We start from the raw sequence: 57671 nt of genomic DNA, 5'->3' as shown, positions 1-57671 counted from the left end.
CTAGTCGATTTGTCAATGGGAATCGCCTGCTTTCCTTCGATAAAAGAAGTTCTTACTGCAATTCACACCTTGCCTAACAAAAAAACTGCATCAAACTACGTCTCTGCTTACTGTCGCCTGCTGATTTTTTCAACAGGAAGCTGGATCTCAGTCAGCCCTTCCTCTTCACTTTCTTTATTCCAAATGCCATCAATATAGCTTTCACGAAAAGGCCCTGTGATTCGATAGCCGTTGTTTTCAACAAACTGGATAACTGCAGCATAGGCTTTCGGAAATTCTGCATAGGCTCCTCTATGGACCGTACAAACTGCTTGTGGTACTTCTTCTATCTGCCTGAAGGTCAAATCACTATCTTGTGATGTATAAGAAACAGCCCCCCTCACTTTATCTCCACCAATCCTATTGGTCAAAAATAGTACGACCAGCGGTATTCCAATACCAAAAAGGTCAGTTGATCAATTGTTTTGCGTCCATTGATTTCTTTTGACAGCCCAGCAACCTCAATCATTTTCTACAGAAATCGCCCTATTCTACTAAAGCATACTGGCTCCTCTTGAGGGAGAGTCAATAGCAGATTCGCTTTTTTCATGACGAACAAACTCATGCTCATTGGTTAGCTAAACGTGGCTTTTTCTTTTTTTACCTATTCGCAACAATATTTAAATCACAATTAACTATTTTTAATTCCTGACCTTGTTTTTTTCTTCTATCTCCACTATATTTGTGGGTAACCCTATTTATTTCTATGTAGAGAGGATGTTTCCCTTGAATTATCCCTTATTAAATGAACAAATGCCTCAAACCATCATTCGTGTTTGGCGGTTGCGAAGGATTACGTCACTGATTATTTTCAGCCTGATTTTCGCTGCTTCTTTTTGGTTTCTAGCCACGCAAAACTGGCTGCATTTCTGGGTGATCACCCTTTGGTCAAGCTTATTGGCGCTGACTTTGATCAGCCATCTGCTTTCTTTTGTGCTAATGAGCTACCGTTACAAATTTCATCGCTACGAGATCCAAGAAAATGATATCGCCATTCAACACGGCTATCTATTCCGCAGCACCACGTATATTCCGATCCGCCGAATCCAGCATATCGAAACAGACCAAGGGATCTTTTTGCGAAAATACTCCTTAGTCTCCTTACAGATCCATACGGCTGCCACCAACCACACCATTGAAGGCTTGCCAGTGGCGCAAGCCGAACGCTTGCGAGAAACCATTATGACTTTAGTCGAGGTGGTCAAAGATGATCTATGAAAAACAACGACTGCCGTTGCTGTGTATCGGTCTTTATTGGTTCAAAAATTGCAAAAATTTTCTGGTACTAGCGTTTCTGCTTGTATTCAAATTATTCAACGACGCCCCTTCTTTGCCAATGATTCTGGGCGGCATTCTGCTATTTTTACTGGTGTGTCTGATTTTTGCGGTACTGTCTTACGCCCGCTTTACCTTTCAAATCGATCAAACGAGTGTACTAGTCAACAAAGGACTCTTTATCCAAAAACAAACGATTTTGCCATTTGAACGCATCCAAACCATTCAAGAGAATCATTACTTTTATTTACGTCCATTTAAATTAGCTGAAGTGAAATTGGAAAGCGCCGCAAGTTCGAGTGGCGAAGCCGAAATTCTTTTCCCAGCGTTGCCGCTGGCTCTCATTGCCTCCATCGAAGCGTCAAAAAAAGCAGCTGCGACACCACAAGAGCCGACTGCCCAAGCAGCTAGTGGAGAAGAACCAACCAATAATTACGCTACTGTTTTTTCGGGTGAGGAAACAGCAAATCCGCCGTTAGAAACATTCACTTTGAAATTCAAGGAGATTTTCTTGTTTTCTATCACTGATTTTTCTGTTTTCACCTTGGTTCTAGTCATCGGCTACAACGTGATCGACAACATTCCCAATCTCTTTACCTATGCATCGGAATTGCAACAACTCGGCCTTTTATTAGGTGCTGCGCTTTTGCTAGGACTGCTGATTTTGTTTTTCTTCCTTGCGATCGCTAGAAATCTTTTCCGCTATTATGGCTTTACGGTGGAAACGAACCAACAACAGCTGCTGATCACGCAAGGCTTGTTTTCTAAACGACACCAAACGATTCCCCTCGCTAGGATCCAAGGGCTAAGTGTCGAACAAAATCTTTATCGCCGAATCTTTCATCTAAGCTCCGTCAAGTTACTGCTGGCTGCTGGCAGTTCTTCAGAAAGCGATGATACGGTCTATCTGTTCCCCATTTTGAAAGAGGCGCAGCTGACCGAAACATTGGCCCGCTTTTTACCTGAATGGTCGTTTCAACAAACCGCTCTAGTGAAAAATCCGCGACCCAACTTTTGGTACTTTTGCCGTTGGCCACTGCTTATCGGGCTGCTTGTTGTAGGAATCTCCGCCTTCTTTTTCTGGTGGTTAGCGCTGATTTTCTTCGTGTTCTTTGGCTCCTTCGTGTTATCAAGCATCTGGCGGGGCAAAATACAAGGGTATCATTTTTTAGATAACCATGTATTGTTGTGTCAAACGATTCGCGGCTTAACAAAGGTGACCGCTTATCTGAAGAAAAATAAAATCCAAGATTTCACCGTCACCACGACGTATTGGCAGCACAAAAAAGGTCTGGGCAAGTTACAGTTGACCATCAAAACCGAAGATACCTTCACCGAAAGTAAGCTGTTCTACTTCCCATTAACCGAAGCAGAAAAGTTACGGCGCTGGTTTTTGTCGTAGTTCAAAAAAAAATGTCAAACAGTAGGACTGACGCGTTGTTTGACGTTTTTTGCAAGTCCTGAAATAAATGAGAAGGAAGCACCAACCATTGATTCGTTGATGCTTCCTTTTTCTATCCCCTGACCTTCCCCTCAACTATTTGCTGCTTGATTGAAGCAGCATCTAAGCCATATTCTTTTTGCAGGAAATCGGGTATGCCGACTTGGCCAAATCGTTCGTTGACACCAATACGTTTTAAGGGGACAGCACTGCCAGTTTCAGCAAGCACTTCGGCGACGGCACTCCCTAGTCCACCGGTGATAGAATGATTTTCGATGGTGATGACTTGCCGTTTTCCCTGAACTTCGCGGATGATCAATTCTTTATCGATCGGTTTGATGGTGAACATGTCGATCACTTCGCAGCTGATTCCTATTTCTGCTAATTCTTCTGCCACTTGCAGTGTTTCAGAAACCAGTTGGCCACTGGCAATCAACAACAGTTCATCGCCTGGTCTTAAAACATTGCCTTTTCCTAGTTCAAAGGTCGAGCCTTTTTCATAAATCGTTGGAACAGCTTTCCGATTGCCTCGTACGTAATGAATGCCGGATAATTGGCTAAAGGTTTTTATGATCCACGCCATTTGGACTTCATCCGCTGCATCGCAGACGATCGATTGGGGAATCATTCTCATCAAAGCCACATCTTCCCATGTCGTATGGGTGCCGCCGTTGTGTCCGACTGCAAACCCCGGATCAGAACCGTAAATGTTGATCGTATTGCCGCCATAGCCGCCAGAAATAAACAGCTGATCGAATACCCGGCGCGTTGCAAATGGCCCAAAAGTGTGGATAAAAGGTGTATAGCCAGTTAAACTCAAGCCAGCAGCGACGCCAACCATATTGGCTTCCGCGATCCCCATGTTGATAAAGCGTTGGGGATGTTTGTTGGCAATCGCTGTCCAGCCGCTGGCAGAACCAAGGTCGGCATCTAACGCAACTAGCTGGTTATTTTCATCCATGAGTTCCACCAATGTGTCAACGACACAAGTTCGCAGCTCTTTACCAGCAGCAGTGGTTTTGCTTAATGTAAACATGCCTTAGCGTCCTCCTTCGATTTTTATCGTCAATTCTTTGATTGCCGCTTCTGCCGCTTGATTGATCTCATCCGTGGTAAACTTCACGGAGTGATTGGCATCTAGTTCTTCAAAGAAAGGAACGCCTTGTCCTTTCACGCTGTCCAAGACAATGCAAACCGCTTGGTCTTCGATTGCTTTGCAGCGCTCGATTGCCTCATCAATGGCTTGCATGTCTGCCCCTGGAACTTTTTCTGTATAAAAGCCAAAAGCAGTCATCTTCTGCTGGATGTCAAAGGGATCAAGAATGTCTTTGGTTGGCCCATCTAGCTGTTTTTTATTGTCATCAATAATGACGATACAGTGATTCAGTTTAAAGTGGGCAATGTATTGGAAGGCTTCCCAGCACTGTCCTTCATTTAGTTCACCATCTCCAACGATCAAATAAACAAAATTGTCCTTGCCTGCCAAGCGCAGGCCTGTCGCGATCCCGGCAGCCATGGAAGTTCCCTGCCCCAGTGAACCTGTGGTGGCATCAACCCCCGGCGTTTTCCAGCGATCCGGATGGGAAGGCAGTCTCGTGCCGCCCTCATTGATCGTCCATAACCACGACCGATCAAAATAGCCCGTATTTGCTAATGCACTGTACAGTGCGGCGCCAGCATGTCCTTTTGATAAAACGAGTCGGTCACGATCCGCCCACTGTGGATCTTGTGGATTGACCCGCAGCTGTTTGCCGTACAAAACGGCCAATAATTCAACAATTGAAAAGGAACCGCCCAGATGGCCTTGCCCCATTTTCTTGATGCTGCAAAGGGTATCTAAACGAATCTTTGCCGCTAATCTTTCGAGTTCGTGGTATTCTTGTTCACTGATTGCCACTATTTATCCCTCCATCCTCTATTTATTCAGAAACAGATTTTGCCCGGCTGTTTTTCTTGAAAATCGTCAATCCGATCAAGACCGCGACTACCGCAATTATCCCTGAGAAGATGGCGATTTGACCGCCCATATTGGCTAAGTTTCCCAGGAAGATCCCTGCAACTCCATAGTCGGTATCAGAGAAAGTTGATCCTTGGAACCCAAGATCCCCCATGACTGGCATCAACAAGATCGGCATGAAGCTGATAATGATCCCATGAATAAAGGAACCAATCACGGCGCCTCGCACACCACCCGTTGCATTGCCGTAAACACCTGCCGTTGCGCCACAGAAGAAATGGGGCACGACACCTGGAATAATAACGGTTGTTCCTGTGAAGACCATGATGATCAAACTAACGATTCCACCGACAAAGCTGGTTAGAAAACCAATCAGAACAGCATTTGGCGCATAAGGAAAGACGATAGGGCAATCCAATGCAGGAATCGCATTAGGAACAAGCTTTTCGGAAATCCCTTTAAAGGCTGGTACGATTTCTGCCAAAATCAGACGGACACCAGCTAAAATCACAAAGACACCAGCGGCAAACGAACCGGCTTGCTGCAACGAATAAATGATCGAGTTCGTGCCATTGCTAAGATTTTCTGTAATAAATTCACTCCCAGCAAAAACTGCTACGATCACGTATACAATAGCCATCGTAATCGTGATACTAACAGTAGAGTCCCGCAAGAAAGACAGGCCTTTCGGAAAATTGATGTCTTCGGTAGATTTTTCCTTATTGCCGACGTATTTCCCAATCAACCCGCTCAATGCGTAGCCGAAGTTCCCCGTATGCCCCAATGCGACGGAATCATTTTTAGTAATTTCTCGAGTAAACGGTTGTGCGATCGCTGGGAAAATCGTGTTACAGATCCCTAACGCTAAGCCGCCAAATAAAACTAGATTAAAAGTATTCATTCCAGTAACGCTCAAAATCACCGCAATCATGCAAGCCATATACAACGTGGCATGCCCAGTCAAATAAATGTATTTAAAGCGAGTGATACGGGCAATCAAAATATTGAAGGCCATTCCGGCTAACATAATAAGTGCGGTATAGGTGCCGTAAGTCGTCAAAGCCAGCGCAACGATCGCTTCGTTATTAGGTACGACCCCTTGCATGTTAAAGGCTGCTTGGAACATCTCCCCAAATGGCGCCAGAGAGCTTTCGATCACCCCAGCCCCGGCAGTGACCACGAGAAACCCAACAAAGGTTTTGATGCCCCCTTTGACGATCGTGGCAATGTCTTTTTTCTGCAGTACATTCCCCAAAACAGCGATCAGCGCAACTAAGATCGCTGGGGTACTCGCGATATCAACAAGAATATCTAAAAATTCGTTCATGACTGTCTACTCCTTTTTATAGTAATCCTTTTTCCTGACAAACGGCTTGAACCTTTTGCTTCAATTCATCGAGATCGATAATACTGTCTAACACCACGATCTCACCTAGATGCTGCGCACTATCGGCTAAATCGCCACCAACGAAGAAAACATCCGCCATATCGGGTGCGGCACTTCCTAAATCATAATGGGACACTTCCACACCTGAGACACCCAATTCATTTAATACAGAATTGATATTCATCTCCACCATAAAACTTGATCCTAATCCTGATCCACACACTGCTGCAAATTTCATTTTTCATCTTCTCCTTCTCTGATCACTTCAATTATTTGATCCGCATTGGTTGCGGAAAGTAACGCAGTTAGTTTTTCATTATTCGACAAAATTTTTGTTAAACTCGCTAACGCTTTTAGATGGAGCTCATTGTCAACTGCTGCCAAACATATAAACACTTGAATGGGGTGTTGCGGATCATCATTTAAAAGCACTGGCTCTTTGACTTTTAATAACGACATCCCGATCGCATTGACCCCATCTTCTGGACGCGCATGAGGCAAAGCGATGCCTTTTCCAATATGGATAAAGGGACCGTGATCCACCACTTTATTGATCATGGCGGTTATATACTGTTCCTCAATCTTATTAGTCTTTTTTAATGGTGCAGCAGCTTCTCGAATGGCTTCTTGCCAAGTCAGCGGCACCTCGGTAAATTGGATGGTTTCTGCTGTTAATAAATCTGATAACATCGGACGTTGGTCTTCCCTTCTATTCAATTCTCGATTGATTTTTCTTTGCAAAATTTTTCTCAGCTTTTGCTTACTGATGCCTGCTTTTAAATCAACATAGGGCAAAATCACTTCTAACACATCGTCAATGGAATGCAAACCAGTTTTTGAAGGAAAGAATGCCGCTTGTACGTTTCTAAGCAGTTCATCCTTCTCAATGGGCGTCATAATCGGATTGATCACATAACATGGTCGTTTGGTTTTGATCGGGGCACTGGAAAAAATCAGATCAATCTCTTCATTGAAACGAACATTTTCATACTCTTCGATCGAACGAGCCGGCAAAAAATGGATCTGGGGAAACAGTTCCTTTAATTCTGATTCCAAAATCAAGGATGAACTGATGCCGCTTGGGCAGACAACTAATGCATTCAATTGGAAGTAATCACGTTTGGCCTTTTGTTTACTGATTTCTCCACCAAACAAAATCGTAAAATAACCGATTTCTTCATCAGGGATCGTACCGACTAGGTCTTCTAAAGAACCCAGTGCTCGTCTCGTCAGTTCAAACAACTCATTGTATTGCAGCTTGATTTCTTCAATCAGTACATTCTCCAGTGGAAAACCGTAGCGGATTCGAAAATACGCCGGGACAAGATGATAGAATGTGTTCATCAAAAGGGTGCGATAGTCCACAAACTCGATAGCTGCCAGCCGTTCCATTTCATGAATGATCTTACTGGCACATTCCAATAAAAACTCTAATGAAGTATCTTCGATATCTCCTTGCAGAATCGTTTTCAACAGGATCGTTACATAAAGTTCTTCTGTTTTCCGATCTTTGATGGCAGGAAATTCTGCTAAAAACTGCTGACTAACTTGATGGACATGCAGCGACTGTAGCAGCGATGTTTCTGTCTCCGCTAAAGAAACAGCCGTTTCTGCCATCCGAAAGGATAAATAATTAAGAAAATAAAGCATTTCTTCGAAGCGGCTCGGTACGATCACCAGATTGAAGGCAGTCAATGTTGCGGACAAACGATCTCTTATTTGAATATATATCGTTTTATTCTGCTCATAGATTCCCTCAAATAAAAGCAAATTCCCATTTTTCGTATTGGATAACGCACTGACTTTTCGAAAAGCAAGAGCGCGAATCTGATATTCCTCTCCCTCTAGATAAAAGCCATATTTTCGAGAGTACAATAGTTGAATCTTTAAAGCTGCAAGTTCCTCTCTGATCCCCTTTAAGTCCTTCAAAATCGTATTTTTACTGACATATAACAGATCTTGAAACTGGTAGACGGATAAGTCTTTCACTGCTGAAAAAGTCAGAAGATAAATCATGGACCGCCGCTCTTCTTCCGAAAAAAACAACGTGTTCTTCTGGACATCGAAAAGAATTTCCGGCCATTTTCGTTGAATCAGCGAAGGAATCAAAACTTCTCCCTCATGCATCGTGATTCGTTGATTCAACCGCTGTTCAGTGATTTGATTGATCTTGGCAATCTCCGCCAGAAATTCCTCATCCCTCCACTTCGTCAACTGAAGAAACGCCTCAATATTTGGTTCTGAAAACAGATACGTCAATTTGAAATGAATCATATTTGCTACCCCCACCTAAACTATAGCTTGCACAAAATGAAATCGCCATCATTTATCGGTACAACTGAAGCTCCGTTTTTTTTAAACGATAGACCGAAGAGGAGATTTCAAGGATTACCATAACATCCAATAAAGTATTCGAGAAGGTTTTATTGATAGAAGCAAATGATAAAAAATACAACATTAAAAAAGCGAATCATTTACTGATTCGCTTAGATAATGATGCTATTTGTTGTTTTATTATTGAAACTATCAGAATCATGAAGGACAATCGTCTTTTTTCCAATATACTTTTTTAAAGTTATTTTCTGATACCTAAAAATACTTATCTTAATGAATGATGGAAAATAGGCTTCTTCTATCTACTCACTTATACTCACAGGAATCGTTGTTTCCGTTTCTTGCGCCTCTGCGGTTTCATTTTTCACTTGCTGCTTTTCCAATATTTTGAAAAATGGCATATAAATAAAATATGAAATGAAAATCGATACAAAAGACCAAACGGCTGCTCCAATACTACCATTAGTAGCTAAATAAGGACCAATAATAGGAGGAATAGTCCATGGAACTTGAATAACAATCGGTCCTACTATACCAATATTCATTAAGATATACGTACCGATACATAGGACCATAGGCGTTGCTATAAACGGAATAAGCATTACAGGATTCATCACAATAGGCAAACCAAAAATAACCGGTTCATTGATACAAAAAATAGCTGACGGCAAAGATAATCGTCCAATCGACTTATACATCTTACTTCTGGAATGGAGCATATTTAACACTAGACCGAGTGTTGCTCCAGTTCCGCCTAAACACATAAAGACAATCCAAAATCCATCGGCAAAAACATGAGGTACTTCTGCACCACTTTGAAAAGCTGCCGTATTATCAGCAAGATAACTTAGGAAAACAGGGGTCGCAATTCCAGACAAAACATTGTCTCCGTGGATTCCACATATCCATAGCAAACAAACGAGAAGTGTGTATAACAGCATGCCTGGGAGTGTTCCCATCCCTTGCATTAAAGGTTGGAAAACAATAGTAATGATTTCATTGATATCAACCCCTAATAAAGTTCTGACGATCCATATAACGGTCAGAATAAATGCCCCTGGGATTAACGTTGCAAAAGAGGTTGCTACAGTGGGCGGCACACCCTCTGGCATTTTTATTACAATATTGTGAGTGACAAACCATTTAAAAGCATGAGTAACAAAGACCCCAACAATGATCGCGGTAAACATACCACTAGCACCAAAATTAGCCAAATTTATCGTCCAGTCATCGTTTAATGTTGCTAGAAGAAAGCCGATAGTTGTGAGCATCGAATTAGAAATAGCATCAACACCAAACTCTTTTCCTAAATGATAGCCTATACCAATGGCAGATATCAGTCCAAGGATTCCGAACGTAACATTGACTGGTGCATTCAACTGCGGCCCCCAATTTGACACAAAATCCATCCATGACTGTATTGGAAAGTTACCAATGATTAGGAAGATACTTCCAACAATAGTAAAAGGAATCGTCATGGAAATCCCATTTCTTATAGCAACTAAGTGTTTACTATTGCCTATTTTCAGCAATATAGGCAATACCTTGTTCTCAATGACCTGCATCTTTTTTCCTCCTTTTAGTTCACGACTTCCTTATCAACCACCAATACAGGATCTTTGTGCAACCATAGAGAAGTAACTGGACACTCTTTTGTAATCGTACCGCATAGAAATTGTTGTATCGCAGATTTCTTTTTTGCTCCACTAGCTTGTACGATCATTGTTCCAGATTGTAATAATTGTCCTATACCTAACGTAATTCCTTTCGTACGATCAACTTTCTCATCTGAAAAATATTTTTTCCCAACACTTTGGGTTGATTCGTCTAAGTTCACTATATGAGCTTTATCTTCGAAGGACGAACCAGGCTCATTAAAACCTAAGTGCCCATTTACTCCAACCCCAAGCAAACTCAGTGTTAATCCTCCATTCTCCTCGATAAATTTATCAGCTTTTTTGCATTCCTCATTTAAATCATCGGCTAAAGGATCAAATGTGTGAAGTTGCTTTAGGTCAATAGGAACCCGATTGAATAAGTTTCTTTTTAAATAGGATAGACAACTGCCTTCATTTTTCGGATCGATTCCAACCCATTCATCTAGTTCAATAAACTTTGCCTGGGATAAATCTATTTCTTTGTTGATTGCTGCTTCTGCAATGATGTTAAGCGTTCCTACGGGTGTATCACCACCTGCAAAGCAATATAACCCATTTGGCTTTTCTTTTAAGACATCTAAAATGAGTTTTGCACAGATCTTACTGACTTCTTGGTAATTTGCCTCAACATAGTATTTTACTTTCATTGTCATTCTCCTTTAAAAAAATTCGGCAGATATTCTTTGTGTGCTAAAAGCATTTCATCAAGTAGTTGCTTTGCTGTCCTATCACTTGGAACTAAGGGATTGATCGTCATCGCTAATAAAGCAGTGTTATAGTCTCCCGTAACAGCTGCTTGGGCCGCTATACGTTCAAAAGACTTAATTTGTTGAACTAGTCCTTTGATAGGAATAGGTAATTCACCTGTAGTCAAAGGGATCGGTCCTTGTTTTGTAATCAAACAATTTACTTCAACCGCTGAATCACAATCGATATCACTAATGGCACCATTATTTCTTGTATTGACCGTTTGAATATCACGTTTGTCATTATAGATGGAATTAATTAAATTACATGCTGCTTCACTATAATAAGCGCCCCCACGTTCTGACAATTGAGGTGGTTTGATTGCTAGATGTTCATCTTTATAAAGTTCAAACAACTCATGTTCGATTTTCTGCACAACTTCTGCACGAGTTCCTTCTTTCTCTGCTGATCGTTTTTGCTCAGACAACATAGTAGCTGTTTGATAGTAATACCTTAAATAGCCGATGGGAATCATGCCAAGTGTTCGGAAAAAATTTGGTTCCCATTCTAAATCAGCAATGTTTTTCAGACCAACTGCATCGCCAGTATCTTGCGTCATCAATGTAAGTACTTTTTGGGTCACATCAATCCCTTTATGATAAATCTTTTTCGCAAAAACCATATGATTTAGCCCAGTAAATTCAACATATAATTCTTCTTTGGGTACTTTTAATGTTTCTGCAATGCCACGTTCTATTCCAATTGGTCCATTACACAAACCTACTACTCTACGCATATTGCTATGGCGTAAGACAGCTTCTGTCACCATGCCAGCTGGATTAGTGAAGTTGATCAGCCATGCTTCTGGGCATAGGCGCTCCATGTCTTTCACTATTTCTAAGATAACAGGAATCGTGCGTAATCCTTTAAAAAGCCCTCCTGGACCATTCGTTTCTTGTCCAATCGTGTCATATGTTAAAGGAATTCTCTCGTCTTTCGCTCGCGCTTCCAAAAGACCTACACGAAATTGCGTCGTAACGAAGTCCGCATCCTTTAATGCCGCTTCACGATCAAGAGTCATATAAATTTTCATTGGAAGGTTCGCTTTTTTTACCATACGTTTAGTAAGTTCCCCAACTATTTCTAATTTCTCTCTTCCTTGTTCAATATCCACAAGCCATAATTCTGAAATCGGTAATTCAGCATATCGTTTAATAAATCCTTCTATCAATTCTGGTGTATAACTTGATCCACCGCCAATTGTTGCAATTTTTATTCCTTTATCCATCCTGAAACACTCCTTTAACTTAACTACATGGTCAGTATAGATTATTTTTATCCCCTTAAATACCGCCTTTAAGTAAACGGTTACAAAAACAGACGATTGACACCGGTTACAATCCTGTTACAATTTGTAACAGGAGGGGATTACTATGTTGTTTCTTGACTATCAACCAGACTTAAATGAAACGGATATTGAAGTATATAAAGCAATAATTTCAGACGTAAATGCAGTTGCTTCCATGAGTATTCGTGAATTAGCTGAGAAAAGTCATACGAGTACTGCCAGCGTACTACGCTTTTGTAAAAAATTTCGCTGTACCGGTTTTTCTGAATTTAAAATTTACCTCAGTGCGTATCTCGAATCTCTTAAAGAAGAAAAAGAGGTAAAAACACTTGATTTTGAGAGTGAACTCTTGAATTTTTTAGCACGGACACAAGACAAATTCTTTGAAGATAAATTTGATGAGGCAGTTCACTTATTGATGGAAAAAGAGCTGATCATTTTTATTGGCGTAGGCTCCTCAAATGTTGTTGCTGAATATGGTTCTCTTTATTTCTCGTCACTATTTAACATGGCGATTCGCATTGAAGATCCTAGTAATTATCCTATTAATTACCTATCCACTGAGTTAGCAAAAAAAATGTGTATCGTCGCTTTATCCGTTTCCGGCGAGACCACAGAAATCATTCAATATTTAAATCATTTGAATCTATCAGAAAGCTCAGTAATAGGAATTACCAGCAGCTCTAATTCAACACTTTCTAATTTAGCTGATATTTCAATAACCTATAATATTTCGCTAGAAAAAATTAATGAAGCTGATATTACAACCCAGATACCGGCAATGTATATTATTGAAAAGTTAGCCAAAACCGTGAGAAATAGAATGGAAACTCAATAGATTTGTAAAAAAAATTCTTCAGGTAATTCTTTCCCTCTATTCACAAGTTCACTGATTGATATTTCCACAAAAAAAAGAGACTCACATGTATCTATGTGGTCTCTTTTTGATATACAAATTTGTTCAATTTATTTGTTTCTCGTCCCTTTGGTTTGAGACGACTTCAAAAAATCTTGTGAAGTTTCCTCTTCTCAATCATTTGCCTCTTCATTTCCTATTGTTGAGGTAACTTTTTCATCGATACGTAAAAATGGTAAGTAGATAAAAACACTCACAGCAATGATCGCAATTTGTAAGACTGATGCTCGCCAATCGCCACCAGTTGCTAAAAATCCAGATATGACGGGAGGAGTGGTCCAAGGTATCTGCACGACTACATGATTGATCAAACCAACAGCTGTCGCAAAATATGCAACTGTTAGGGAAAAAATCGGCGCCAATACAAATGGAATAATCAAACTAATATTGAAAACAATTGGTAAACCAAAAATGATTGGTTCACTGATATTAAAAAGTGCTGGAGTTACGGATAATTTTGCAAAGTCTTTGTAATCTTTACGACGACTAAAGATAAAAATAGCAATTAGCAAAGCAATAGTATTTCCTGACCCTCCCATAACAGCAAACGTATCTTTAAATGCCATGTTTATGATATGTGGAATATCTTCCCTATTCGCATAAGCAGCCATATTCTCTTGCATATTTTGAATCAAGAACGGATCGAGAAGTGAACCTGATATCACTGCTTGATGAATTCCAAACCCAAAAAAGAGATTTGCAATTGAGGTAATTAAGAGGAACCCTGGTAAACCTGTCGTTACCCTACTTAAAGGCCCAGTGATTAGAGTAGTAATCAACGAATTAACATCCATATTGAATAATTGATTGACAGCAAATGAACCAATTGCGAAGGTAGTCACGGTAATCATGATTGGAATAAGGACGTTAAAAGACTTCAACACAGCTGGAGGGATATTTCCTGACAATTGAATTTGTAACTTTTTATTATTAGATAACTTAATAAAGAGTTCCGTAGCAGCTAAGCCCACAAAAATTCCAACGAACATTCCTGACGCACCAGTATGAGTGACAGGAATAACCCCACCTACTTCCAGCGCTTCTTGACTTCCTTCTGGTGTAAACATCGTCATCATAGGGGTGAGAACAATAAACGTTGAAATAGCGACTAGAACAGCAGCAATATGATTTGTATAATTTCTGCTAACACACATATGATAAGAAACTGCCGCAACAACTAATAGTGTCGTTATACTTAGCGTTCCATTACTGATGGAAGTCCCGATCTCTTGAATCGTCGTTAATGTTGCTGGATCAATAATATTTCCCATAAATCCTGTTGGCTCTAAAATAACATAGTTGATCAATGTAACAAATCCCGCCAACATCATAAAAGGCATAAAAGTGGCGAAAGCATCCCTTAGTGTTCGAAGATGAATCTGGTTCCCTAACCTTGTGGCTATTATTCCGAACTTTTCAAAAATAGCATCTTTTTTACTCATAATTCCAATCAGTCTCCTTTTTTAGTTGTAAGCGATTGCTTATGGGATGATCATACACCAGCTCTTCCAAAAAGTAAATATCTTTATTTAAAATTATATATCTTTTTTCGAAAGTCAAAAAAAGACCAACGAAATTCGTTAGTCTTCACTTCTCAACAAAAACTGCTTCAAAAATAAAATCTTTGTATAAATGTCTCGAAAGAGAATATTCAAACGGTATACCAGAAGACAATGACACCACTTTGTCTACCTCTATCATAAACTCGCCTGGTTTTACAGAAAGAATTTCCGCATCGAAATCATTTGCCACATCCCCTTTGATCCAAATATGGGAAGATTTAATCTCTAGACTAAGCTCATTTGTAATGTAGCCATATACAGAACGTTTCAAATGCTTTGGTTCTAACCCCGGTATAACAGAAAGTGGCATAAACGTTTGCTCAATAGAATAAGGCTGTTCATCAATAAAACGACTTCTAATAATATTATAGACATACTCTTTTTGATTTATTTCTAAAATTTCTGCAACTTCATTCGATGGCAACTCAATTGAGAACGTATGGATTTCAGAAGTCACATGTTCTTCCCCTACTAAATCAAAAAGACCTTCATTTGGTCCAAACACTTTCGAATTATCAATTGGTCTGCGTAGAACTTCCGTTCCAAATCCACTACGTGTTCGTAAAACTCCCTCTGATACTAGCATATCAATACCTTTCTTCACAGTGAGCTTACTTGTTTGATACTCATGCGCAAGTTCATCGCCCGTAGGTAATTTTTCACCGATTTGATAGGTTCCATTGGCAATTTTTTTCTTTACCTCCGTATAAACCTCCATATATTTTGGCTGTTTCTTCATAACTTACTCCCTCATACTCATCTCTATTACTTATACTTTAACATAAAAATTGTCTTTTTACAGCTAAAACCATACCCACCATAAAAAGATATATATTTTTAATAAAAAGTATTTATTTATATCAAAAGCAATGTTACACTGTTAAAAACGAACAGGAGGAAACGATAATGTCAATACATACTCAGTTAACATTTCCAGCTGACTTTTGGTGGGGATCCGCTTGGTCAGCAGAACAATCTGAAGGGCGTGGAGAAACAGGAAAAGCGGAGACCGTATGGGATCGGTGGTTTCACGAAGAACCTCATCGTTTTTATAAACGAATTGGACCTAGTATTACGACAGACCATATCCATCGTTACCACGAAGATATTCAATTGATGAAACAAACCGGGCACAATTCATTTCGGGTGTCTATCTCATGGGCACGAATGTTTCCAAATGATGGGGTTGGTAAAGCGAACGAGAAAGCGATAGCCTATTATCGAGATCTTTTTACCGAAATGAAAAATAATAATATCAAAGTTTTTGTGAATCTCTATCATTTTGACATGCCAGCAAAATTACAAGATAAAGGGGGATGGGAATCACGTGAAGTTGTTGAAGCTTATGTAAATTTTGCTGATACCTGTTTTCTAGCGTTTGGCGACTTAGTTTATCATTGGTTCACCTTTAACGAACCTTTGGGGCCAATCTTGGGCTCTTATTTAGAAGATTTTCACTATCCAAATCTCATTGATTTTAAACGTGGTGCTCAAGCAGCGTTCTTTACCATATTAGCCCATGCAAAAGCCATTCAAACTTTTAAAAAATACCAGCTATCTAGCAAAATCGGAGTAATTCTCAATTTGAGTCCGACTTTCCCAAGAAGCCAAAATTCAGCAGATAAAAAAGCAGCAGAAATTGCGGATCTTTTTTATACACGTAGTTTCTTAGATCCCATGGTCAAAGGAGTATTTCCAGAAAAACTAATCTCTTTGCTGGAGGAATATGACCAATTACCCGTTGATTTCAATGACACAGACCTAAAAATTATTGAAGAGAATACCGCGCAGATACTTGGTCTAAACTACTATGAACCACGCCGTGTCAAAGCAAGAACTTCTGCCGTTAATTTAGAAAGTCCATTCTTACCAGAATGGTTCTTTGAACCGCATATTATGCCTGGTCGTCGAATGAATGAATATCGTGGATGGGAAATCTATGAAAAAGGAATTTATGATTTATGTATGGACATCAAAAATAACTATGGAAATATTGAATCCTTTATCTCAGAAAACGGCATGGGTGTTGCTAATGAAGAACGGTTCATGGATGAAAATGGACAGGTGATTGATGACTATCGCATTGAATTTATCCAAGATCATCTCGCCTATTTATGGAAAGCAATTCAAGATGGCTGTAATATAAAAGGGTATCATCTATGGACATTCATTGATTGTTGGTCATGGATCAATGCATATAAAAACCGCTACGGCTTAGTTTCTTTAGATTTAGCCACACAGAAACGTACAATAAAGAAAAGTGGCTTGTTTTACAAGGAACTAAGTAAGCAAAACGGTTTTTCCTACGATCTCGAGCGATTGGTAGATTAGCATTCACGAATATGATCGATAGTGATCTGTATAGAAGAAACCTGTTGCCACAACTCCTCTCTAGCACCTTTTAAGAAGGCGACAGGGTTTTATTAGTAAAAAAATAACCGTTTCCTTGCTAAAGTCGACGGTTATTTTTTTGTTATTTTTCACTGTGGCTAGGATACGAAAGAGCAGCACGGCAATAAATGTACCAGAATTTATCTGGTACTTATTAGCCGCTAGTTTCGATAATAATGCTTCCCTTTTCTTTAAACATTGCATTCGTTTTTAGATGTTCGAACACTTTTCAAAAATGACTACATCGAACACTTATTCCAATTGAGAATAAGGTTTTGACTATGTCGCTTATCGATTTTGTTTGAAAATATCCTTGTTAAAGTTGAAAAATCACTCTCTTCTTGCTATACTAACTATGTAAAGAGGAGTTGTTGCCACAACCCCTCTGCAGCGCCATTTAAGACGGCGACAGTTTTTTTAACTTAAAAGATAACCGTTTCCCTGTTAAAGTCGACGGTTATTTTTTTTGTCATTTTTCACTGCGGCTAGGATACCAAAGATCAGCATGGCGGTAAATGTACCAAAACTGATCGTTAGCCCGATTGCTTCCGCTGTGGACAAAAAGGCTTCTCCTTTCTGAAGAGTTAGTACTTACATTCATAAGCACCACCACCTTTCAAAGATAGCCACCGTCACAAACTTTACTGCAGTCAAATGGTACCATACTTCCATCAATAAAACTTTCAAATGCCAAGGATTTATCGTTATTTTTTTCACGGTGCATGGTCTATTTGCTTTGATTCATTCCATAGAATCGTCAAAATATACTGCTGTTCTTTCTTCAAGGCTGATCCGCTCTTTCCCGACATTCTCCAGTCCCTTTTCTCAGTCCCAATCAAGGGCCTCCATCAAGAAAAATAGTCAAAAGTCAATATCATTCTATTCACCAAAAACCACTTTTGTTATAGTAACAAAAAGGAGAATGCAGATGAGAAATGAACGAAAAATCATTCAAGATAGCACCCTTGGTGTAGAGGCTTTATTATTTAACGGCATCCAGCAGGAGTTTCCTAACCATTGGCACGAATATTATGTGATTGGCTTGATGGAAGCTGGGACGCGTCAATTCACCTGTCAAAATACCTGCTATATCGTTGAAGCAGGCGACTTGATTTTGATTCCGCCAAAGGCTGCCCACCGCTGCCAGCAACTCACGGAGGAAAAGCTGGTTTACCGCAATATCCACTTAACCCCGGAGAACATGGCGGTACAAGTACAAAAAATTTTTAACACTCAATTGACGCCGCACTTTCCTGAACCGGTCATTCGCCAAGTGAAAGAAAAAGAGGAATTTCATGCAGTGCACCAGCTGTTGCTGTCGGATCGCGGCGATGAGTTTGAAAAGCAAGAACGCTTTACTTGTCTCCTTCACGACCTGCTTGTTCAGTATGCGGATTTCACCCACGAACAAACAGATCCGGTTTCAAATAAAGCCGCAGCAGCAAAAGCCTATATCGATCAACATTATGCTGAAAAATTGTCCTTGAGTGAATTAAGTGACGTTTTTGGAATGAATCAGTACGTCTTGATTCGGCAGTTTACCAAAGCGTATGGGCTGTCGCCGTTTCAATATTTAAGTACGGTGCGCATCAGTGCTGCCAAGAAAAGACTAGAAGCACAAGAAGCAATTGCAGAAGTCGCTTTTCTGACAGGTTTTAGTGACCAAAGTCATTTTACCCGTATCTTTAAAAGCTTGATTGGGGTCACCCCGAAAGCTTACCAAACAATATACCAAGAAGATGGAGTGAGAACGTATGAATAACCAAGAAAAATGTGTCATGATTATCGATGAACAATTACCGATTGGCTTAGTTGCAAATACTGCTGCAATTTTAGGTGCAACCTTAGGCAAATTGTTTCCCGAAGGAATCGGAGAAGATATTTACGATTCGACAGGAAGAAAACACCTTGGCATTGTCAACTTTCCCATTCCTATCTTAAAAACGAACAAGGAACAGTTGCAGACCATTCGTGAATCGATCAGTCAGCAAGCTGATCCAGAAGTAACCATCATTGATTTTTCCGATGTTGCTCAGATCACCAATTCTTACGAGAAATACCGTCAGACGCTTGAGACGATTCCCACAGAAACACTGGCTTATTTTGGTCTTTGTTTAAAAGGCAAGAAAAAGAGTATCAATAAAGTCGCTGGTAGTTTGCCGTTGTATCGGTAAAGCGCTAGTAAGAAAACGGTCGTTTAAAACAAATTTTCTTTTTGTCGGCCGAACAGTCTTCTTGCTATATACGTTATTTATAAACAGTCTTACAAAAAAACAAACACTTTTGAGGTGTTTGTTTTTTTGTAAGAGATTTTCTAACATACATTTTCTTGCTCTTTGATTTTGCCAAGATCAATTGAAAAAATAAACTACTCTCCTTGATAAATATTCAACCCCACTTCAGTATCTTCTACACAACTGTTCGCTGGTGCTTTAACAATCAGAAAAAGAAAGTAAAAGTCTCCCACACAAGAAGCGGCATGTGCGGTAGCAATCAAGGTAAAAAGAGATGCCGTCAACCAGCCAAATAAATATATTAGAAAGAGGCCCACAGAAATGCCAATGAATGGCGCCAATAAAATGATGGCAAATTTCCCTTTTGAATAAAAGGAATGGGGACTCGTGGCATATGCTACCCCATTTTTGAACCCAAACTTTACCTTCCCTTTAGGGTCAAAAAGCTTGAAGAAGGCACCATGGATCAATTCATGAATAATGATGAGAATAAAATACGCAACCATTAAGAGCAAAAGATCGAAAATAAACGAAGTTTCAGCATTTGACCCATGACCACCTAAGACAAAGAGTGTAAAGAACACATAGAAAAAAATAAAACTAGGGATCGCCGCGAGATTCAATCTCTTTATTGTTTTTTTATCATCCATTAAATTGATTTGTTTGAGTAATTTCATCGCTGTTCTCCTTTTCTTTTCGACATTCTTCTTAGTACATGATTTCTATGAATTCCCTTTACCCAACCAACAAGAGTAGCAAACATAAAACCAGTGCCGTTAAAACGAAGAGGAAATTGATCGTTTCTGGCGCACCTTCGATCCTTCTCTTTAATGGCGGAGGACGAAAACTTGGATTCATGCTTTTCGCTTGGTAGTCCACGCTGCTTGATAAAAAGCTGTCGGAAGGGATCATAAACACCAAAAGAACGCCATAAATAATGGATGCAGGAATCAGGAGTGAGCATTTGGCTAAGTAGCCAATCAGTAGACTCACGATCAAAGGAATAGCTACGTATAAAGCACTTTGGTACAGTGTTCGCCGAATTGGTTTCATAGGGAAGTCTCCTTAGTCAGTCTTCGTTACACACAGGAAAAAAATAATTTTATTTACTTATCAAATAAATATACCATTGCTTTCTAAGGGTGTAAACACGCAGAAAACCAATTCGATGCTGCCAAGTGCGGCTACCCAATGCTTGGTGCAAAAAAAGAAGTGGTTTCTTCCCATTTCTTAAAAAGCACTCTACTTGCCTTTCTATCCTCGCTTAACCTCTAAAGTTAATCGCCAAACCGTTTGGTAAACCGTTATACTTGCCAAATTGCTTCCCCTCTTCCTTTTGAAAAACCTACGACGCTGGACAAAGAAGCCTGCGAACATTGTCTCTTTATTAAAACTTCTTCTGAAAAGCATTCGTCTAAAAAAATCATACGGCCTTGTCTCTCCTTTTGGCTTCCTACAACACCTATCCACTTGAGAAAAGACTGCTGAACCTTCTTTAGAAACGAAAACGTCTCAAGAAAATATAATCGTGCGGTTTCTGCCCTTCCTTTTGGCTTCGTACAATGCTTGATCCGCTTGATAAAAGATTTCTGAAATGTCTAACGTAGGACCTGCTTCTGAAATCCCTGCTGAAAAGTAAAGGGTCAGTTGTGTTCCCTCTAGTTTCAACTGTTCATTGCTTAAGAACAAATGAAATTCTTCAATAATTTTTTTCACTGACACGGAAGTATTCTCTTTAAATAGGACTAAAAATTCTTCGCCACCATACCGATAGACTTCGACTAAATGGGAAGGACTTTTTTGATAGAGAAATGTCGTCAGTTTATCCGAAAAGAAGGTTAAGGCTTGATTGCCGATTTGATGTCCATGGTGATCATTGATCTGCTTAAAATGATCTAAATCCATCATCACCACGACCAGCTGATCCTTCTCGTTTATCACCAATTTTGAAATATCTTCGTTCAAACTACGGAAATTTTTTACCTTCGTCAACTCATCATAATTGCGCTCAATGATCTTCGTATTGATTTTTTCGAGAAAGTTTTTTTGATTCTGCAGATAATACTTCCATAAATAAACGATTGCCACTGATCCAATCCCTAAAGTGACAGCATCCCAAAGACCAACTTCACGGCGGTGAAAAAGCAATGCATTGACCATCGGCGAGACAACCGTAACCACAATCGAAAATAGATAAAAGACAGTATGATTTGTCTGTCCGTAAAATCTTTTCTTTAATAAGCAAGTAATGATTAAAATGATGTAATTTAATCCGATAATAAAGAGCATGGCTCCCCATTCGAATTTATTGATCAATGCAAAAAAAGTTAGCAAGATGACGGGGACCAGCCCAATCAGATATATTTTTTCTTTGAGGATACCAAAATAATAAATAAAGATTGGAATCGTATATTCATACGCAACATAACCGATACTGTTCAAAGAAAATGATATAATAAAGTAGACTTGCGAAATGAACAGAACGACACCGATAAGAATTTTAAATGACAAGCGTAAATTCAATTCTTTGAAGTTCTTGATAAACAGATCATACGAAATGAGCAAGCTTACAACTAAAACAGAATAGATCGCAGCATAAATCAGATGGACAAACACACTATTCCTTCTTTCTTTCATAGATTTTTCTTTAAAATCCTTCGCCCATGATTTTGAAAGGCTCGATTCTTTAACAATGCAGGTAAAGAACTCGATCTTCCTTTCCTGCACTTCATGAAACCAAAAATAAAACTACCCCAGAAAGGAGCAGAAACCAATGTCTGAGAAAATAGAACAAGAACTCTTATCGATATTTCCTCAATTATATTTTGATGCCCAGCCTATCTTTCAAATGAAAGCAGATAGTCAGAAAGTGATTGGCTACGAATTATTATTGAGAAGTACCGAAAGAAATAGGTTTCCCCTTTCCTTCTTCCAGCAAGTGATCAAATACAAAAAGCTACACACTCGCTTACTGCAATGGTACCGAAATGAAATTTTCAGCTTACTTCACCCGAATGAAGAAACAAAAATCAGTCTTAATATCCACCCGCAACAACTCAGCTACCCAGAAACCTTTCTGATGTTAGCTGACTTAGCACCCTACCATGATCGTATTTTGATTGAGATCACCGAAGACGATACGGAACCTTCTATCGCCTGTGATCCCAAGTCTTTTCTTATGAACAAAATCAACCAAATAAAAAAGATGCGCTTTTCTGTCGCATTGGATGATGTAGGGACAGGCATTCATTCACTGACAAATATTGCACCGATGCTGGATAAAATCGATGTGATCAAATTTTCGCCTATCTCGTTGCGAGTGCTGTCCCAAAAGGAGATTTTCTTTTTGATCGACTTCTGGCGAAATATCGCCAGCAATCGTAAAATCCAATTTATTGTCGAAGGGGTCGAAACCTCGGATATCCATGAGTACTTGCTTGAAGAAGAGATTTTTCTTCAACAAGGGTTTTATTTGGACAAACCTTCCCCAGCTAATCAATTAAAGCGAAAAAAATAGCCATCGCGTCGTTTATTTTTCTCACTATACGCGATTAAAAATAAACGAATATTAAAAAAATGAACAGATGCCCTTCAAATATAACACAAATAATTTTATTTGCAGAATTTTTGCTGATTCGGCATCGTTTTAACGGTGATTTTACATGAGAGGGAGTAGAAACCAAAGCAAAGACCTTTTTTAGATAAATGAATAGACAAAAAGCATTCAAGAAACCAATTCCTGAATGCTTTTGTCTATTCATCCTTTTTTTCGATACAAACCTTCTATTTCAATCGCTCACCTTTACTAATTGCAGAAACATTAAAAATACTCATCACTTCTTACCAAATCGTTTTGCTAGAAGTGATTCCGACTATTCCCCTCCTTGATTTATCTCACGTTGAAAACCAGAGAATGCTTCGTTTCCATTCCTAGATTGTAACCGCACAATTCTTTCAGATAAAAGCGATAATCTTTTTCGACGATTCGAATGATCTCGTCATCGGAAAAATCGTCAAATCGCATCATTTCTGTGACTAAAACCAGTTTGGCATCGATTCCCAGAATATCTGGGGTGATCGCCCAAAATGTTTCTGGAGAAATCCCTGCTACCAATTGATCAAGTAACGTTAATTGCTTTTCTACATAAGAGGCTAAGGCACCATTTTCACGATTGGAATCCGTAAATTTCTTTTGAAATCCATCAAGATATTCTATCTTTGAAGTAAATACAGTCAAGCTTCTTTGCTCCTTTCTTTGAGGGGAACAAGCCCCGTTATTTTCTTCCTAAAGCTCAGCTTGTTCTTCTAGTTATTCATTCACTAATTTTTCTAGTTGCTGAAAAAGCACCCAGGCAAAGGTGTCAATGCAAAATATCCAGCAATTCTCTAACCAGTTGCTTGTAATGCTCTTTTTGATCCTTTACTCCATTTTCTGCCTTGATTGAAAGACTTTGCTCAATGGCTTCTTGAGGAATCAGCAGATGGGTGTTTAAGCTTGAGATAAAGGAGACACTTTCTTCCAATAATTGATACTCTTTTTGCAGGTTGCTGGGTAACTTATATTTACGTAAAAGAAATAAATAGCGAGTACTGGCTTTTATTTCTTCTATACGATCGTTTTCTAGCAAGTAACGCATGGTATCGAGTTGTTTTCCTTGGTGATACGGGCAAGTATCTGCACTCAGCAGATGATAGTAGTAACCAATATATTCACTATTTATGATGGTTCTTTCAAACGCTTCTTTCTTGATTTTCATCTTCTGTATCCTTTCAAAGCTATCACTGACCTCACTTATACAGCGTTTGTGGTATCACTAAGGACTGCTTACCTTCTTGATTCATTTTTTATCCGCTCTACTCTTTCATTAAAAAAGAGAAACTGTAAGTTTTCCTCACAGTTTCTCCTTTACGCTTCTAGCGATGACGATAATTAAGGAGCGACGCTTTCACCGTGCTTCTTTTTTCTTGTTGCTGCAATGACAAACAGTACTAAGAGTGCATACCCCAGAATGATCAAACTGCTTGTGTTTGAAGAACCTGTTTGTGGTAATTTCCCTTGTCCGATTTGAGAAGCATCTGCGACAATCGTTTTTTTATTGTCATCGTCTGCTTCTTCCTCTTTCTTCGCTGTTTCACCGATTCGACCAGTCACAGAGACTTGCCCTGTTGTCGCCTCTGCGACAATGGTTTCCGATAGATCCCAGACATTCAGAGTCAGTAACACAGCGACGAAAAAAATGATTCGTTTTCTTTTTTTCATACGATAGATCCCTTCTTTACTGGGATTTCAGTTTTTAGTCTTCTTCTACATCCGGCGCAAAACTCAAGACCAATTTGAAGCTTGGGTTTGATTCTTTGGATGCATCGGTCGGTGTTGCTTCACCAGTGAACGCAAATGTTCCTTCATTCGTTCCTTGGTTGCCTTCAAGGGTAAACAATTCTGTTTCTGCTACGGTTGGTGTGCCGTTTTCAAACAACTTAATCCCGTTTACGTTTAACAAGTCTACTTCAGACATATTCAATGGTGTTTCAACACCTGCAACAGAAGCGATCACACCAACTGCTGAGTTATTTGTCACTGTGTAGGCAGGTGAAACGATTTCTTTGTGGCTTGACGCTTCAGTCGTATAGAACAAAGCAGTCGTTGGAATCGTCACATTGATCCATTGGTTCAAATCATCGGGATTTGGTCCAGGTGTTGTATTATCGAATTCACCGATGATCCCGTTTACCTGGACATCTCCTGACGTATCGCCTTCACGTCCATCAATAGTTTGTGTCGCAAAAGCGGTGGTGCCGCTTGCAATTACTCCTGCGATCGTTGCTGTACTTAGAATAGCTGCTACAAATTTTTTCATTTTTATTTCCTCACTTTTCCTTTTTTTAATTCTTAACGATAATCGTTAATTCAGCTTCAGTGACCCCTTGTTTTTCTTTGCTTTCAGGGTCGTAAATATTGATGGTGGCTTTGGCAGGATACTCGCCTTTTGCCAATGGTGTCGCCAAGGCGACATTTTCAACAAATTGATTTGGATAGATCGCACCGGAAGAATAGATGACTTCCCCGCTCGACAGTAAAGAGATATCCACGGCGATTGGGTACACATTGGTGCCCGGATTGACGATCTCGATGGATCCCGTGCTTTGACCATCTTCAAAAATGGCTTCTGGATTGATTTGCAGGGTGAAATAATTCGCATCTGCAATTTCCTGCGCCCGTTCAGATAATCGCTGATCGGTGGCATCGCCAGATTCTGGCAACAGGTCTGCACTGATCAACGGAACCGCTTCTTTTGATTGATAGAAATAGTACCCGAGTCCACCGGCAAGTACGGCCAATAGCAACAACCACCAGAGCCATTTCCGTCGATCCTTTGTTTCGGTTTGATTTGCTTGCTCCAATGGATTCACCTCCTTCACATTTGGTACGATCTTTTTTCCTTAGTCTCGTGGGACAAATCGCAAGACGATGCGATAATTCGGTACAAGCAAGTCTTCATAATATCCGCCTTGATCGGCTTCTGAATCAACGACCCACTGGGGATAGTCCCCATAGAAATCCCCTGTTAAGGAAATCGGCACGCGGCTTCTTTCTGCTAAGCGAACCAAGTGTTGTTCTTCCATCGCTTCATAGAGTTGGATCTGGGTTTCTTCCGTTTTTAGGTTCAGTCGCAACAGCGGGGTTGAGATGTCGTCATAGGTCAGGGTTGGGTCGTCCTCTTCGCTTTCACTTTCGGCATAGTCGAGAGGATCTTCTCCCTCTTCTAACAAGACGATTCCGGCGCTATCATCGATCGCCAATTGATTGATATAGGTATCCACAGCAAGTGGCGATTGATTGCGGATCTCATACCCTTGGCTTTCAAAATTACGATTCGATTCCGCCGTATTGTACAAGGATTCAAAGACCATTTTGGTCGGGATTGTCACCCGCATATGCTCAAGTTTCGATGTCACATCGATACCGACGGTCAGCTGGTACGCTTTATTCCCCACCTCAAGAACAGCGAAGTAGCTGCCGTCTTCGTCCACTTCTCGTGTAAGATCCGTTTCTACGATGCGAAAGTCATCCGTCATATCCGCTTCCGTCAAGACGTTTGCGGCTTGTGCTCGGCTTTCTTGAAGGATCAAAGCATCTAATTCTTCTTGCGTGCTTAATTCATTAATTTTATAGCGATCTAAGGTGATATTGTATGCTTCAAAATTCACACCTTTAATCACGGTTTGACGAGCGGTCACATCGACATAGGTCTCAATCGAAGGTTTCGATAAGAAAATCGACACTTCTGTCTCTGTTTCCAATCGCTCATTTTCTCTTAAGGGAATGCGGAAATAGCGATACAGCTGATTTTCATCCCGATAGTCGCCCCATTCGATTCGTTCAGAGTTTTTGTCTAATTCAACGAGTTCTCCGTCAGTATTGGTATAGGAGATCACTGTGATATCGGTATCCTCATACATGGAACCAGTGATTTCAGTCGACTGATCACTCAATGCGTCGATTCGGGCAACCAGACCTTCTGGTTCTGAAAAACGAATTTTATTGTAATTATTTTTCGCAATCACTTGATAAATATCTGTTTGTCTTTCCAGACTTTCCAAAGAACCATCTAATTGTTCGCCACTCAGTAATCTTGAACGAGCTTCTGCACTACCGGTCCCCCCATAGGGAAAGGGATTTCCCCCGTTACGATTAATACGCATCGTTCCATAAATATTGATAAACTCTTCGGTTGGCGTTTCCAAAGCAGCATTCTCCCATACTGAGAATTTTTGGTTATTTACATTGATTTTAAGACCATTTGCAACCGTATTTCGTTCCGATCGTATCAATCGCTGTAATTGTGCATTTGCTTGACCTGTTCTTGTCGTAGGATGACTAATTTCAAATAGCGCAACATTTTTTACATTTAATTGTGCATTTGCCGTTCTGAAGTAAAGAACTTGTAATTTATTTCGAATGGTTTCTAACGTAACGGTTGAGTCCTCATCGGCAATAAAGGTATTTCGTACATTAACAAGCGGACGATTGGTAAACTCTGCTGTTGTCCCCATCCCATTCCGATTATCTGTAAGGAAAAATTCCGCTCGTTTACCGACCGTAATGTTTGCGAAAGAATTTGAATGATTGCTTGAGCCGTTCCCACCGCCTTGCGTATTCAATCCTCTGGCAACCCCATTAAATACTGCTTCGTCTTCAAGAATTAAATTCGATGTCGTGGTTACCCTAAATATTCCTCCCGATTGGTTGACATCCATTTGCGCACCTTTTCCTATTCGGACAAAGGAATTCGCATTTCCAAGTTGGATAAAGCGTGAATCATATGTTGTGCGATCCCTTTTAGAAGTCATTTTAGCGTTATCAAGTAACTCAACCCGTTGAGCTACTCTTATTCGTGCGTAATTATGTCCGACTGCTGAATTTTGAATATTACTAGTCGTTGGCTCCGTCATATGAACTTCAGCTTTTTGCGCAAGAATAACAGAGCGAACAGAGGTGTTTCCTGTCATTCCCCTAGCTGCATTTATTCTAGTATATGAATTTTCTCCAAATACTAAGTCACTCGTACTAACACCTTGAATAAATCGACCACCAGTATCAACTTCAACTTTACTTGCTTCTTCCATCGTAAATTTCGAATTCGCCAAGGTTAAACGAAAAACGGCTCGTGCAGCTTGTCGCGTAGTATGATTGACCGTTACTTCCGCTTCACGACCTAGTTTGATTTCTTCTCTAAACCGGAAAAAATCAACATTTGCATTGCTTCGTCCAGAAACGGTGATTTCAGAGTGATCGCCCACATGCAACCGGCGAATGGTTGAAGAAGCAGCAGATGAGGTACCGCCAGTAAACCCTTGTGCGGTTTGTAAGTTGATCGTATTTGCTTCACCAATATAGATATCTGTTGTGCTGCGACCAGTCACCAATGGTCCTACTTGATTGAGGCTGATAGTTGCATTTGCTTCTGACAAAAATTGTGAAGCCGTCGACGTTGAACCCAGTGCAATGAAAGGATCGGCTGCTGATGATGTGCGAGAATAATTGATTGCTGCTTTTTCTCCTAGGAAGAAACGCCGTTGCACGGAAAAAGCATTGGCTGCTGCACTCGTTGAATGCTCAGCAACATTGATTTCAGCCCCTTCAAGCAGCTCGAATTGATCGACCAGCGTTCCAGCGGTAAAGCCATTCCCTAATACGCCCGTTAGTTTTGAGTATTTTCCTAGAGTTACCTGAGCCAAGCTTGCGTTGACGAACGCCCCACGCTGATTCACAGCTATTTCTGAATAGTCACCAATGGTGATTTTTCCGTTGCTCGATGCTAAACCGATGACGACATTCGATGTACTTGCTGAAGAGGTCGTTCGCGTTCTCGGTACGTCAATTGTTGTATGACTTCCGATTTGAACCGAAGACGTTGCGAAAAAGGTTCGATACGCTTGACCAACAGTGGCATTACTAGGTTCACTGATGGTTATATCCACCTGATCACCAATCGCAATACTGTTGACTGCTACGTTGCCATTAAACCCGTTGCTATGCTGATTGTTCATTTTCACGTGGTCTTGAATCACTATCGTGGTACTAGCCACACCCGTAAACATCGGTCCATGCTGCGATATTCGCGTTTGTGTATTCTCCCCAAAATCGATGGAGGAATTTGCACTTTGGAGCTGGATAAAAGCTCCGGTCGTTGTGCCCGTCCGCGTTCCTTCAATAATGGTAGGTTGGTCTGCGGTACTATTTTCAACGATGAATCGGTGTCCGACATTGATGGCGGGCGTCTCGCTGACCGTCCCGTACTCAGATAGTTTTAACTGACTACCTGCTTGTAATCGTACCTCCCCTAACGTACTGGTAGAGTCCCCAGAAAGCCCCTGTCCCGTGCCAACATCTAGTGTTGCCCCGGTTGCTAGCGTCAACCGACTATCTTGATTGGCATTTGGCAGGGAAACCATTGCGCCAGATTGGCGAATCGTGGTCATACTTCCTTGACCAAAATCAAGGCTTGCTGCGGTACCTGTCATGTGAAAGACAGTGCCAGTATTGCTGTTGGTACTTCGGGTGACAGAAATTTCAGCTTGGCTAGCGACTGCTACTTGATTCATTTCAAAGATTGGTGTGGCATTTGATGAGCGATGATTGACCGTCAATTGCCCTTCGACAAAGAGTCCTTCAGCCGTGAATAACGTTGGAATGGAAGACGTCGCTGTCGTCACCACATTGGTTCCTTTGAAATGAAGATGTGCTTGGTTGTTATTCACCACGCGTCCTGCGGTAGTGGTCAGCTCCAGTTGGGTATCTTCAAAAGTAATCGTTGATGCCCCAGTTGTTTGAGCCAGCCCTTGCGCTGACTGGATGCCTTGTTGCTGCACCCCTTGCCAAGTCAGTTGAACAGGTGCCGCAAACTGCATCAGGTTCTCTGCCGCCGTATGCGAAACGATCACAGGTGTTTCTTGACTACGAAAGGTAACGTTCATCCGTTGGATACCACTGATTGGCCCAGTTAATGCCAAGTTGCTGGCAAAAGTAAGCACTAGAGATTGCTCATTGGCGATTTCTTCGTAACGATACTCCGTGCCCTCTTCATCGGTGAAGGGTTCCCCAAGTAAAATTGCCCGCAATTGCGCCTCACTTGCTACAGTCAATGTGACCTCTGAAGCTTCAGCATCGAACCCTTCGACTTGCTCATTCTCAGCTTCTGTTTCCGCTTCGTCTTCTGAGCTATCTGGCGTTTCTGCTTCGGGCAGTGCTTCATTTTCCTCTGCTTCTTCTTGGCTAGCTGTCGTGGAATCATCCGTGGCTTCCGAAGAAGATTGTTCTTCACTGCTTTCTTCGGTTGTTTCTTGGTCTTCCGATAGATCAGCAGAATTAGTGGTTTCCTCAGTTGAGGAGTGTTGCGTCTCTTCAGAAAGTGACTCTGTTTCTGCATAAGCAACTTGCTGGAACGCCAGCGTCGTGTTGACCGCCGTGCTGCTTAGTAGGAATACTGCAGAAAACAATGTAAGTAGTTTCATCATATCCTCCTTTCTTCAAGTCTTTGGTGCGTCAAGAAGGTTGAAGCTAAGAAACAGCCTCCTCCTTTTCACACAAAGTTGTCTCAATATTCTTCGTTTTTGGGGGAACGACAAAAAAAGACATTTGGACGAATCAAATGTCTGAAGAAAGTTGTTAGATTGGGTTTTTGTAAAATAATATCTACATACGAGTTCCGATTTCTTAAAAACGAAGGTTATTGAGACGAAAAAAACTGTAAGTGTATCACGCGTGGTCCTTACTAAACTAAGAATAGCGTGGTCCTTTAGCAAAAGAAAATCATTATTTTCATAAACACCTGAAATAGATGAATAAATAACCTACCTCTTTCACTGTGTGAAAGGTACGGGAATGGGTTTAAAAAAGCGGTTTTTGATACGGGTTTATTTTCCGTTCAAGATGTTCCCAATCTCGATCATCTGGAAGAGATTTTAATAATAAATAATCTGTTTTGACTTTGTAATCGACGAGATAGCGATTGTAATTGGTCACGATCAAATCAATATGTGATCCATTTAGCGTCTTCTTTGTTAAATATTGCAGCTGCACAAAGGTCAACTCGTGCTTGCTGCCAAACCGCTGGATTGCTCGAGTTTGAATGTGCTGGCACACAAAATGATCTCCTTCTAGGAGAAAATAAATGGTTTTTGCTGGTGCGTAATAATCGAAAATCAACTCGCTATAAATTGTTAAACTGACACAGATGTCTTCTAAGTAAGCACTAGACAAAGAGAGTTTTTTGCTCTGCTCCTTAAGAAATTGTAAGTTCTTTTGATAATTCTCGCTGTTGGAACGCATGATCACTTCTTTGATATCATCCATTTCCTTGTTCAAAACCGGCGCAATCGCATGGTTTATTTTCCTCGATAAAAAGAAAGAACGTAAAAACGTCGCCACCGTAATGGCTTGCTCTTTGGGCACATCATGGTTCTGCAGAAACAATTCGGCCACGTTTGCAATCGCTGTACCTTGATGAAACTGACGGTAAAATTTTTGCTCTCGTTCTTCTTGATCCAAGGTTCGCTTACACAGGGTGACCAAGTAAATCCAAGCAAATTCTTCTTTAGGCAACTGGGTCTGATAGATTTCTTCAATACCTTTTTTCAAGGAATAAAGTTTGGCGAAACTATTCCCTTTATACGCTTGCCTGACCAGTTCTTTGGGCACAGTGATATGATAGCCAAGGCTCGCGCGTTTGATGGCAATATAAAACGTATAGTAAAACGCTGCGGGGGTCGCCCCAGATCCGATTTCATAATAGCCGAACTTGTCATCCAATTGCCCTAAAATCAGGTCATGCAATGCTTGGTCTGGGACCAATGTATAGATCGTTTCGACCCCTTCATAATAAAAATCTTTGAAAAACTTACGTAAGTTGGCTTCGCTTCCTTCAATCGTTAAAGGATTGGAGGTCCATTGTAAGCCATAGCTTTTCAAAATAGGGTTGCGCTGATTGAGTAAGCGCCGAAATGTACTCTCTGAAAAATGGTAATGATGTGCTAGCTCATCCACCTTAGCTAACTTGCCATGAAAGATATTCCCGATAATTTCAAATAAGCATTCATTTTTTAACAAACTTTGTTTTCTTTTTTGATATTCTGTAGGCTTTTTCTCTTCGAAAACAAACCCGCTATTGCCGGAAACAAGAACTATACTGTCCCCAAAATATTCTTTCATGTATTTGATATCATTGGCAATCGTCCGCTGAGTTACTTGATTGCGCTCAGCTAAGTCGCCAATCGTAAACACCCGATCTCGCTCAATCGTACTCAACAGCCGAAACAACCGCGCGGTTGTGCGGTTGCTGATGAAGGCCAATTGCAGCTCTCTCATCCACTCCACTCCTTTTTTCAAGAGATTCTTTTCTATACTATTACATAAATAGACCACTATTTGGTAATTATATACTCAAATTTACAGTATTTTTGTCAAAAAACCTACTAATAATGAAAAAAATAGCGTTCTGAATTTTATTTTCTAACTTGTAATCGCTTCTTCGATGGAATGAAAAAAAGCCGCAAGCAACACTCGATGAAAAGAGCTGCTTACGGCCAGTCTTGGTTTTTTCGTTAAAATAAATACTGCGCAGTAATCGACGATTGACAATTGATCAGTTGTTCTGGGGTTCCTTCGTACAAGATTTCACCACCGCGAATCCCACCATCAACACCGACATCGATCAGCCAATCCGCTGCTTTCATGACCTCAAGGTTGTGTTCGATCACGATCACCGTGTTGCCTTTTTCTACTAATCGTTCGATGATCGCCAAGATGCTTTTGATGTCTGCCATGTGCAATCCGGTCGTTGGTTCATCCATAATGTAGATATTGCCTTTTTTGCTTAATTCTTTTGCTAACTTCAGTCGTTGGCATTCACCGCCAGACAAGGTATTTAATGGCTGTCCGAGGGTCATGTATCCTAGACCTACAGCCAAAATCTGTTTTAGTTTTCTTTGAATCGCTTTTTCCTCAAAAAACTCCACCGCTTCCGTGATACTCATGGCAAGGACTTCATCGATCGACTTGCCTTTCAAGCGATACTGGTAGACTTCTTCTTTAAACCGTTTGCCGCCGCATGCCTGACACAAAACCTCGACGGAATCCATAAAGGACAGCTCCATCTTGATGGTCCCGTGGCCCTTACACGTTTCACAAGCACCTTCGGAATTGTAGGAAAAAAGACCTGCTGAAACCTTATTTTCTTGCGAAAACAACTTGCGAATGTCATTCATGATTCCTGAATAGGTTGCAGGATTGGAGCGAATATTTCCCGCCACCGCTGATTGATCGATCGTAATGGCTTCAGGGTATTCTTTGGCAAAAACACCATTTACCAAACTGCTCTTTCCAGAACCAGCGACACCGGTCACCACCGTAAATACCCCTAATGGCACCCGCAGTGCTGTATTTTTCAAGTTATGCAGCGTCGATTTTTTCGTTTCGATAAACTGTTGGCTTCTGCGAGGGGCTTCTTTGAAATCCACCATCTGTCCAAAGGCTTTTCCAGTCAGTGTATCTGAGCGCAGCAATCCTTCAAAGGTTCCTTCGTAAGTAATATAGCCGCCATTTTTTCCAGTTTTAGGACCAACATCGATAATGTGATCGGCTGCTTTAATGACATCTGGGTCATGCTCCACTACGATGACGGTGTTCCCTTTGTCCCGTAGTTTGACTAACAATTCATTCAATCGATGGACATCCCTTGGATGCAGCCCAATACTCGGTTCATCAAAAATGTAGATCACATCGTTCAAGCTAGAAGACAAGTGTTTGACCATTTTTACCCGCTGACTTTCCCCACCAGAAAGCGTCGTTGTTTCACGGTCTAAGGAAACATAATCCAACCCGATATTGATCAGATCAGTGATTCTCGCTTGGATGTTTTGAAGCAGGGGTTGGACACTCTCCTCCGAGATTTCTTGAAGAACCGTCAATAGTTCATCCACTTGCATCGCCAAAACGTCCGCAATCGAATAGCCCGCGATTTTACACGCGAGTACTTGTGGATTGAATCGTTTTCCCTGACAGTCAGGACACTTCTGCTCATTCATGAAAGAAGCGATTTTCTTCTGCGTAGCAGCGGAGCTTTCATTGCCACCTTTGATATTGGAGCGATTAAAACGAGCGACTAAGCCTTCATAGGTGGAACTCATGCCTTCCATATACAAGGAATCGATTTTTTCTCCTTGGGCATACAAAAAGCGGTTCATTTCCTCTTCGCTATATTCTTCCAACGGCTTGTCATTGTCAAAAAAGCCCGTATTGGTGAAGGACTTCAGTAGCCAAGAGCCGACTTTGTAGCCAGGAAGCAGGATCGCCCCTTCATTCAAGGACTTTTCAAGATCCAGTGCCTTTTCTAAATCTAACCCGACGATCCGCCCAATCCCTTCGCAAGTGGGACACATCCCATGAGGGTCATTGAAGGAAAAATTCCATGCAGGACCTAAATACGGTTGACCAAGACGAGAAAAAAGCAAGCGGATCAAGGGGTTGATATCCGTGATCGTCCCTAATGTAGAGCGGGAATTGCCGCCTAAACGGCTTTGATCAACTACTACCGCCATCGAAAGATTGTCGATGGCATCCGCATCGGGCTGGCTGTATTTTGGCAAAAAGTTGCGGACAAATTTCGAAAAGTTCTCATTCAGCTGTCGACCAGCTTCTTGTGCGATCGTGTCAAAGACGATCGATGACTTGCCAGAACCAGAGACACCCGTGAAAATCGTGATTTTTCTTTTGGGAATCTTCAAGTCAAAGCCCTTCAAATTGTTCTGCCTGGCGTTGTGGATCGTAATGTATTCCTGCATGCTATACCCTCCCAGATTCTATTGAATTTTTTCAGTGAGCGACCATTATAGCACAAACATTCTCGCTGTTTCTCGGAATTTTGCAAAAAAACTATGTTTATTTTATGTTTTGTTCTCAATGTTGGAATAGCAAGGATAGAGGGCTTATGCAATTTTTCAATAACTGTTGCATAGGAAGGAATTTAGAGTGCGAACGAAGTTAGAAGATAGAGCGAAGAAGGAGTATTTTGAATGACCTTAAATTGCTAAAAGGTAAAAAACAGTCCATTTCCCCTTGCTTGCAAAGTGAAATGGACTGTTTTCATGAAATAACCTTTAATCGTTTGAAGCCGAATGTTAGAGATCGGCCAGATCAGCCAGATCAGCTCAATACAGTTGACGGAAACATTTTGATCAATGTCACCGTTTCTTCTGCCCCATAATCCCCTTCGGCATATAAAGCAAGATACTCTTCCAACAAATAGTCAGCAAGGTCTTGGGTAGATTGCGTAAAACCAGCCTTTTCGTAAGATCTGACTGCAGGGATATTTTTTCTCGACGGCCGCATCATCAATTTTTGAATGCCGAATGTTTCATGTAAATGATCACCGAGGGTGACGATCGCATCGGTACCAAATCCTTTGCCGCAATGAGCTTCTCGATTCAACCAGATATCCAATTCTGCTATGCCGTCTTTTAGATGAAACGACGAGTAACTAATAAAGCCAATCGGTTCACCTGCATGTAGAATCAAAAAGCCTCTGCCATCTTGCGGTTGGGCACCAGTAAAGTAATACTCTTGATAGTCCTCAAAAAACTCTGCTTCAGTGGCGATCGGTGCATTAGGATAAGAAGGTGGTCCGGAATGATATTTTGTGGTTTCAGAGTGAAAACACCATTGATAGACCGCTTCTTTATCTTTGATTTCCGCAGGGGTTAAAGTGACTTTGTTGCCTGTTAGCATGTGGTGTACTCCTTTCGCTCTTCCTAATGTTCCCCCCAATTATAGCGGAGGATGTCCCTTAAAAACAAACCGCGTTTTTTCTTTACTTGAATCGAACATCGACATTGCTTAAATTTTCATTGTTGCGCCAACAATCTTCCGATTGATTCCTCTATTTTTTCATCCTCTAAAAATTAAATTCATTTTCCCAATTAAAATCAGCAGATTCTTCTAAACTGTTCGGCCAATGATGGCACCAGGAAGGAACTCTGGGCACTTCTACTCGATCCAAACTTGGTGTGTACGGTTTGATATCTATTAGTGGCGTTTGGTCGTTTGCATCAACATAAGGAATAGAAACAATTCCTTTCTTAACATCGACTGATAACACTTGAACAACACTTAATGCAATTGGATTTGGTCGAATGGGTGATCTCGTAGCAAATATCCCCATTTTTTCAGGCGCATGTTTATAGGGTTGCTCAGCATCCAAAATCATTCGATACTTTGCATCCGCAAAATCACTGAACCACCATACTAATTGAAGGTGACTAAATCCTTCAATCCCTGCCAAAGCTGGAACATATTCTTTCTTTAGCTTGAGCAAGCATCCGTCCTCATTGTTTTGAATGATTCCGATCGGTTGTAGTTTATATTCTGTCATTTTCTTTCCTCCATTTCCTCTTTGTGCTCTTAGAATAGTGCCTGACACAATGTGAGAGTCAAGAGAAAATAGAAAAAATCTGCTACTCATCGTTTTATGAGTGGTATTTGTATTTCAGTCAAATAATTGCTTTCCTCCTGCTCATTCCAAGGATCGCGATGCACGATTTGCCTGTCTGGTCCGTCCATTTGGTAATAAGGATGTTCTTGTAGCCACTCAGCCAAGGACAAATAGACGTTGGCTATGTTGGAGAATGCACCGTACACCATCGTGCACGCCATAATTGGCACTGCCTCCGTTTCGTAGATAGAAAATACTTTGGAATCTACTTGCAGGCCTGCTTTCACTTGCACACACAATTCAACATCGACATTTTTTTCTTTAAACTCTTGGTCGTGATAAATCGAAAATGATTGTCCGAAATTCTTTATTTTATGAAGCTCCATAAAAGTGGCTAGTTCTCTCCACAGTTCCTCTTCAGCAAAATAATTTGGTATGACTTTGCGAAGGGAGAGCACATGATAACTCGGGACTGCTTTCATTGTGACCTGATAATGGCGCTCTGTTCGTTCCTTCGTCAATTCTAATTTAGCTACTTCTAGTTTGATTAATTTTTGTTTTTCCGCCTCTATAGTTGCCTCAATTTCATCTTTTTTTCTTTCTAATTGTTCTGCAAGGAAGTCCTGCTCTGGGTTTTTCAGCAACACCGCAATTTCTGCTACACTAAATCCGCTATCACGTAAATAGAGTATTTTATTGAGTTCAGGCAATTGAACAGCCGAATACAGTCGATAACCAGTAAACATATCAATCCTATCGGGCTTTAATAGACCCATCTCATCATAGTAACGCAACATTCTGATACTCACTTGAGAGAGCTTTGAAAATTCACCTATCTTAAACATACGCACCTCCAATAGATTTATTATAAAAACACTTTATCCACACTTCAATGCTACTCACTATAAAAAACCGAAACAAAGAGTTCACTCTCTGTTTCGGTCTTGCTTCATTATTCAACATTCTACGAAAAATTCTTCTAACAATTCTTGCATTTCATAGGCATGTGCCGATTTGTTCCACCTATCGGTTCACTGAGACGGCCATTCGGTGATAGGTATGGCGCTTGCCTCTGATGGCGATGGATAGTTGCAAGATGTTCTCGGGATCAGCGGTCCCAGAAAAACCTGCATCTCCGATATGATGAAGGTCGCAGCCGGCACGTTTGCTAGTCAATGCCAAGGCACGGATCGTGCCTATATCTGCACCTTCTTGTGTAGTACCGATGGTGCCCATGACCAACTTCCCTTTTTGGTGGATAAAGGCTACAAGATCACTCATGCGGTGTTCACTCAGACCAGGAATCGTGCCTGCAATGGGTACAAGAATAACATCGGCTCCCGCTTGAATGAATGCAGACGCAATTTCTTCATCCAACACAGGTTCATTGACACCAGCTCCGTGCATTTTTCCAGCAATAATGATCCCAGAGAAAACGGCTCTTGCTTGTTGGATTGCCGCTGTGATTTCCTTATTTGAAACGCCAGTGGAAGGATTTCCTGTCAGACAGATAAAATCAAATCCAAGTGCTTCTGCACGAGCCATGTTTTTCTTTGTTGCCAAACGCCCCGTAGCGATAGTTGTCAACTGTTCCATCTGCTCCGCACAATCGTCGACAGGCTCAAGATTGACCCCAACAGGCCGCCCCGTTAAGCACTGCAAAAAGCGAATGGGGTCATCCGTTGTCGGTAATCCTTTGATAGCGCCGTTTTCGCAATCAAATAGATTCAGCAAAATCAAATCCGCCCCAAATGCAGCGACGAATTCAGCATTAGTGATTCCTCTAGACATCGGATCGATTTGGACATCATTTTCTGCTACGATCGTCCGACCGGCACTTCCTCGGATACTTTCCAATAGTTGGTCTTTATCAAATGATTTAAAATCAGCTGCCGTGCAATTCAATAATCGTTTTGTCTTCATTTTATGCCCCACTTTCTGAACCGAGTTCACTGGCTAATGTCCGATTATCTAGCATTTTGAAGAATGGATAATAGATGGCGATAGAAACCGTCAGATTCACCAGCTGTAAGATTGCCCCCGAAATATGTCCGCCTGTGGCTAGATAACCGCCGATGATTGGCGGCATTGACCAGGGAACCAAAACGACGGCAGGTTGGACGATCCCCATGGCAACTGTCGTATAAGAGATGACATAGCACACGACCGGCGTCAGAATATATGGGAACAAAATCAATGGATTCATGACAACAGGCAACCCAAACATGATGGGTTCATTGACATTAAAAACCGTTGATGGAAATCCGAGTTTCCCCAACTCTTTTAAATACTTACTTTTACTTCTGACTAATAGCAAGATCGCCAAGCCCAAAATCACCCCACTACCGCCAATCCAGACAAAGGTATTCATAAAGGTATAATTGATGATATGCGGAATCGTTTCACCGTTTTGAAAAGCGATCCGATTCTCATCGATCATTTGAATCCATGTCGGCTGCAGGACGCTCAAGACCAAGTCCCAACCGTGGATGCCCACTGACCAAAACAATGACGTAAACATAATGGCAAATAGACCACCTATAAAGCCTCCGCCAATGATCGATAAAGGTTGTCCCACAAGGCTGTACAGCAGATCATGAATATTCGTGTTGCCGAATGATTCCACTAATAAACGAATCACCCAGAAAAGCGAGAGGCAAAAGAATGAGGGGATCAATGCAATAAAGGAGCGACTGACCGCCGGGGGAACGTTTTCTGGCATGCGAATCACGATATTCTTTTGTACGAATAATCGGAAAATCTCCGCCGTGATCAAACTGGTGATGATTGCTACGATCAGCCCGCGGCTACCAAGATAAGACATTTGAATGCCGCCGTCTTCAATCGGAGTGACTAAAAGAAAAACCGACGCTGCCAATACACCGGCAGATAAACCGCTGACGCGGTATGTGGTTGCTAAACTATACGCAATAGCAAAGGAATTGAACAGCGCCATCACACCAAAGGTCACTTGGACGACAAAGTCTAATTTGCTGCGCCATTCCCCGCCAAAAATACTCGTAACAAATAGGTTAAAGCCTTCCCATGGAACGTTAGATAAAATAACAAAAATAGAACCGATAATAATCAAAGGCATCGTGGTGACAAGTCCATCACGGATAGCAACTAGATGCTTTTCACCGCCAATTTTCATTCCCCATGGTAGCATCTTTTCTTCCATAAATTTCTTTAACGAATCCTTCATAAGCTTCCTCCTTAAACTTAAAAGATCGCTGAAAGAGTGCGTTCAGGTATCTTTTCGAAGTGTGAATAGAAACCAAGGCTTGCCACCTTCAAGAACCTAGGATTGAAGTCCTGATCGCCAAAACGCTATTGCTATGAACACAGTAAGAACGCAAGGCATTGGATTTCTCAACTATGACTGCCTATTTTCCATGCAACTGTTCTCAACTGATCTTCACACCTTTTATTTGCCGCAAACGATCCTGCGCATGAACCGTTTCAAACGACAAAAAAGGCATTGGACAAGATTGTCCAATGCCTTTGGCATAGCAAAATAAGCGTCCAGCATCCCCCGGTTTTTGCCCAAAAACCTGCCTGAATCTACTAGAAATCGACAAGGAAATCGGGTACAATAAACACGTTGATGCCTTTGGCGATCAACTATGGCAACTTGATTGGTCAACTGTCTATAGTGAGTGACTGATCAGGGCCTCGTAAATCTGTTGGCGCAGAGATACGAGGTGCCTATTTTTTTGGTTTCTATTCGCTTACATTCTATAGAATGTCTTTGGGAAAAGCAAGCGAACATTGCAACAAAATTGCAAATAATGGTCAAAAAAATAAAAAACTATTGTGATTTGTTCGATTGAAATAGAAAATAGTGATTGCTTTGCGTATTTATAAAAAAAGGAGGACCGAATCATCCATGATTCAGCCCTCCTTTTCGCGCTAGACAAATACAAACAAAATTCCAGAACAGATCGTGCCTACCAATAGCCCACGAATACTGCCTTCCCCTTCATTGGGTAACTCAAATTTGATGATATTCACCAGCAAAGCGCCGGTGATCAAGGCTTCAATGATGACTACTAAATAGTAGGGCAATGATACAAAGAGGGAGAACGCCGCTCCCGCGAAAATACTGAAGGAAAGCACAAAACGACCATATTTGTTATAAAGGGCACCATGATGGTGATAGAGCAGCCAATCGTTCATGAGAAAGTGCAAACCAAAAGCAATAAAGTAGGTCAAAATGTAAAAACGCTCTGATAGCGTATTGGCAATCACGATATAGCCGATCATGATATTGTAGATCACATGAAAAGCGATATCCGACCAAAAAAAGGCGTTTTTGGCACTGGTGATGTCTTTCTTTTCTAACACCATAAACGTCCGCTCATCGATTTTGTAGATCACGTAACTGAAGACTAAGCCAAACAAAACGATGCCATAGACCCCATGACTATAAAAAATCCCCGAATCCCAGCCAAATTCATCGATCAACACCGTTTGAAAATACGCCAAATGGGGCAATAGATGAACGATCGCATAGGAGATCCCTACACCAGCGGCAAAGGAGCTCATGTATTGCACGTTTAGTTTTCTGGATGAGATAACATTTGAAGATAGATGGATGAAGATAAACCCTAAAGTGATCATGCAATTCACAAGATTGTTTGTTAGATACGTCATTGTTTTCTCCTTCTTACATTCCGTTTACAGCATCGTTTAATCGCAATTTTCAATAACAAAGTCTTTTTAATTAGTTATTTTTGGTTATTTTCATGAAATATTCTTGTTTACTATACAGTAAGAGGGCTTGGGGGGCAATAGGTTTTTTAGGTTTTTGGGGGAGAAATATTTTTGATAGAAAACGGCCTTCATTGTTGCCGATTTTTTACCGATGATCTTGTCTTCATTTTCGGATAGGATAATCTTGTTTTGCTCTAGCAGATACTAGGTCTAACTTCATTCTTTATCAAAAATTGCGCTTATTTGAAGTTAACTTCAAATTTCCGAAAAATTGTAACCAATTTGAAGTTATCTTCAACTTTCTCAATTATGACAGATTTTTGACGTTCGTAACCAATCGCAGATGAATTCAGAAAGCCGTTGCTGCTCCTATTCCATCAAAAAAAGAAGCAAGAACCTGCAGCGTCCTTGCTTCTTTTTGTTACAATTCATTATACTTCTTTTTCGAATCTTTACTTTCTTTCACCGGATACTTCATGTTGTTTTTTTCCAGCTTTTCTTTGATGATCTCATCAATATCAAGACCCAAATTGTCTGCCAGCATATAGGAATAAATCAGAACATCGGCAATTTCTTCTTTTAAATGTTCGAAATCTTGAGTGGCTTCTTTAGGTGTTTTCCATTGAAAAATCTCCAACAATTCGGCGGCTTCGATGGAGATAGAAATAGCTAGATCTTTTTCATTATGAAATTGTCGCCAATTGCGATCATCTCGGAATTTATTGATCCGTTCCATTGAAGAGGGTTGGTTTTGCATGGTAGGCCTGGCTCCTTTCGTTTTGTAGGGTTAAGAGTTTTTGGCGCAGATTGGGATTGATTGCATAGATGTAAAGCCCTTTGATTGCTCGTTTCATTAATACATTCAATGAATTAAGGATGATCGTTTCTTTGGCTTTCTTCGTCAATTCTTGGTTCATATCGTCACGTCCCGTAAACGCCCCTTTGTCCTCATATTTATCGATATCGATGACAAGCTGGTCGGTCTCTGGATCGTAATCAACGGAAGGGCCAATGACGACTCCTACATTGTTTAAATCAAACCCTTGGACGGTGTAGATTGAACCGACTTCACTGATTGTATCTGGTCGCTCCGCCCATGTTCGCTTCGTATCGGTCGTATTCCATGGCAGGTTGATCCCACCAGGATCTACAAGATATGAAGCTCCGTCTTTCTTATGAACATAATCGAATGTTGAGATGATCCGTGACAGACCTTCCTTTTTATCGAGAGAAAAGATTTTGTTCTTCAACGCATCATGGGTTTCCATAATCTGAAGCTCAAAAGATGCTGTCGATTCTGGAATCGGTGTTACACGTTTTTCTACGATATCATCGATCCATTGAATAATTTGTGGACTACTTTTCATTCTTAATTGATCTTTTAGCTTAAAGCGAGAAGCATTGTACCTTTTCTGAAACTGATCCAATTTGTCCTGATCCCAATAACTTTTGATTTTCAATACTTGCTTCGGATCAAAGATACAAATCGTGATTTTTGCTCGCTTGATAATCTCTTCTAGTTGGTTTTCATAGTGAAAACTGTTATAGCTGTCTTTCTTCGTTAAAAGCAAATGGGCCTCATCCACAATAACGATGTCTGGGTGCAACTTCTGATTATCTGTTTTATTAATAAAGGAAGTTGGCTTTAGCATATGATTCTTTTTTAAATTTGGCAAACTTTCTGCCATTGTATGATAGGTTTTTAACATTTCTGAATGGTTGACCAACAAATAGTTATCGGTGCCTTTTAATACAGGCTCTGACTTTGTATAGTCTTGAAGGGTGTTATAGAGAGATGCCAAAAGGACGCTCTTTCCCGTTCCAGCTTCTCCTTCGATCATCAAGACTTTTTGTGTCTCATCCTGCTGAATCGCTTGTTTACAGTACTCAATGATTTCAAGTTTTATATCTAACTGTTCTGGCGTCAGTTCTTTAAAAGGGGATAATTTATATACATCTTTGTTGCGAATCGTATCGATTGAGTGCTTCGCCAATTGACGCCTTTGCAATTCTTCCCATAACTCTTGGAAGACCACTTCATCATAATACTCTTTTTCATAATACTGATGCATCTGCACCTGTCTTGTTTGACTGACATTTTGTAACTGAAACTGCTCATCCCCAATGAAGTGATTGATCAAATTGGTTTCGATATTGTAGGTCGCTGATTGATTGAATTTTTCATGTCCAATCAGCAAGACTTCTTTAATTTCTCTGCGCTTAGAGTTATTCAAGTGCTGCTTCAATCGTTTGTTCACTTGAACCGTTTGACCAATGTACGCAACAGGCCTTTTCTTTTCATTTCGGTTGTAGAGTATGTAAACGACTGGGTACTGATCGATATAAGCCGTCGTTATGCTAGATAGCTCACCTTTCTTGAAATGATGATCTTCTATGATTAGTTGGTTGGTCATATTTTAGAGTCTCCGTTTAGTGTCTATTCCATTAAGTTTATTTATTTTAGTATATCATTGCATATTTTGCTCTTAAAGCATTAAAGACAAAATTGGTAATTTTTTGTTTTAGCAAAATAACCATTATCTAAAAAAATCGCTGTTGATTAATCTACTAATTTCGTCCAACGTGCATACTTTGCTAATGATTTAATAGACTAACTTATTATCCTGAAACTCTTTTCAAACGAATCCTCTCTAAGACGTTCTAAAATAAATAGCTGAAAATCCCATTTGACAATTCATTAAACATCCTCTGTTTAGGATATTTATAAATTGTTTAGTAAATTAAAAGAATTTATTTTTCAATATTAATATAAATAAATATTTTATAATTTTAATTTAACCAAATCATTCAATATGAGATAATCATTTACGAAAGGATGATTTGATGAACTATACAGTTACCAGCCTAAGACATCTGCGGATCGCTCAAATTTCTTTGTTAACATACTATATTTATTTAGCCTTCCATGACAATATTTTCAAAGCAATTCCATTACTGTTTATCAGTGGTATTTTAGATTCCGTATATCCGCCAGACTACGCAAACCAGTCATTTTGGTTCCCCTATAAAAAGAAAACGATATTTTTAAAAGACAACAATTTATTTCTGGAAGGAGCATTAGAAATCTTAATCATAATTGTTCTTGGTATTTTCCTATCTCTTGTTTTTTAAAGGAACAACTTGTGATTGCTGGTTCCCTTTTACCCAACGACTGAATCATTTTTCTATTGCTCACTACTATTTTATCCATTTGTCTATTAAAATGGATTTACCAAATGAATAACGAATCCTTGACTGTTGAGATAACGCTAGTATTTAATCGAAAGGAAAGGTGATTTTTTATGAAAAGAATTTGTTTTGTCTTAGTGTTGAGCAACGGATTATCTTACACACCATTAACTCCTTGTGTTCTTTATCAAAGAGACACAAGCCTCAAAGACTATTTTTCACCGTTTTACGATGTTTCAATCAATTATCTGAGAGATAAAGATACTGTTGATTACTTGGTTCTTCCTGAGCCATTCGCTCCTTTTGATAATGAAAATAACCTCCCCATCATAAAAGTTCCTTCTAAATTTTTTCTGACTAAAGATTTTGAAAAAATTAAGGCGTACATTGATGACTATTTTAAAGAAAACGTGGATAAGTAATACTAATCTTCGATCGTTTTAAGCTCTTACTGATTGATACCGTTATCAATCAGTTTTTTCGTCGGATTGTCAACTTATTTTGGGACGAGAAAACAGTCCGAATATTCTAAATTTATTCTTTTGCGATAAAATTATTCCAATATAGATAATAAGGTAATATTTATTTGGTAGCTCTCAATTATTCTTATACTTAGCTGAGGGCATCACTTGCTTGACCAAAAAATTCAATGATCGAATACGGGCTAACGGTTTTAATTTAACTTAAAGGGGTTTTAGTTTTGACAGACGAAAGATGGTTCCAAATAAGAAAAAGACGAAAGATAGAATTATATGTTTGTCTTTTAGTCGTTTTCCCAATGGTCTATGGGCTATGGTTCAACATAGTTTTTCTTGTACAATATACTGCACTACTTTTTTGTATCGCAGTTTTAACAGCAATTTATGAACTCGGAAAACTATTAATTGATAAAACTCTAAGAAAAAGGTAGTAATGTTCAATCTATATTTTGTAGGTTGGACATTACTACCTTTTTCTTGAAGGAATTTAATAACAATAAGCCTAAAGAAGATACAAAAAGGAGCACTCCTTAGAGTACTCCTTTTTCATTATTTTATGGAAAACAGTAACATACTAATCAAGTCAATGAAGCTTTGAATGTAATAGTGTACCCCTATTACCCCACAGACCCTTCCATCTCATAACTAATCAACCGGTTCAATTCGACTGCGTATTCCATCGGTAATTCTTTGGTGAATGGTTCGACGAATCCCATAACGATCATTTCGGTTGCTTCGCTTTCGGAGAGGCCGCGGCTCATTAGGTAGTATAGTTGTTCTTCTGAGATTTTGGAGACTTTGGCTTCGTGTTCTAGGGACACTTGGCTGTTGTGGATCTCATTGAATGGGATGGTATCAGATTTCGATAGGTCATCCATGATGATGGTGTCACACTCGATATGGGAGATAGAGCCTGCGCTCTTCTTGCCGAAGGTGACTTGTCCACGGTAGTTTACTGCACCGCCGTCTTTAGAAATTGATTTTGAGACGATGGAGCTGGAGGTGTTTGGTGCATTGTGGATCATTTTTGCACCGGTATCTTGGATTTGGTTGGCACCTGCAAAGGCAATGGAAAGCATCGTGCCTCGTGCGCCTTTGCCATCAAGATACACACTTGGGTATTTCATGGTTGTTTTGGCACCTAGGTTGCCATCGATCCATTCAACGGTAGCACCTTCTAAGGCTTTGGCCCGTTTGGTTACTAGGTTGTAGACGTTGTCTGACCAGTTTTGAATGGTGGTGTAGCGGCAGTAAGCGTCTTTTAGGGTGAAAATTTCAACGATAGCTGCATGCAAACTATTGCTTGAGTAGGTTGGGGCGGTACAGCCTTCAACGTAATGGACGCTGGCGCCTTCGTCAACGATGATCAATGTTCGTTCAAACTGACCGGTATTTTCGGCATTGATCCGGAAATAGGTTTGTAATGGCACATCGACACGAACGCCTTTTGGTACATAGATAAAGGTACCACCTGACCAAACGGCTGAGTTTAAAGCAGCAAGCTTGTTATCGGTTGGTGGGACTAATTTTGAAAAGTATTGTTTGAACAGCTCAGGGTATTCCTTCAAGGCTGAATCGGTATCGGTAAAGACGATGCCAAGTTTTTCAAACTCTTCTTTCATGTTGTGGTAAACGACTTCTGATTCGTATTGGGCAGAAGCGCCAGCCAGGTATGCCCGCTCGGCTTCTGGAATACCAATGCGCTCAAAGGTCTCTTTGATTTTTTCTGGTACGTCATCCCAATCACGGGCAGGACGATCACTTGGTTTTTGGTAATATTTGATGGCATCAAAATCGATGTCAGACAGGTCTGGGCCCCAGTTTTGCATGGGCATCTTGTTGAAGGCTTCAAGAGACTTCAAGCGGAACTCAAGCATCCATTCTGGCTCTTGCTTGACCCGTGAGATTTCACGGACGATGTCTTCGGTCAATCCTTCGCCGGTACTAAAAACAGGCTGCACGTCATCGTGGAAGCCAAATTTATATTCTTCTAATTCGGGTACACCCATGGTTCTCACTCCTTTTGTAGTGTGGTTGTCTATTCGCTGGTTTCTTCAGTGTCAGATTCATTGGCGTGGCTGTGACTGACAGATGCTTGTGTACTGTCGGCAGCAATGGCTTTTTCTAATGCTTTCCAAGCTAAGGTCGCACACTTGATGCGTGCAGGAAACTTCGCCACACCCCCAAGCATGGAAGCATCGCCTAAACGATCGCTTTGGGGAATGTCATTTCCTTGGACGAGCTCAGAAAACAAGCCTGAAAGTTCACCAGCTTCTGCTAGTGTCTTACCGATAATCGCATCCCCCATCATGGATGCACTGGCGGTACTGATGGAACAGCCTTCGCCAGTAAACGCGATGTCTTTGATGGTGTCTCCTTCGACAGCGAGCTCCAAGTGGATCACGTCGCCACAGGTAGGGTTATTCAATTCGACTTTGTACGTTGAATCATCCAAGGTGCCCCGATGATGTGGGTGGCTGGAATGATCCAGAATGACTTGTCGATACAAATTATCTAATTTCGTTAGTGCCATGTTGGAAAAACTCCTTCGTCAGCTTGATGGCGTCAACCAGTCGATCGGCGTCCTCTCTTGTATTATACAGGTAAAAGCTGGCCCGTGCAGTCGCTGGGACTTGCAAATAGGTCAAGAGGGGTTGGGCACAATGATGACCTGCCCGTACCGCGATGCCTTCCATGTCTAAAGCGGTGGCAACATCATGAGGATGGATGCCTGCTAGATTAAAGGCGATCACTCCCGTGCGTTTTGCTGCTTCTTGGGGACCATAGATGGTCAAACCTTCAATGGCTTGCAGTTTGGGCAAAACGTAGGCAGCTAAGTCTGCTTCATGGGCGTGGATGTTTTCTAAGCCGATTTCTGTTAAGTAATCGACCGCTGCACCTAAGCCGATCGCGCCGGCAATATTTGGTGTGCCCGCTTCAAATTTCCACGGCAGTTCTTTCCACGTGCTTTCTTGCAGATGGACAAAATCGATCATTTCACCGCCAAATTCGACGGGCTCCATTTGATCCAGCCATTGCCGTTTGCCGTATAAGACACCGATGCCAGTTGGTCCGCACATTTTATGGCCAGAAAAGGCATAGAAATCACAATCCAGTGCTTGGACATCAACTGCCATATGTGGAACAGCCTGAGCACCATCCACCACCATGACGGCTTGGTGCTGATGCGCCAATTTGGTTAGCTCTGCAATCGGATTGATCACGCCTAAAACATTGGAAACGTGCGCGATCGAAACGATGGCGGTTTTGTCTGTGATCTGTTTCTTGGCATCTTCCATGTCCAAGGTGCCTTCTGGTGTCAACTGGATATATTTCAAGGTAGCTTTTTTCCGAGCAGCTAATTGCTGCCAAGGGATGATATTGGAGTGATGTTCCATATAAGAAATCACGATTTCATCGCCTTCATTGACAAAACGGTCGCCGTAGCTGCGGGAGACCCAATTTAAACCAGTGGTCGTCCCTCGAGTAAACAGCACTTCCGCCGTCTCACTCGCATGGATAAAACGGCGAACCTTTTCTCGTGCGCCTTCATAGGAATGGGTCGCCCGTTCTGCGAGGGTATGAACCCCACGATGAACGTTGGCATTGTCTTGATGGTAATAATCGGTGATTGCCTGTAGCACCGCCTCTGGTTTTTGCGTAGTGGCGGCATTGTCGAGGTAGATCAATGGTTCGTCATTTACGAGCTGATCCAAGATGGGAAACGCTTGTTTCACTTTTTGGGCATCGATCATGCGAGCAACTTCCCTTCGATAACGGCAACCAATTCTTGTTGCACTTCTTTGACTGGGATCGCGGTCAAGACGGATCCTAAGAAACCACGAATCACCAAACGTTCCGCTTCTTCTTTGCGCAACCCACGACTCATCAAGTAGTACATTTCTTCTGGATCGACCCGTCCCACACTGGCTGCGTGTCCGGCTGTTACTTCGTGCTCATCGATCAAAAGGATTGGGTTAGCATCGCCACGGGCTTGGTCTGAAAGCATTAGGACACGGCTTTCTTGTTGCGCGTCCGCCCCTTTGGCTCCTTTTAAAATGTGTCCGATACCGTTAAAGGTTAAGACGCCGCGTTCTCTGATAACGCCGTGTTGCAGGATATGACCAATGGAATGCGGTGCTTTGTTGGTTACGCGGGTATCGATTCCTTGTGTTTGGCGTCCAGCACTGATTGCGACCGCTTTGACTTCCGAATGCGCGCCTTCGCCTACAAGATCAGAATCAAAGTCTGCCACGACGTCGCCGTCATTCATGACTCCGATCGCCCAATCTACCATCGCATCTCGTAATACGTAGCCGCGACGATTCATGTACGTAGTAATGTTGACACCTAACTGATCAATCGCAGAGAATTTGACCTTCGCGCCTGCTTTGGCAATTACTTCCACTACGATATTGCCTGACAGTTTTTTCGCTTGGTCGCCTTTGGTTTGGAAACGTTCCAAGTAGCTGAACTCACTGTGTTCATCGGCAACGATCAAAATGTGTTTGAAGAAATGCGCTTGGCTATTGCCATTGTGGTAGAAAATCGCTTCAAGGGGTTCTTCGATCACCACGTTTTTTGGTACATACAAGAACATGCCGCTATTCATAAACGCCGCATGTGCTGCGGTCATTTTGTCTTCGTCCATTGGCACTGCTTTGGTCATATAGTATTGATTAACCAACTCTGGTACTTCTTTCATTGCTGTAAACAAGTCGGTAAAGATCACGCCTTTGTCGATCAACTCTTGCGGTAATTGCTCAAAGATCGTGGTGCCATCGAACTGAACGAGGGTCGGATGGTTATCCATCGCGTCAAAGGCAGGAACTGCGCCTGCCACTTCTTCTTCTGACAAAGCGTACTCACCAGCAAGTGCTTGTTCGTCGATATTGAACAATGGCCAACGCTCGTAACGCACCCGCTCGATTTTTGGAAACGCAAGTTCATCCACTTTCGCAAGGGCTGCTTGGCGTAATTCCAACATCCATTCAGGCTCTTCTTTTAACGCTGAAAAAACGTTGACTTGTTCAAGATAATCCTGTAATTTTGCCATTTACCTTGCCTCCTTACGCTTCTTCTTCTTTGTAGTCGATCCCTAACTCTTTACTGATCCCAGCATAGCCTTCTGCTTCTAGGCGTTTGGCTAAGTCTGCCGAACCGGTCATCACGACACGGCCTTCCATCATGATATGAACCACGTCTGGTGTGATGTAGTTTAACAGACGTTGGTAATGGGTGATGATCAAAGCGCCAAAGCCTTCGCCGCGCATTTCATTGACGCCTTTTGCTACGACTTTCAAGGCATCGATATCTAGACCAGAGTCGATCTCATCCAAAATCGCAAAGGTTGGATCTAGCATCAACAATTGCAAGATTTCATTTCGTTTCTTTTCTCCACCAGAGAAGCCTTCATTCAGATAGCGTTCCGCCATTTCTTCGGGCATATTCAATAAATCCATTTTTTCATCTAATTTTTTCAAGAAATCCATGACAGAGATTTTGTCGTCTTCGTCACGTTTGGCATTGATCGCTGCCCGCATGAATTCTGCATTGGTGATGCCTGGAATTTCACTTGGGTATTGCATCGCCAAGAACAAACCTAAGCGAGCTCGCTCATCCACTTCCATTTCCAAGACGTTTTCGCCGTCGAACAAAATTTCTCCTTCTGTCACTTCATAATTCGGGTTGCCCATGATGGCAGCGGACAAGGTTGATTTCCCTGTACCGTTTGGTCCCATGATGGCATGGATCTCTCCAGTTTTTAACACTAAGTCAACGCCTTTTAAGATCTTTTTATCTTCGATTTGGACGTGTAGATTTTTGATTTCTAAAACTGACATTTCTTTCCCTCCAGTATCTTTTCTTTCTCACTATTTTAGACTAATTGAGAATGAACTTCAAACGCTATTCCCGACTTTTTTAAAATATTTCTAATCTGTACATTGGAATTATTATAAAGTATTACATAGAGATAGTACATGGTTATTGTCTGTAATGCTAGAAATTTTTTTGATTTGTTGTAAAAAAAGAAAAAGGAATACGACATTGGCTGCCGTATCCCCTACCTTCACTTCTGCTGTGCCCATTCTTCTCGCAAGATGCCATACTTGATGGAATCATAATAGGTGCCTTCCCAGAAACGGACTTTGCGGATCTGGGCTTCTTTGGTCATCCCTAGCTTTTCTCCTAGTTTCATCATGCGGTGATTGCCCGACCACGTGGTGTACCCGACACGCTGGATATGAGGCTGTGATTCAAACAACTCATTGATCCACTGGCGAATTGCTTGGCTGCCAATGCCTTGATTCCAAAGGGAAGCATCATAGATGGCTATCCCGAATTCCAACCACTGCTGCAAGGTATTGTCTTCCCAATAAGCGGTCGCGATCCCCACGATTCTACCTTGATAGCTGATCGCTTTACGTAACGGGTTGTCGATACAGCTAGCGCCAAACCCCGTTCGAAATTCTTCCCACGTCAATACGGGGTCTTGGAAATACGGTCCGTCCCATTTTTTCCATTCTAAATCTGCCTTTGGTCCATAGCTGATCGACCAAAGTTCAGCAAGCATTTCTTCGGTAATCGGTTGAAGTGTGACTGTTTCTGCCATTTTCAAGCCCCCCTTTCTCCTAAAAAAAGTCGTCTCCTTTATTCGTAGACGACTTTCTTTCTATTTTATCTGAAATTTCCGTAAGTTTAAATAAAGGAGTCCGAAAAAAAGGACTGGAAAAAGAGTAAAGCCAAATTGCGGCTTCAAAATCAAGGCGACAAAAACGGCAACAAACAAACAGGTTGCTAACAAACTAACAGGCCATTTTTTCAAAGTGAAGAAAAGTGCGGTACGCAGGACATCTTTCTTAGCTGCTTTTGGATTACGCACTTGGAAGTACCACGCGTTGATACTAAGAGCTATGGAAAGCATCCCTAACAAAAGAAAGAAAGGAACGAGCCATTTGCCACTTTCAAATTGAATCGCAAACAGAATATCCACGATCGCAATGACACTCCCCAGCCAGCCGATGAGCCAATAGAGAAACCCGCGCACGGCAAAGGTTCGTAAAAAGTAGCAGAAATCTTTTACTGGATCGATGTCTTTGTGTTCTGCAAAGCGATCGATCGCAGCCAGGAGGCTGATCATGCTTGGACCAATCAGCAAGAGTGCCAATGCAAACCAAAGGAGGTTTCTAGGATCGACTGCCAAGAACATTGCCGTGAGGGTGTAGGGTGTGTTCACGACCCAAAAACTGATATTCAGGGCAAAGCCAATATATAGCCAGCGGAAGATCCGCATGTAAAGATTGTTTTCAAAGGTAGGTTTGGTAAACATGATTGATCACCTCAATTTTTCATTCCCGAAGTAGCGATTCCTTCTACGAAGTATTTTTGCATTGCTAAAAAGACGATCGCCACTGGCAAAATGGAGACCACAGATGCTGCCATGATCAGGGCGTACTCGGCATCATATAAGCCGACAAACATTTTCAACCCTAACTGAATGGTTTTGTTTTCGGTTGAGGAGAGGTAGATAAATGGTCCCATATAATCATTCCATGTATTGACGAAGGTGATGATGGTCAGACTCGCTAAAGCGGGCTTCGTCAGTGGTAGAATGATTTTTCGATAGATCCCCCACTCACTCAAACCATCGATCCGCGCACTTTCACACAGTGAATCAGGAATACTACTATAGTATTGTTTCAACAAAAAGACGCCAAAGGCACTGAAGGCTTGTAAGAGGACCAAAGACCAAAGCGTGTCTGTCAGCCCGAACTGGCGCATCATGATGAACTGAGGAATCATATAGGATTGCCAAGGAATCGCAATCGTACCGATGTATGTCAGAAACAACAGGTCGCGTCCTTTGAAATGCATCTTCGAAAACCCATAAGCCGCAAAGCTAGAGGTAAACAGTTGGATCAAGGTAATGATGACGCTCAAAAATGCTGTGTTCTTGAAAAAAGTCAGCAAAGGAATGCGATCCCAGATCACCGTATAGTTTTCTGGGTGCCAACTTTTTGGAATCCATTGGATCGGTACGCTAAAAACATCGTTATTGGTCTTAAAAGAAGCAGAGATCATCCAGAGAAACGGGATCAGTGTCACTAACGCGAGAAATGTTAATAAAAGAATCAAGGAGACACTGCCGACCGACAGCTTGGCTTTTTGTTTTGGTTTGGCTTGAACATTCTTTTTACTCAGTGTATTTTCCATCTGTACTCCCTCCTTACACCCGTTCTTGTCTTTGGTTCCACTTAAACTGGATCACCGTGATGCCCAAAACGATCACAAACAAGACCATGGCGATCGCAGATGCGTAACCAAAATTAAATTTCACAAACGCTTCGTTGTAAATTTGATACACCAAGACATTGGTGGCTCGACCGGGTCCGCCGGCAGTCATGACTTGGACCAAATCGAAGATCTTGAAACAGTTTATGACCAGCATGATCGAAACAAAGAAGGTCGTTGGTCGTAAGGACGGCAACGTCACGTTGCGAAACTGCTGCCACTTGTTGGCCCCATCGATCGAAGCCGCTTCATACAATTCCTTTGGCACACTTTGTAGCCCTGCCAAGTATAAGATCATGTAATACCCCATGCCACGCCAGACGCTGACTATGATGATCGCCGTCAAAGCCCAATCAGAGCTGGAGGTCCAACCAGGAGGATTTTCAATAAAAAATTTCAAGAACTGATTGATTGGTCCCATCGTTGGGTGAAACAACATGTTCCACACGACAGCGATCGCAACTAACGAGGTGACATAAGGAAAGAAGAAGGCAGTACGGAAAAACTTCATTCCACGTACTTTTTTATTCAATAAAATCGCTAAGCCTAAGGAACATACTAACGTTAATGGAACGACGCCAATCGTATAGAGAAAGGTGTTCTTTAACGAGATCCAAAAGGTGTCGTCCCCTAGCATTTTGCTGAAATTTTTCATTCCCACAAATTCAGGCGAACTAAAGGAATCCCATTCCATGAAAGCCAGAATCAATGAGAACACAACTGGCACTAAGGTAAATAAGAAAAAGCCGATAAAGTTCGGTGCAATAAAAGACAGCGCGGTTAGCGTATTTTTGCGTTTCAACTTATTGGCTGCTTTTGATTTTGAGGTTATTTCCATATTTGTCTCCTGCTGCTTGCCAGCAGGCCCCCTTTCATTAATAAAGAGAAGGAACTTTTTTGCCCAAGTCCCTTCTCTCGTTAGGACTATTCGGTTTCAGATTTCACCCTTTTTTCCATATTCGCAATGCCTTCTTTTGGTGTTTCATCCCCTAAAAGGATCAAGTCATGTTCTTCTTGCAAGATTTTGTCGATCGCTGGTCCATTTTCATCGACAGGAAACTCGATCGCGACGGTTTCTGGATTGAAGGCTTTTTTCGATACTTCATCGGCGGGCATGCCTTCACGGGAGAAGTAAAGTTCATCAATGGCATCAGTCTTATACGAAGGAACGACACCGACTTCTGCTAATACTTTGGCGCCTTCTTCACCGGAACAAAAGTCTAAGAATTTTTGCGCAGCTTCTTGATGTTTTGAATTTTTATTGATGGCAAAAGCAGTCGGAGAACCAAATGTCGTTACTTCCCCTTTTTCATTTTGCGGCATTTCCGCAATGCCCCACTCGACATCTGTCTTGCCATCGTCGATATTGGTCATCAATGCACCCATATACCAAGTTCCCATGTACATCATGGCTGCTTTTTCATTTTCAAATTGTGATTGATACGTAACTTTCGTTGATTTTGCTGTCCCAAAGTCCATTTGTGCTTTATCGTCTTGCATCCGCAATGCACGATCATAATATTCTTCTAAGTAGTCGTATTGAGGATCGATCAAGTTGGCACCATTTTGAGCAGCTGCAATCGCTTGAGTAGTAGAACGCCATGTGTGTTGATACGCACCATAAATTTGTTCGTCTGGTTTTGTTAGCTGCTTGGCAAGCTCCTCATATTCGTCCCAGGTGATGTTTGATGGGTAGTCTAAGCCTGCTTCATCGAACATTTTTTTGTTATAATACAAGACCCAAAAATCCGTCCGATACGGTTGTGCATAAGTTTTGCCTTCTACGTCATACATGTCATAGCTTTCTTGCGCTGGGGCAATATCCAATGATCCGATATGGTCGGTGAGATCCACCAATTGGTCCCGCAACGCATAATTAGAGTAAGAAAGTAAATTTTTCATGGTCAAAATATCTGTCGTATCTCCGGAAGAGAGCATGGTCGTCAGTTTGGTATCATAATCATCTGAAGCAATATCGACAGGCTCAACGGTAATGCCCGGATTCGCTTCTTCAAAGGCACGGAATAGTTTTTCGAATTCAGGTGTCGTATCGTAATTCCAAGTGGTTACGGTCAATTTGATGTCGCCATCTTCAGAAGCAGCGGAATCATCTGTCGCTCCGCCTCCACAGGCTGCCAAAGCTGCGATCGTCCCAAACATCGTTGCTGCTAATAAACCTTTTTTCAAAAAGTGCATTTTTATTCCTCCATTAAACATTTTTTTAAAGGGTCGCCCCTAAAACTACCAATAGGAATACCAACTTTGTGACACCCGCATCAGCGCTTCCATGTAATAATAATCGCCCCAGATCATGCATTCATCGACCCCTTTGAGGGAATTCTTGTCATAAACCCCATGCATCAAAAGTCCGTTTGATTCGGGATGGTCGATCGTTGTATAGTTTTGGGCTAACGATGCCAAGATCGCCAAGGCGTTTTTCTGGTAGGCGGCTTGGTTTGGCTGCGTGATCGGTAAATGTTTCGCCAGTTCTAACAAGCCACAGACTGCGATGGCGGCGGCCGAACTATCCCTTTCTTCCTGACTACCATCGCTAAACACTAAATCCCAATAACTGACCTTGTCCGCCGGTAATTCAGCAATAAAGTAATCCGCAAGGTCTTGAGCAGTCTTCAAGAAACTGGTATCACCGGTGTAAAGGTAACTAAGCGTAAATCCGTAGATTCCCCACGCTTGCCCTCTTGCCCAGCAGGAATCATCAGCATAGCCTTGTTGGGTATTGCCGCCGATCGCCGCTCCAGTTTCAACGTCGAAGTAATAGGTGTGGTACGTCGTGGCGTTGTCTCGCACGATGTATTTCTGGGTCTGCTTGGCATGAGCATAGGCTGCTTTTTTGTAGGATTCATCCCCGGTCATTTGGGAAGCAAAATACAATAGCGGCAAATTCATCAAGCAATCAATAATGATGCGCCCCCGTTGTTGCGGATCATCGAGATTGCCCCACGCTTGAATGATCTGGGCTTTGGGTGAGTAACGGGCCATTAATAGATCGGCGGCGGCAATCGCGAGTTTTTTCGAAGATTCCCGTCCGTTCACTCGATAGTCGGCAATCGCAGTCAAACTATACAAAAACCCGATATCATGGGTTTCTAGTCCAATTCTTTGGTTCAATCGTTCTTGGAAAGAGTGCAGCTGTTTTTCGATGGTTTCATCAAATTCTGTTGATCCCGTCAGTTCTTTACTCAAAAACAACATGCCAGTCCAAAAACTCGCCGTCCAATCATGGTTGGCTTCTGGTCGATAGACAAGCTGTTCACTTGCTGCAGGTGGGACCAACGTGTCAAAGGTCTTAGTATTCTTTCTTACTTGATTAACGGTGAAGTCGATTTGCTCGGCTACCCATTGTGATAGCTGTACGTCATAGCTGGTTTCCATTTTTTCCTCCTATTCGCTCAACCTGGATCATATGTCCGGATTGATTGATCGTAATGTTGTTTGTTGTCACTTCGACGGTCACTGCTTGTTCTTGTTCTTGTGGAAGCAAGCCGGTGACGAGGGAAACGAACAGGTGCTTTCCCGCTTGTCGTTGAGCAGTTAAATACGGCAGCCAAGTTGCAGGATACAAGAGGTTCGTATTGGGCTCCGTTCGTAAGACATCGCTCGTTTCATAGCCAGCGATCACCTCGATTTTCGAATAGCCGATCGATGTTCGTACCGCAGCGCTGCTTGCGGTTTTTTCAGTGATGGCAGTTGCCTCTTTCGGTGATGAAAACCCACCCTCATAGAAAGAAAGGGCGCGCTGAGAATTGATCTCATGAATGCGAAGGTGACTGCCTATCAGTGGAATGATCGTTGTTTTTATCTTCACGTCTTCCCACGGATCCCATTCATGAATGATCCGATCAGGTAAAAGCTGATACTGGCGATCCAATCCTTTGGTGCGAAAGTAATGGTCATCTTCTGACAAAGCCAATGTGTTGTCATAATTTCCTTCATAAAACCAATAATTGCTCTTGGGCACGCTATTGCCAAACGTCGTTGAGTAGACAAATTTGCTATATTTGCTGCTGGCATGACTTTGATAGTTGATAAATTGTCCTGCAGGAAACATCAAGGCATGCGTCAAGTCTTGATTGTGTTGATAAAAGTTCTTACTGATGGGATGAGCCAGTGTTCTTTCAGCGATCGCTAATGGCGTGGGAGTGGCTTGCCAATAGGGATGCTCCTTTGGTACCGCTAACAAAAGAAAGGTTTTTAACGCCCAATAAGGCGAACCTGGTGCATTGTAACCTTCGGCAAAGATCAGATTCTGGTACGAATAGCCGACCGTCAGTATCCCTTCGGAAGTAAAAATGTCTTGCTGCATCCACTGATGCAGGTGACGACTGATCAACCCCTTGATCTCTCCCCATGGCAATGCTTCAACATCCGCAAAAACCAATGCGCTGAAGAAAGAAACTTGCGCAAAGCGATACGTCAAACTTCGACCAAAAGGAACGGCGGCACCACCTGCTGCAAACCAATGCTTGAAGGTTTGAGCAAAATCGGTGGCTCGTTGTTTGAACTTCGTTGCCCTTTCAAGATCTTCAGGGACAAATCGACAGTACAGAAGACTATAGTAGTGGATCGCAAAAGATACATAATAATCGATTTGAGTGGCTACTCCGTCACAGTACCATCCTTCCCCTAAATAAAAGGTCTCGATCAATGCCAAGTCAGCATCGATTTTTTCTTGAGAAAAGCTGCTGCCACAACGCTTCATGGCTACATTGACGAGAACCCGAAAGAAATGCCAATTGTTTGCAGGAATTTCTCGTTGA

Annotated in this window: 52 protein-coding genes (1 of these 52 cut by a window edge); 9 read left to right on the top strand and 43 right to left on the bottom strand. The window is 41.4% G+C overall.

The features are described from left to right. Positions 1-107: 107 nt before the first annotated feature. Positions 108-383, bottom strand: coding sequence for a GyrI-like domain-containing protein (locus IGJ17_RS02670; protein WP_008377930.1), 276 nt, complete (start codon positions 381-383; stop codon positions 108-110). A 382-nt stretch (positions 384-765) separates the two neighbouring features. On the opposite strand from IGJ17_RS02670, the gene IGJ17_RS02665 reads away from it, so the two are divergent. Together IGJ17_RS02665 and IGJ17_RS02660 are read left to right on the top strand one after the other, a co-directional pair. Continuing rightward, the gene (locus IGJ17_RS02665; protein WP_034878068.1) at positions 766-1257 is read left to right on the top strand and encodes a PH domain-containing protein; all 492 of its coding nucleotides are present in this window, start codon (positions 766-768) and stop codon (positions 1255-1257) included. After that, a complete protein-coding gene (locus IGJ17_RS02660) occupies positions 1247-2716 on the top strand; it encodes a PH domain-containing protein (RefSeq protein ID WP_139960425.1) in 1470 nt (489 codons plus the stop codon). Before IGJ17_RS02665 ends, IGJ17_RS02660 begins: the two co-directional genes overlap by 11 nt. A 112-nt stretch (positions 2717-2828) precedes the next feature. Here IGJ17_RS02660 and IGJ17_RS02655 read toward each other — a convergent pair whose 3' ends face one another. From IGJ17_RS02655 to IGJ17_RS02620, 8 genes are all read right to left on the bottom strand, one after another. Continuing rightward, positions 2829-3791 (bottom strand): transketolase family protein, encoded by a 963-nt coding sequence (locus tag IGJ17_RS02655; protein ID WP_139960424.1) that lies wholly within the window; start codon positions 3789-3791, stop codon positions 2829-2831. Positions 3792-3794: 3 nt separating this feature from the next. After that, positions 3795-4652 carry a transketolase gene (locus IGJ17_RS02650; protein ID WP_008377922.1) on the bottom strand — a complete coding sequence of 286 codons (858 nt, stop codon included), beginning with the start codon at positions 4650-4652 and terminating at the stop codon, positions 3795-3797. Positions 4653-4674: 22 nt separating this feature from the next. Beyond that, positions 4675-6039 (bottom strand): PTS ascorbate transporter subunit IIC, encoded by a 1365-nt coding sequence (locus IGJ17_RS02645; RefSeq protein WP_139960422.1) that lies wholly within the window; start codon positions 6037-6039, stop codon positions 4675-4677. Between the two features lie 16 nt (positions 6040-6055). After that, positions 6056-6337, bottom strand: coding sequence for a PTS sugar transporter subunit IIB (locus IGJ17_RS02640; RefSeq protein WP_005227537.1), 282 nt, complete (start codon positions 6335-6337; stop codon positions 6056-6058). Continuing rightward, the gene (locus tag IGJ17_RS02635) at positions 6334-8373 is read right to left on the bottom strand and encodes a BglG family transcription antiterminator (protein ID WP_429961063.1); all 2040 of its coding nucleotides are present in this window, start codon (positions 8371-8373) and stop codon (positions 6334-6336) included. The genes IGJ17_RS02640 and IGJ17_RS02635 overlap by 4 nt, the downstream gene beginning before the upstream one ends. Positions 8374-8735: 362 nt before the next feature. Then, complete coding sequence (locus tag IGJ17_RS02630; RefSeq protein ID WP_016611331.1) at positions 8736-9998, bottom strand: PTS sugar transporter subunit IIC; 1263 nt, start codon at positions 9996-9998, stop codon at positions 8736-8738. Positions 9999-10012: 14 nt separating this feature from the next. Beyond that, the gene (locus IGJ17_RS02625) at positions 10013-10738 is read right to left on the bottom strand and encodes a glucosamine-6-phosphate deaminase (RefSeq protein WP_139960420.1); all 726 of its coding nucleotides are present in this window, start codon (positions 10736-10738) and stop codon (positions 10013-10015) included. Between the two features lie 2 nt (positions 10739-10740). After that, positions 10741-12066 (bottom strand): 6-phospho-beta-glucosidase, encoded by a 1326-nt coding sequence (locus tag IGJ17_RS02620; RefSeq protein ID WP_139960419.1) that lies wholly within the window; start codon positions 12064-12066, stop codon positions 10741-10743. A 145-nt stretch (positions 12067-12211) separates the two neighbouring features. Between IGJ17_RS02620 and IGJ17_RS02615 the strand changes: the two genes are divergently transcribed. Then, positions 12212-12964: a MurR/RpiR family transcriptional regulator gene (locus IGJ17_RS02615; RefSeq protein WP_429961062.1), complete on the top strand. Its 753-nt coding sequence runs from the start codon at positions 12212-12214 to the stop codon at positions 12962-12964. A 191-nt stretch (positions 12965-13155) separates the two neighbouring features. Here IGJ17_RS02615 and IGJ17_RS02610 read toward each other — a convergent pair whose 3' ends face one another. Together IGJ17_RS02610 and IGJ17_RS02605 are read right to left on the bottom strand one after the other, a co-directional pair. Next, a complete protein-coding gene (locus IGJ17_RS02610) occupies positions 13156-14484 on the bottom strand; it encodes a PTS sugar transporter subunit IIC (protein ID WP_005227522.1) in 1329 nt (442 codons plus the stop codon). A 145-nt stretch (positions 14485-14629) separates the two neighbouring features. Beyond that, a complete protein-coding gene (locus IGJ17_RS02605; protein WP_008377910.1) occupies positions 14630-15343 on the bottom strand; it encodes a GntR family transcriptional regulator in 714 nt (237 codons plus the stop codon). 167 nt (positions 15344-15510) lie between these two features. Between IGJ17_RS02605 and IGJ17_RS02600 the strand changes: the two genes are divergently transcribed. Next, a complete protein-coding gene (locus tag IGJ17_RS02600) occupies positions 15511-16935 on the top strand; it encodes a glycoside hydrolase family 1 protein (protein WP_139960417.1) in 1425 nt (474 codons plus the stop codon). A 504-nt stretch (positions 16936-17439) separates the two neighbouring features. Here IGJ17_RS02600 and IGJ17_RS02595 read toward each other — a convergent pair. Further along, on the bottom strand, positions 17440-17556 hold the full coding sequence (locus IGJ17_RS02595; RefSeq protein WP_258185859.1) for a putative holin-like toxin: 117 nt from the start codon (positions 17554-17556) through the stop codon (positions 17440-17442). Positions 17557-17923: 367 nt separating this feature from the next. Between IGJ17_RS02595 and IGJ17_RS02590 the strand changes: the two genes are divergently transcribed. Continuing rightward, positions 17924-18757, top strand: a complete 834-nt coding sequence (locus tag IGJ17_RS02590; protein WP_139960416.1) for a helix-turn-helix domain-containing protein — start codon at positions 17924-17926, stop codon at positions 18755-18757. Continuing rightward, positions 18750-19169, top strand: a complete 420-nt coding sequence (locus IGJ17_RS02585) for a DUF2000 domain-containing protein (RefSeq protein WP_139960415.1) — start codon at positions 18750-18752, stop codon at positions 19167-19169. The genes IGJ17_RS02590 and IGJ17_RS02585 overlap by 8 nt, the downstream gene beginning before the upstream one ends. Positions 19170-19363: 194 nt before the next feature. Here IGJ17_RS02585 and IGJ17_RS02580 read toward each other — a convergent pair whose 3' ends face one another. The 3 genes from IGJ17_RS02580 to IGJ17_RS02570 all read right to left on the bottom strand — a co-directional run bounded on the left by IGJ17_RS02580 (position 19364) and on the right by IGJ17_RS02570 (position 21866). Further along, positions 19364-19906, bottom strand: coding sequence for a DUF3267 domain-containing protein (locus IGJ17_RS02580; RefSeq protein ID WP_429961061.1), 543 nt, complete (start codon positions 19904-19906; stop codon positions 19364-19366). Positions 19907-19964: 58 nt separating this feature from the next. Beyond that, the gene (locus IGJ17_RS02575) at positions 19965-20282 is read right to left on the bottom strand and encodes a hypothetical protein (protein ID WP_139960413.1); all 318 of its coding nucleotides are present in this window, start codon (positions 20280-20282) and stop codon (positions 19965-19967) included. Between the two features lie 459 nt (positions 20283-20741). Continuing rightward, the gene (locus IGJ17_RS02570) at positions 20742-21866 is read right to left on the bottom strand and encodes a GGDEF domain-containing protein (protein ID WP_258185860.1); all 1125 of its coding nucleotides are present in this window, start codon (positions 21864-21866) and stop codon (positions 20742-20744) included. A gap of 136 nt (positions 21867-22002) precedes the next feature. Between IGJ17_RS02570 and IGJ17_RS02565 the strand changes: the two genes are divergently transcribed. Continuing rightward, positions 22003-22746: an EAL domain-containing protein gene (locus IGJ17_RS02565; RefSeq protein ID WP_005232094.1), complete on the top strand. Its 744-nt coding sequence runs from the start codon at positions 22003-22005 to the stop codon at positions 22744-22746. A gap of 372 nt (positions 22747-23118) precedes the next feature. On the opposite strand, the gene IGJ17_RS02560 is transcribed toward IGJ17_RS02565, so the two are convergent. The 16 genes from IGJ17_RS02560 to IGJ17_RS02485 form a co-directional block, all read right to left on the bottom strand. Next, positions 23119-23466, bottom strand: a complete 348-nt coding sequence (locus IGJ17_RS02560; protein WP_016611346.1) for a DUF7006 family protein — start codon at positions 23464-23466, stop codon at positions 23119-23121. Positions 23467-23590: 124 nt separating this feature from the next. Beyond that, positions 23591-23986 (bottom strand): hypothetical protein, encoded by a 396-nt coding sequence (locus IGJ17_RS02555; RefSeq protein ID WP_429946594.1) that lies wholly within the window; start codon positions 23984-23986, stop codon positions 23591-23593. A gap of 173 nt (positions 23987-24159) precedes the next feature. Further along, positions 24160-24489 (bottom strand): LPXTG cell wall anchor domain-containing protein, encoded by a 330-nt coding sequence (locus IGJ17_RS02550; RefSeq protein WP_139960410.1) that lies wholly within the window; start codon positions 24487-24489, stop codon positions 24160-24162. Positions 24490-24523: 34 nt separating this feature from the next. Further along, positions 24524-25087, bottom strand: a complete 564-nt coding sequence (locus IGJ17_RS02545) for a hypothetical protein (protein ID WP_086332078.1) — start codon at positions 25085-25087, stop codon at positions 24524-24526. A gap of 25 nt (positions 25088-25112) precedes the next feature. Further along, positions 25113-25631 carry a hypothetical protein gene (locus IGJ17_RS02540; protein ID WP_139960408.1) on the bottom strand — a complete coding sequence of 173 codons (519 nt, stop codon included), beginning with the start codon at positions 25629-25631 and terminating at the stop codon, positions 25113-25115. A gap of 39 nt (positions 25632-25670) precedes the next feature. Then, on the bottom strand, positions 25671-30248 hold the full coding sequence (locus IGJ17_RS02535; protein ID WP_429961060.1) for a hypothetical protein: 4578 nt from the start codon (positions 30246-30248) through the stop codon (positions 25671-25673). Positions 30249-30621: 373 nt separating this feature from the next. Continuing rightward, positions 30622-32097 carry a helix-turn-helix domain-containing protein gene (locus IGJ17_RS02530; RefSeq protein WP_016620737.1) on the bottom strand — a complete coding sequence of 492 codons (1476 nt, stop codon included), beginning with the start codon at positions 32095-32097 and terminating at the stop codon, positions 30622-30624. Positions 32098-32333: 236 nt separating this feature from the next. Then, positions 32334-34571, bottom strand: a complete 2238-nt coding sequence (locus IGJ17_RS02525; protein ID WP_429961059.1) for an ATP-binding cassette domain-containing protein — start codon at positions 34569-34571, stop codon at positions 32334-32336. 361 nt (positions 34572-34932) lie between these two features. Further along, positions 34933-35514: a GNAT family N-acetyltransferase gene (locus tag IGJ17_RS02520; RefSeq protein ID WP_429961058.1), complete on the bottom strand. Its 582-nt coding sequence runs from the start codon at positions 35512-35514 to the stop codon at positions 34933-34935. 166 nt (positions 35515-35680) lie between these two features. Then, on the bottom strand, positions 35681-36157 hold the full coding sequence (locus tag IGJ17_RS02515) for an SAM-dependent methyltransferase (RefSeq protein ID WP_429961057.1): 477 nt from the start codon (positions 36155-36157) through the stop codon (positions 35681-35683). An 86-nt stretch (positions 36158-36243) separates the two neighbouring features. After that, positions 36244-37062: a MerR family transcriptional regulator gene (locus IGJ17_RS02510; RefSeq protein WP_429961056.1), complete on the bottom strand. Its 819-nt coding sequence runs from the start codon at positions 37060-37062 to the stop codon at positions 36244-36246. Positions 37063-37240: 178 nt separating this feature from the next. Further along, positions 37241-38140 (bottom strand): haloacid dehalogenase-like hydrolase, encoded by a 900-nt coding sequence (locus tag IGJ17_RS02505; protein WP_429961055.1) that lies wholly within the window; start codon positions 38138-38140, stop codon positions 37241-37243. 1 nt (position 38141) lies between these two features. After that, positions 38142-39422, bottom strand: coding sequence for a PTS cellobiose transporter subunit IIC (gene celB, locus IGJ17_RS02500; RefSeq protein WP_429961054.1), 1281 nt, complete (start codon positions 39420-39422; stop codon positions 38142-38144). Between the two features lie 707 nt (positions 39423-40129). Beyond that, positions 40130-40873 carry a hypothetical protein gene (locus IGJ17_RS02495; protein ID WP_005227479.1) on the bottom strand — a complete coding sequence of 248 codons (744 nt, stop codon included), beginning with the start codon at positions 40871-40873 and terminating at the stop codon, positions 40130-40132. Positions 40874-41354: 481 nt separating this feature from the next. Further along, positions 41355-41690, bottom strand: coding sequence for a nucleotide pyrophosphohydrolase (locus tag IGJ17_RS02490; RefSeq protein ID WP_034857870.1), 336 nt, complete (start codon positions 41688-41690; stop codon positions 41355-41357). Then, positions 41653-43347, bottom strand: coding sequence for a DUF2075 domain-containing protein (locus IGJ17_RS02485; RefSeq protein ID WP_087664882.1), 1695 nt, complete (start codon positions 43345-43347; stop codon positions 41653-41655). The genes IGJ17_RS02490 and IGJ17_RS02485 overlap by 38 nt, the downstream gene beginning before the upstream one ends. Positions 43348-43777: 430 nt before the next feature. Between IGJ17_RS02485 and IGJ17_RS02480 the strand changes: the two genes are divergently transcribed. Together IGJ17_RS02480 and IGJ17_RS02475 are read left to right on the top strand one after the other, a co-directional pair. After that, positions 43778-44065, top strand: a complete 288-nt coding sequence (locus tag IGJ17_RS02480) for a hypothetical protein (RefSeq protein WP_429961053.1) — start codon at positions 43778-43780, stop codon at positions 44063-44065. A 170-nt stretch (positions 44066-44235) separates the two neighbouring features. Then, positions 44236-44544, top strand: coding sequence for a hypothetical protein (locus IGJ17_RS02475; protein WP_429947032.1), 309 nt, complete (start codon positions 44236-44238; stop codon positions 44542-44544). 674 nt (positions 44545-45218) lie between these two features. On the opposite strand, the gene sufB is transcribed toward IGJ17_RS02475, so the two are convergent. The 12 genes from sufB to IGJ17_RS02415 all read right to left on the bottom strand — a co-directional run. Next, a complete protein-coding gene (gene sufB / locus IGJ17_RS02470) occupies positions 45219-46610 on the bottom strand; it encodes a Fe-S cluster assembly protein SufB (protein WP_005232103.1) in 1392 nt (463 codons plus the stop codon). Between the two features lie 29 nt (positions 46611-46639). Continuing rightward, positions 46640-47134: a Fe-S cluster assembly sulfur transfer protein SufU gene (gene sufU / locus IGJ17_RS02465; protein WP_005232105.1), complete on the bottom strand. Its 495-nt coding sequence runs from the start codon at positions 47132-47134 to the stop codon at positions 46640-46642. Further along, complete coding sequence (locus IGJ17_RS02460; protein WP_061053721.1) at positions 47112-48356, bottom strand: cysteine desulfurase; 1245 nt, start codon at positions 48354-48356, stop codon at positions 47112-47114. The genes sufU and IGJ17_RS02460 overlap by 23 nt, the downstream gene beginning before the upstream one ends. Further along, positions 48353-49657: a Fe-S cluster assembly protein SufD gene (gene sufD, locus IGJ17_RS02455; RefSeq protein ID WP_087664855.1), complete on the bottom strand. Its 1305-nt coding sequence runs from the start codon at positions 49655-49657 to the stop codon at positions 48353-48355. The genes IGJ17_RS02460 and sufD overlap by 4 nt, the downstream gene beginning before the upstream one ends. Before the next feature lie 13 nt (positions 49658-49670). Beyond that, positions 49671-50444 (bottom strand): Fe-S cluster assembly ATPase SufC, encoded by a 774-nt coding sequence (gene sufC / locus IGJ17_RS02450; RefSeq protein WP_005232112.1) that lies wholly within the window; start codon positions 50442-50444, stop codon positions 49671-49673. A gap of 227 nt (positions 50445-50671) precedes the next feature. Next, complete coding sequence (locus IGJ17_RS02445) at positions 50672-51214, bottom strand: GNAT family N-acetyltransferase (protein ID WP_008376042.1); 543 nt, start codon at positions 51212-51214, stop codon at positions 50672-50674. Between the two features lie 60 nt (positions 51215-51274). Further along, the gene (locus IGJ17_RS02440) at positions 51275-51931 is read right to left on the bottom strand and encodes a DUF624 domain-containing protein (protein ID WP_429947027.1); all 657 of its coding nucleotides are present in this window, start codon (positions 51929-51931) and stop codon (positions 51275-51277) included. An 11-nt stretch (positions 51932-51942) separates the two neighbouring features. After that, complete coding sequence (locus IGJ17_RS02435; protein ID WP_005232123.1) at positions 51943-52815, bottom strand: carbohydrate ABC transporter permease; 873 nt, start codon at positions 52813-52815, stop codon at positions 51943-51945. A gap of 13 nt (positions 52816-52828) precedes the next feature. Continuing rightward, complete coding sequence (locus IGJ17_RS02430) at positions 52829-53731, bottom strand: carbohydrate ABC transporter permease (protein ID WP_005232126.1); 903 nt, start codon at positions 53729-53731, stop codon at positions 52829-52831. Between the two features lie 86 nt (positions 53732-53817). After that, positions 53818-55089, bottom strand: a complete 1272-nt coding sequence (locus tag IGJ17_RS02425; protein WP_429947026.1) for an ABC transporter substrate-binding protein — start codon at positions 55087-55089, stop codon at positions 53818-53820. Between the two features lie 45 nt (positions 55090-55134). Continuing rightward, positions 55135-56286 (bottom strand): glycoside hydrolase family 88 protein, encoded by a 1152-nt coding sequence (locus IGJ17_RS02420; protein ID WP_086316854.1) that lies wholly within the window; start codon positions 56284-56286, stop codon positions 55135-55137. Beyond that, positions 56270-57671, bottom strand: the 3' portion of a protein-coding gene (locus IGJ17_RS02415) for a DUF2264 domain-containing protein (RefSeq protein ID WP_429947024.1). 440 nt of this gene lie beyond the right edge of the window; only the last 1402 of its 1842 coding nucleotides appear in the window; the start codon falls outside the window, past its right edge; it ends in the stop codon at positions 56270-56272. The genes IGJ17_RS02420 and IGJ17_RS02415 overlap by 17 nt, the downstream gene beginning before the upstream one ends.

This window comes from Enterococcus sp. DIV1096b (assembly GCF_050498765.1).
Taxonomy (GTDB): Bacteria; Bacillota; Bacilli; order Lactobacillales; family Enterococcaceae; genus Enterococcus_D; species Enterococcus_D entomosocium.
Note: the sequence above shows the minus strand (reverse complement) of the source record. Positions and strands in the feature narration are given on the sequence as shown.

What these genes read in the sequence shown, in the direction of transcription:
- sufD (WP_087664855.1), bottom strand. Translation starts at nt 49,657, where the DNA reads ATGGCAAAATTACAGGATTATCTTGAACAAGTCAACGTTTTTTCAGCG.
- IGJ17_RS02630 (WP_016611331.1), bottom strand. Translation starts at nt 9,998, where the DNA reads ATGCAGGTCATTGAGAACAAGGTATTGCCTATATTGCTGAAAATAGGC.
- IGJ17_RS02515 (WP_429961057.1), bottom strand. Translation starts at nt 36,157, where the DNA reads ATGACAGAATATAAACTACAACCGATCGGAATCATTCAAAACAATGAG.
- IGJ17_RS02525 (WP_429961059.1), bottom strand. Translation starts at nt 34,571, where the DNA reads ATGCAGGAATACATTACGATCCACAACGCCAGGCAGAACAATTTGAAG.
- IGJ17_RS02640 (WP_005227537.1), bottom strand. Translation starts at nt 6,337, where the DNA reads ATGAAATTTGCAGCAGTGTGTGGATCAGGATTAGGATCAAGTTTTATG.
- IGJ17_RS02635 (WP_429961063.1), bottom strand. Translation starts at nt 8,373, where the DNA reads ATGATTCATTTCAAATTGACGTATCTGTTTTCAGAACCAAATATTGAG.
- IGJ17_RS02575 (WP_139960413.1), bottom strand. Translation starts at nt 20,282, where the DNA reads ATGAAACCAATTCGGCGAACACTGTACCAAAGTGCTTTATACGTAGCT.
- IGJ17_RS02605 (WP_008377910.1), bottom strand. Translation starts at nt 15,343, where the DNA reads ATGAAGAAACAGCCAAAATATATGGAGGTTTATACGGAGGTAAAGAAA.
- IGJ17_RS02590 (WP_139960416.1), top strand. Translation starts at nt 17,924, where the DNA reads ATGAGAAATGAACGAAAAATCATTCAAGATAGCACCCTTGGTGTAGAG.
- IGJ17_RS02520 (WP_429961058.1), bottom strand. Translation starts at nt 35,514, where the DNA reads ATGCTAACAGGCAACAAAGTCACTTTAACCCCTGCGGAAATCAAAGAT.
- IGJ17_RS02510 (WP_429961056.1), bottom strand. Translation starts at nt 37,062, where the DNA reads ATGTTTAAGATAGGTGAATTTTCAAAGCTCTCTCAAGTGAGTATCAGA.
- IGJ17_RS02435 (WP_005232123.1), bottom strand. Translation starts at nt 52,815, where the DNA reads ATGGAAAATACACTGAGTAAAAAGAATGTTCAAGCCAAACCAAAACAA.
- IGJ17_RS02535 (WP_429961060.1), bottom strand. Translation starts at nt 30,248, where the DNA reads ATGATGAAACTACTTACATTGTTTTCTGCAGTATTCCTACTAAGCAGC.
- IGJ17_RS02610 (WP_005227522.1), bottom strand. Translation starts at nt 14,484, where the DNA reads ATGAGTAAAAAAGATGCTATTTTTGAAAAGTTCGGAATAATAGCCACA.
- IGJ17_RS02545 (WP_086332078.1), bottom strand. Translation starts at nt 25,087, where the DNA reads ATGAAAAAATTTGTAGCAGCTATTCTAAGTACAGCAACGATCGCAGGA.
- sufC (WP_005232112.1), bottom strand. Translation starts at nt 50,444, where the DNA reads ATGTCAGTTTTAGAAATCAAAAATCTACACGTCCAAATCGAAGATAAA.
- IGJ17_RS02570 (WP_258185860.1), bottom strand. Translation starts at nt 21,866, where the DNA reads ATGAAAGAAAGAAGGAATAGTGTGTTTGTCCATCTGATTTATGCTGCG.
- celB (WP_429961054.1), bottom strand. Translation starts at nt 39,422, where the DNA reads ATGAAGGATTCGTTAAAGAAATTTATGGAAGAAAAGATGCTACCATGG.
- IGJ17_RS02625 (WP_139960420.1), bottom strand. Translation starts at nt 10,738, where the DNA reads ATGAAAGTAAAATACTATGTTGAGGCAAATTACCAAGAAGTCAGTAAG.
- IGJ17_RS02445 (WP_008376042.1), bottom strand. Translation starts at nt 51,214, where the DNA reads ATGGCAGAAACAGTCACACTTCAACCGATTACCGAAGAAATGCTTGCT.
- sufB (WP_005232103.1), bottom strand. Translation starts at nt 46,610, where the DNA reads ATGGGTGTACCCGAATTAGAAGAATATAAATTTGGCTTCCACGATGAC.
- IGJ17_RS02645 (WP_139960422.1), bottom strand. Translation starts at nt 6,039, where the DNA reads ATGAACGAATTTTTAGATATTCTTGTTGATATCGCGAGTACCCCAGCG.
- IGJ17_RS02475 (WP_429947032.1), top strand. Translation starts at nt 44,236, where the DNA reads ATGAAAAGAATTTGTTTTGTCTTAGTGTTGAGCAACGGATTATCTTAC.
- IGJ17_RS02585 (WP_139960415.1), top strand. Translation starts at nt 18,750, where the DNA reads ATGAATAACCAAGAAAAATGTGTCATGATTATCGATGAACAATTACCG.
- IGJ17_RS02615 (WP_429961062.1), top strand. Translation starts at nt 12,212, where the DNA reads ATGTTGTTTCTTGACTATCAACCAGACTTAAATGAAACGGATATTGAA.
- IGJ17_RS02480 (WP_429961053.1), top strand. Translation starts at nt 43,778, where the DNA reads ATGAACTATACAGTTACCAGCCTAAGACATCTGCGGATCGCTCAAATT.
- IGJ17_RS02440 (WP_429947027.1), bottom strand. Translation starts at nt 51,931, where the DNA reads ATGTTTACCAAACCTACCTTTGAAAACAATCTTTACATGCGGATCTTC.
- IGJ17_RS02430 (WP_005232126.1), bottom strand. Translation starts at nt 53,731, where the DNA reads ATGGAAATAACCTCAAAATCAAAAGCAGCCAATAAGTTGAAACGCAAA.
- IGJ17_RS02555 (WP_429946594.1), bottom strand. Translation starts at nt 23,986, where the DNA reads ATGAAAATCAAGAAAGAAGCGTTTGAAAGAACCATCATAAATAGTGAA.
- IGJ17_RS02600 (WP_139960417.1), top strand. Translation starts at nt 15,511, where the DNA reads ATGTCAATACATACTCAGTTAACATTTCCAGCTGACTTTTGGTGGGGA.
- IGJ17_RS02460 (WP_061053721.1), bottom strand. Translation starts at nt 48,356, where the DNA reads ATGATCGATGCCCAAAAAGTGAAACAAGCGTTTCCCATCTTGGATCAG.
- IGJ17_RS02655 (WP_139960424.1), bottom strand. Translation starts at nt 3,791, where the DNA reads ATGTTTACATTAAGCAAAACCACTGCTGCTGGTAAAGAGCTGCGAACT.
- IGJ17_RS02550 (WP_139960410.1), bottom strand. Translation starts at nt 24,489, where the DNA reads ATGAAAAAAAGAAAACGAATCATTTTTTTCGTCGCTGTGTTACTGACT.
- IGJ17_RS02530 (WP_016620737.1), bottom strand. Translation starts at nt 32,097, where the DNA reads ATGAGAGAGCTGCAATTGGCCTTCATCAGCAACCGCACAACCGCGCGG.
- IGJ17_RS02425 (WP_429947026.1), bottom strand. Translation starts at nt 55,089, where the DNA reads ATGCACTTTTTGAAAAAAGGTTTATTAGCAGCAACGATGTTTGGGACG.
- sufU (WP_005232105.1), bottom strand. Translation starts at nt 47,134, where the DNA reads ATGGCACTAACGAAATTAGATAATTTGTATCGACAAGTCATTCTGGAT.
- IGJ17_RS02620 (WP_139960419.1), bottom strand. Translation starts at nt 12,066, where the DNA reads ATGGATAAAGGAATAAAAATTGCAACAATTGGCGGTGGATCAAGTTAT.
- IGJ17_RS02580 (WP_429961061.1), bottom strand. Translation starts at nt 19,906, where the DNA reads ATGAAATTACTCAAACAAATCAATTTAATGGATGATAAAAAAACAATA.
- IGJ17_RS02490 (WP_034857870.1), bottom strand. Translation starts at nt 41,690, where the DNA reads ATGCAAAACCAACCCTCTTCAATGGAACGGATCAATAAATTCCGAGAT.
- IGJ17_RS02565 (WP_005232094.1), top strand. Translation starts at nt 22,003, where the DNA reads ATGTCTGAGAAAATAGAACAAGAACTCTTATCGATATTTCCTCAATTA.
- IGJ17_RS02505 (WP_429961055.1), bottom strand. Translation starts at nt 38,140, where the DNA reads ATGAAGACAAAACGATTATTGAATTGCACGGCAGCTGATTTTAAATCA.
- IGJ17_RS02485 (WP_087664882.1), bottom strand. Translation starts at nt 43,347, where the DNA reads ATGACCAACCAACTAATCATAGAAGATCATCATTTCAAGAAAGGTGAG.
- IGJ17_RS02495 (WP_005227479.1), bottom strand. Translation starts at nt 40,873, where the DNA reads ATGACGTATCTAACAAACAATCTTGTGAATTGCATGATCACTTTAGGG.
- IGJ17_RS02660 (WP_139960425.1), top strand. Translation starts at nt 1,247, where the DNA reads ATGATCTATGAAAAACAACGACTGCCGTTGCTGTGTATCGGTCTTTAT.
- IGJ17_RS02420 (WP_086316854.1), bottom strand. Translation starts at nt 56,286, where the DNA reads ATGGAAACCAGCTATGACGTACAGCTATCACAATGGGTAGCCGAGCAA.